Source organism: Pseudomonas sp. (genome assembly GCF_046581935.1).
GTDB lineage: Bacteria > Pseudomonadota > Gammaproteobacteria > Pseudomonadales > Pseudomonadaceae > Aquipseudomonas.
Genome location: NZ_JAYGFK010000020.1, coordinates 1 through 56323 on the forward strand (window position 1 = coordinate 1; position 56323 = coordinate 56323).

Genomic DNA, 56323 nt, shown 5'->3' on the forward strand with positions numbered 1-56323 from the left:
TAGCCGCTGCGAAGCGTTCGCAGCGGCTAAAAACACTGAAATATGCGAGATACTGATCGTTTTTTGGTCAGTTGCCGTTTTAAAAATCAGCAAGGGCTGAAGTCGACCGGAAATACAGGGCTACTTCAGAGCATCCTTAGCGATATGAAATTGTTGTAGAGGTTTTTCGTCTGCGTCCAGTTGACCGTTTTCATTGGTGTCTTCGAAGACAAGCAAGTGTCTGTGCCACTGCTTGCTTGGGGTGCAGGACGTATTACCGGAGCAGATTGTAGTCGTCTTGTTTCTCAAGACTGCTGAGCTGCGAGCATAGTGCAGAGCTCCCAGCATTTGGTTGATGCTCTGGGTTTGTTGGTTGCGCTGTATAGTTGAGCTGAACATGGGGATCGCCATTGTAAATATGATCCCGCTAAAAAATACGCACACTGTCAGTTCAGCCAGTGTTTGACCGATCATCCTATTCATAGTTCTAGCTTCCTTGCTAGGGCAATTATCACACGCTACTTGAGTCAGTGTAGAGCAGGTTTTTTCAATGCCAAGTTGTAATGAAATACGTGTCGTGATCGTTGGTGCTGGGGTTTTGGGGCTTTTGAGTGCCTATGGCTTGGCAGCTAGTGGCGTGCATGTAACTGTTCTGGAGCGCAATCACGCCGGTACCGAGTCATCTTGGGCCGGTGGCGGGATTGTTTCTCCGCTTTATCCCTGGCGTTACAGCCCCGCGGTAACGGCGCTAGCGCATTGGTCGCAGGATTTTTATCCTTGGTTGGGTGGGCAGTTGCTGTCGCAGACGCAGATTGATCCGGAGGTGTATGTCACTGGGTTGTATTGGCTTGATCTTGATGATGAGGCTGATGCGCTTGCCTGGGCGCAGCGTGAGGGGCGTCCGCTGCAGCGTGTGGATGTCGCGGCGGTAGAGCGGGCGGTGCCTGCGCTGGCTGAAGGCTTTGAGCGAGCCGTGCAGATGGCGGATGTGGCGAATGTGCGTAACCCGCGGTTGGTCAAGGCGTTGCGGGCGGCGTTGCAACAGATGCCGAATGTCACCTTGCATGAGCACTGTGCGGTTAGTGGTTTTATTCGTGAGGGCGCGCGCATTACGGGTGTGCGTACGGCACAGGGTGACATGTATGCCGATCAGGTGGTGCTCGCGGCTGGCGCCTGGAGCGGTGAGCTGATGAAGGCCCTCGGCATCGAGTTGCCGGTGGTGCCGGTCAAAGGGCAGATGATCTTGTACAAATGTGCTGAGAACTTTTTGCCGAGCATGGTGCTGGCTAAAGGCCGTTATGCAATTCCGCGACGTGATGGCCACATTCTTATTGGTAGCACGCTTGAATATGTCGGTTTCGACAAGGTGCCAACGGATGAGGCGCTGTGCAGTTTGCAGGCTTCGGCGGTTGATCTGTTACCGGGTTTGGCTGATTCCGAGGTGGTGGGGCATTGGGCGGGAGTGCGGCCTGGCTCGCCAGAGGGTATCCCGTTTATTGGTCCTGTGCCTGGGCATGATGGTTTGTGGCTGAATTGTGGGCATTACCGCAACGGTTTGGTGCTGGCTCCTGCGTCTTGTCAGTTGTTGGTCGACTTAATACTGGGGCGTGAGCCGATTGTCGATCCCGCGCCTTACGCGCCTGCAGGGCGGTTGGGTTTGGCAGGTTGAGTGCTTTGGGGCTTCAGGTGCTCGCGGCTGAAGCCCCTCCTACATAGCGTGGGGCGTCTGCGGTCTGCTGCCTCAGTCGATGCCGAGCTTCTTTAGCCGATAGCGCATTGAGCGGAAGCTAAGTCCCAGGCGCTGGGCGGCGGCGGTGCGGTTCCAGCGGGTTTCTTCGAGTGCTTGCATGATGAGATTTCGTTCGATGGCTTCGAGGTGGTCCTCTAGGTTATCGATCTGTGCAAGGCCGGTTTCGCCGGTTTCGCTCGGGCCGCAACTGTCCGCCAGGCGCAGGTCGCTGGCACTAATGCAGTCGTCTTCGCACAGGGTGTAGGCGCGTTCGAGCATGTTCTCTAGTTCGCGCACGTTGCCAGGGAAGCGATAGCTCTTGAGCTTTTCCAGAGCCTCGTCGTCAAGTTTCGCGGCGCTTATGCCGGTGCCTTCGGCGAGGCGTTTGAGCATGATGCCCGCGAGTAGGGGAATGTCTTCACGGCGTTCGCGTAAGGCAGGCACGCGCAACTCGATTACGTTGAGGCGGTAATAGAGATCTTGGCGGAAGCGTTCGGCGGAGACTTCGGCGGCCAGGTCCTTGTGAGTGGCGCAAAGGATACGCACGTCGACCACCAGTTCCTGCTGTCCGCCTACCGCTCGCACGGCTTTTTCTTGAATCGCGCGCAGCAGTTTGACTTGCATGGGTAGTGGCAGGTCAGCCACCTCGTCGAGGAACAAGGTGCCTCCATTGGCAGCTTGAAATAGGCCCTGCTTGTCTTCTATGGCACCGGTGAAGCTGCCTTTTTTGTGGCCGAAGAACTCGCTTTCCATCAGCTCGGTAGGGATCGCGCCGCAGTTGACCGGTATGAAGGGTTGTTCGCTGCGAGAGCCCTGTTCGTGGATCAGGCGGGCAACCAGTTCCTTGCCACTGCCGGATTCGCCGCTGATGTATACCGGGGCCTGGCTGCGGGCTAGTTTGAGGATTTGTTTGCGCAGGGTTTTCATGGGTGGTGAGTCGCCAAACAAGCGACTGTCCACGGGCAACTCTTGCCCATCAGCGCTGCGCAGGCGCAATGCGGCGGCGACCAGTTCTCGCAGGCGACCTAGATCAACTGGTTTAGTCAGGAAGTCGAATGCGCCAGCCTTCAGGGCGTTGATGGCTGTATCCAGGCTACCGTAGGCGGTGATCATCGCCACCGGAACGTTTGGGTGGCGCTGCTGGATGTGCTGCACCAGATCCAGGCCTGTACCGTCTGGCAGGCGCATGTCAGTCAGGCACAGGTCAAAGGGCTCTTTGGCCAACCAGTCGCGGGCTTCTTTGACATTGCGTGCGCTGCGGGTGTCGAGCTTCATTCGCCCGAGGGTAATCTCTAGGAGTTCGCGAATATCAGGTTCGTCATCGACGATCAGTGCTCTCTGGCGGGTCATGGTCAGCTCAGTTTGCGCGGGTGGGCGAAGGTGATGCGCAGGCAGCTGCCACCAACTTCGCGCAGTTTATAGTCGAGGCGGGCCTGGTTGCTTTCGCACAGCTCGCGGGAAATATACAGGCCCAGGCCGGTGCCTTTGTTTTCCGTAGTGTAGAAGGGCTCGAACAGGTGGTGCAGTTGTTCTTCAGTAACCCCCGGGCCATCGTCCAGTACCTCAAGTACTGGCAGCTCGCTGTCTGGGTCGCGGAACAGTTTCAGCCAAACTTGCCCCTGTTTGTGCTTCTTGGCGCTATAGCGCAGAGCATTTTCCACCAGGTTGCCTAGCACTTGGCTGAGCTGATGTGGGTCCATCCGCGTTTGGATGCTGCCGCTGCAGGTTTCCAGATGCAGAGTCTGGTTCGGGGTTGCGCTGGTGCGAAATTCGCTGGCAAAACGGTGTAGCCAGTATTTCAAGTCAAGCAGTTGCGGTTCTGCTTGCCTTCGACGCGAGAGTTGCAGGACGTTCTCGATCACCAGGTTCATACGCCGCGAGTGATCCTGGATGATTTGGGCGAGACGCAGGTCGGGGCCGTGCAGTTCTTCCGACTCTTGTAGCAGTTGCGCTGCGTGGCTGATTGCGCCCAGAGGGTTACGGATTTCATGGGCAATGCCGGCCGTCAGGCGACCCAGTGAGGCCAGCTTTAGTTGTTGCGCCTGTTGGGCAATCTGCGAGATGTCATCGAGAAAAACCAGTGTGTGCTTTTGCTCGCCGCGTTGCAGGGCGATAAAGCTTGGTTGCAGTATGCGACCGTCTGGCAAGGCTTGCAGGCTGGCGGGGCGTAAGCTGGGGTTGTGCGACCATTGCTGCATACGCTTGATCAGTTTAGGGCAGTGCGGATCTAGGATCTTGCCAGTCAGGTCAGAGTGCCCGAGCAGATGGTTGGCTCCCTGGTTCGCTAGCAACACTCGATGCATTTCATCCAGCACCAGGATGCCGGTGCGCATGCGCTGCAAAATTAGTGCGTTTAACGCTTCCAAGTTGGCCACATCGGTGGCGCGCTTTTCTGCCAGGCTTTCACTGTCTTGCAAGCGACTGGTCAGGCCCTGCACAAACAGTGCAGCGGCAAAACACAGGGCGCCAAATGCGCCGACTTGCACATATTGGCTGGACGCAGCCGGGCGGCTAAGGCTGAGGTAGAAGGTTAGGTAAATCATGCCGATGGCGGCGACGGCAGCAATCAACAGGCCAATACGGCCGCGCAATAGGATGTTGGCGATGGCGACGGCGACAATTAACAGGTTGCCGATGCCGCTGGGCGTACCGCCCGCAGCATAGAACAGGCCGGAGAGCAGGATTACATCAACCAGTGCCAGGCTGAAAACCTGGGCCAAGCGTTTGGGGCGACGTACGGTGGCGATGATCAGGGCGTTTAGGGCTAGATACAGCCAGCTAGCATCGCGGAATAGCGTCGGATAGGCCATTTCCAGCAGTTCGGCGTCTAGCTCGCTGGAGACCAGAAACACTAGGGTGATGCCAATAACCAGCCGGTAAAGGTGGTAGATCCGTAAGATTCGCCAGCTTTGTTCTCCGCTCAGGGCGAAGTCAGTGCTCATCGCGGCGACGGCCTTGCTCAAGGTGGTTTTGACTGCAGAACCACTGTTCGCCATGTGCCAGTGCGTTATTGCGTGGCACATGAACGCCGCAGTGCTGGCAGCGAACCATCGGCGCAGCTTGTGCTGCTGAACTCCGAGCGTTTGCGCGCGTTGTAGTTGCGCGGCTAAAACGTCGCCACAACCAGAAAGCGCCGGCAATGATGGCAATCAAGAACAGCAAGCGGAACAGACCCATGGCGCTCTCTTCTTCTCGGTGAACCGGCAGTTTAGCTAACCCGCCGGTGTGCGCCCAGCGTAGAAACAGTGAGCCAGGCGTTGTTTTGCGCAGGTGTTTCAGCGTCTTGGTGTGTGGGGACAGCCGCAATAAAAAAGGGAGGCGTATGGCCTCCCTGCTTATGCGCTCCCTTACTCAGTCAAACAGGCCGAAGGTCATGTAGCTGAACCACGATCGGCTAGGTTGCTCTTCTGTCTGCCCAGCTTTGAGTTCGTCTGGGATTTGCTCTTCAGCGTCTTCGTATTGGCGAATCACGTCCTGGCTGGCGCGGGTTTCGCCTGGCGGCAGTGGGGTGTCGGTTTCGATCAGACCCAGTGTTGCTTTGGCCAGCCAGGAGCGGCTGTCAGTTTCTTCTTCGAGGGGCACAAATTTGCCATCGACCAGGCTTGGGTGCTCTGGATAGTTGAGTTTGAGGGTTTCCAGGCTAGTGGCTGCCAGCTCGTCCAGAGTCAGGCGCTGGTAGGCCTCTGTCATTACTGCCAGGCCATCGGCGACTGATGGTGTTTCCTGGAAGTTCTCTACTACATAACGGCCACGGTTGGCGGCGGCCACGTAGGCGTTACGCGTCAGGTAGTAATGCGCTACATGAATTTCATAGGCGGCCAATAGGTTGCGCAGGTAAATCATGCGCTGCTTGGCGTCTGGCGCGTAGCGGCTGCTAGGGAAGCGGCTGGTGAGCTGCGCGAACTCGTTGTAGGAGTCACGGGCGGCGCCTGGGTCACGCTTTGTCATGTCCAGTGGAACGAAGCGGGCAATCAGGCCGCGATCTTGGTCAAATGAGGCCAGGCCTTTGAGGTAGTAAGCGTAATCGACGTTGACATGCTGCGGATGCAGGCGAATAAAACGGTCGGCTGCCGACTTAGCTGCTTCCGGTTCTACGTTCTTGTAGTAGGCGTAGATCAGCTCCAGCTGCGCTTGCTCGGCATAGCGGCCGAACGGATAGCGCGACTCCAGTGCCTTGAGCTTGGATACCGCAGCGGTATAGCTATTGTTATCCAGGTCGGCTTGAGCCTGCTGGTAGAGTTCGGCTTCGCTCAGGTTTTCGTCAACCACCTGTTTCGATGAGCAGGCGGCGGTGAGAGCGAGGATTGCGATCAGCAGCAGGTGTTTCACTTGCATGGCGGCTTGCGTCCCTGTGACGGCGGCTGTCTTGAGCAAAGCCGTCCTGTTATGATGAGCGCCCCTGGTACCCCAGGGACAAAGACGCCGTATTTAACCACAAGCGTGTAGCCGAAACCAAAGGCTAGACCCCCTTCTGTTGCCGAGCATGTCCTCTATTAATAAGCAGATTATTCAACTGAACGCCGAGGTGCCCTATGAAATGGGCGGTCAACGCCTCGATCAAGTCGCCGCACTCCTGTTCGCCGAGCACTCGCGTTCGCGTCTGTCTGCCTGGATCAAAGAGGGTTTGCTGACCGTCGATGGTGAGGTGTTGCGCCCACGCGACATCGTCCACGGCGGTGCGCAACTGGCCCTCAAGGCTGAGCAGGAAGCTCAGGGTGAGTGGGTTGCCCAAGACATTGCGTTGGACATCGTCTATGAAGACGAGCAAATCTTGGTCATCAATAAGCCCGCCGGCCTGGTCGTGCATCCAGCCGCCGGCCACGCCGATGGCACCTTGCTCAACGCCTTGCTGCACCATGTGCCGGACATCATCAATGTGCCGCGTGCGGGGATTGTCCACCGTCTGGATAAGGACACCACCGGCCTTATGGTGGTGGCTAAGACCATCGAAGCGCAGACCCAACTGGTCGATCAGTTGCAGAAGCGCTCGGTCAGCCGCATTTACGAATGTATCGTGATTGGTGTGATCACCTCCGGTGGCAAGATCAATGCGCCGATCGGCCGCAGCTCTTCGCAGCGTCAGCGCATGGCGGTGAGTGATGGTGGCAAGCCTGCCGTCAGCCACTATCGCGTGCTGGAGCGGTTCCGTTCGCATACCCATACACGGGTCAAGCTGGAAACGGGCCGTACTCACCAGATTCGTGTGCATATGAGCCACATTGGTTACCCGCTGGTAGGCGACCCTGTTTATGGCGGGCGTTTCCGTATTCCGCCAGCCGCTAATCCGAGCATGGTGCAGACTCTCAAGGAGTTTCCGCGCCAGGCCTTGCATGCGCGTTTTCTTGAGCTGGACCATCCGCTCACTGGTTTGCGGATGAAGTGGCAGTCACCGCTGCCAGATGATTTCGTCTGGTTGCTGACGTTACTGCGACAAGATCGCGAAGCCTTTATTGGGTGACAGGATGCACGACTGGCTAACGCCGCAATGGCCCGCACCGGCCAGAGTGAAAACCTACGTAACCACCCGCAGTGGTGGCGTCAGTGTGGCGCCCTACGACAGCTGTAACTTGGGTGCTCATGTCGGCGACAACCCGCTGGCAGTGCAGAAAAATCGCCAGCGTTTGGTCAGTTTGCTCGGTTGTAAGCCCGCCTGGCTGCAGCAAGTACACGGCATTAAGGTGGTCGAGGCTACGCCAGCGCTGGTGCTGGAGGCCGATGCCAGTTGGACAAGTAAGCCTGCGGTTGCTTGCACCGTGATGACCGCGGACTGTTTGCCAGTGCTGTTTTGTGATCGCGCGGGTAGCCGTGTTGCGGCTGCACATGCCGGTTGGCGTGGCTTGGCGGCCGGCGTGCTGGAGGCAACGCTGGAGCAATTGGCGGTGCCGGGTGATGAGGTGTTGGTCTGGCTAGGCCCGGCGATTGGCCCACAAGCCTTTGAGGTCGGCAGTGAAGTACGCGATATTTTTGTCGCCGAGCATGCTCAGGCCGCAGCGGCGTTTCAACCGGGGGGTAGCGAGGGTAAATTTTTCGCGGATATCTACCAGTTGGCGCGTATTCGACTGGCCGCGCGCGGCGTCGAGGCCGTCTACGGCGGCGATTTTTGCACCGTCAGCGACCCACGTTTTTTTTCCTACCGCCGTTCGGCGCAAACGGGGCGCTTTGCCAGTCTGATCTGGCTCGGCAACTGAGTTATTGAGTCGGGGCACGCCTTCTACGGCGTGCGCTTTGGCTTTACTGATCTCCATCAACGCCGCTCGGCTTGAAACCCGCACAATCGACCTCATCTACTCTTCATCTTGCAGGCTTTCTGTTTGGTGCGATTCAGTGCGCCGGCCTGCTATTACTAAGGGGTTATTTTTATGCGTATTGACCGGTTAACCAGTAAGTTGCAACTCGCGCTCTCTGATGCGCAATCCTTGGCTGTTGGCCTTGATCACTCGGCCATTGAGCCGCTGCACTTGATGCAGGCGTTGCTTGAGCAGCAGGGCGGCTCAATTAAGCCGCTGTTGATGCAGGTCGGTTTTGACATCAATAGCCTGCGTCTCGCGCTGGGCAAAGAGCTTGATCAGCTCGGTAAAATCCAGAATCCGTCTGGCGACGTCAATCTGTCGCAAGATCTAGCCCGTTTGCTCAATCAGGCGGATCGCCTGTCGCAGCAGAAGGGTGATCAGTTCATCTCCAGCGAGTTGGTGCTGCTGGCTGCCATGGATGAGAGCACCAAGCTGGGCAAACTGCTGCTCGGTCAGGGCGTTAGCCGTAAAGCGCTGGAAAATGCCGTGACCAATCTGCGCGGTGGCGATGCGGTGAATGACCCGAACGTCGAGGAAAACCGCCAGGCACTGGACAAATACACCGTCGACCTGACCAAGCGTGCTGAAGAAGGCAAGCTCGATCCGGTTATCGGTCGTGATGATGAAATCCGTCGCACCATTCAGGTCTTGCAGCGGCGCACCAAGAACAATCCGGTGCTGATCGGTGAGCCGGGTGTGGGTAAGACGGCGATTGCCGAAGGTCTTGCTCAGCGCATCGTCAACGGCGAAGTACCGGATGGCCTGAAGGACAAACGCCTGCTGTCGCTGGACATGGGCGCGCTGATTGCTGGGGCCAAATTTCGCGGTGAGTTCGAGGAGCGTCTGAAGTCCGTACTTAATGAGCTATCCAAGCAGGAAGGGCGGATCATCCTGTTTATTGACGAACTTCACACCATGGTTGGTGCCGGTAAGGGCGAAGGCTCGATGGACGCCGGCAATATGCTCAAGCCGTCACTGGCGCGTGGTGAGCTGCATTGCGTTGGTGCGACGACGCTGAATGAGTACCGCCAATACATCGAGAAGGATGCGGCGTTGGAGCGGCGCTTCCAGAAAGTGCTGGTCGATGAGCCCAGTGAAGAGGACACCATCGCCATCCTGCGCGGCCTCAAGGAACGCTACGAGGTCCACCACAAGGTGGCTATCACCGACGGCGCGATTATCGCCGCAGCCAAGCTTTCGCACCGTTACATCACCGATCGCCAGTTGCCGGATAAGGCCATCGACTTGATCGATGAGGCGGCCAGCCGTATTCGCATGGAGATTGACTCCAAGCCAGAGGTGCTCGACCGCCTTGAGCGCCGCTTGATTCAGCTCAAGGTTGAAGCTCAAGCATTGAAGAAAGAGGACGACGAGGCGGCTATCAAGCGCTTGGCCAAGCTCAACGAAGACATTGCCCGACTGGAGCGCGAGTACGCTGACCTCGAGGAAATCTGGAAGTCGGAAAAGGCCGAAGTGCAAGGCTCTGCGCAGATCCAGCAAAAGATCGAACAGTCGCGTCAGGAGCTTGAGGCCGCTCGGCGTAAGGGCGATCTCAATCGCATGGCCGAACTGCAGTACGGCATTATTCCGGACTTGGAGCGCAGCCTGCAGATGGTTGATCAGCACGGCAAGAGCGAGAACCAGCTGTTGCGTAGCAAGGTGACGGAGGAAGAAATCGCCGAAGTGGTGTCGAAGTGGACGGGTATTCCGGTAAGCAAGATGCTCGAAGGCGAGCGCGACAAATTGCTGAAAATGGAAGGCCTGCTGCACCAGCGCGTTATTGGTCAAGATGAGGCTGTGGTGGCCGTAGCCAATGCGGTGCGCCGTTCCCGTGCTGGGCTGTCTGATCCGAATCGGCCGAGTGGTTCGTTCCTCTTTCTCGGCCCAACCGGGGTGGGTAAAACTGAGCTGTGCAAGGCGCTGGCGGAGTTCCTTTTCGACACCGAAGAGGCGCTGGTGCGCATCGATATGTCCGAGTTTATGGAGAAGCATTCCGTAGCGAGGCTGATTGGTGCGCCGCCCGGCTATGTCGGTTACGAGGAGGGCGGCTACCTGACTGAAGCTGTGCGCCGTAAACCGTATTCGGTGATTCTGCTGGACGAGGTGGAGAAGGCGCATCCGGATGTATTCAACGTGCTGCTGCAGGTGTTGGAAGATGGCCGCCTCACGGATAGCCATGGCCGCACCGTGGACTTCAAGAACACCGTGATTGTGATGACCTCCAACCTCGGCTCGGCGCAGATTCAGGAGCTGGTGGGGGATCGCGAGGCGCAGCGCGCCGCCGTGATGGACGCAGTTGGCACGCACTTCCGTCCGGAATTTATCAACCGGATTGATGAGGTGGTGATTTTTGAGCCGCTGGCCCGAGACCAGATTGCCGGTATCGCTCAGATCCAGTTGGGGCGTTTGCGTGAGCGCTTGGCTGAGCGCGAGTTGAGCCTGGAGCTGTCTGCTGAGGCGTTAGACAAGCTGATTGCCGTCGGCTATGACCCCGTCTACGGCGCGCGGCCGCTCAAACGTGCGGTGCAGCGCTGGATCGAGAACCCGCTGGCGCAGTTGATTCTGTCCGGTAAGTTCGCGCCAGGCGATAGCATTGTCGGGCGGGTTGAGGGGGATGAAATCGTCTTCGGCTAGATACTGCTAGCGATGTCTTAGGCTCGAATAAAAATACCCCGGTTCAGCAACGCTGGCTGGGGTTTTTTATGGTGCGGCATCACAAGTGCTTGAGCAGAATATCCAGCGCGGCGGCCTGGTCATCGGCCAGGTCGATGATGTGAAAGCCTGCCCAGCAGTGCTGCTCATTGGCACCGGGACGGCTCCATAGGCAGTCGGCCCCTAGAGTTATTTCACAGATGCCATCAATCATCTGTTCGCTGACCAAGCGGCACTCCACCAACTCGTCTGCGGTCAGCAGAGTATCGCTGAAGAGCATAAAACCATCGGCAGATAGATCCACAACGCGGCCCAGGCGTTGGCCTGAGTGCAGTTCGAAGACCTCGAGCTGTAATCCGGTGTTATACCGGTTGTGTAAGCGGCGTTCGTCATTCATATGAGGTCCTTATGCTTGAGGCTCAGCCGCGCGTCCGGTGAGGCGCTGTAGGGTGCGGTAAATGACGGTAAGTGCACGGTCCACCAGCGGTACGCTTTGTTCAAGAGGAACGATGCGGGCCAGCCCTTGTTCCATTTCAGTCGCGAGTTGGGTGAGCGGTTTGATGGCCACGCGTTGGCCGCTCTGGTCAACAAACATGTAATTGCGGGTTGTTGGGCTGAACCACGACAGCTTGAGCGTGCGCACTTGCTGGTCGTTGACGAACTCAAACCACGTCCCGAACTCGATATGGCCTAGCTCTTTGGCGAGTGCTTGGGCGCGCGGCGAGAGCGTAGCGGTGCGTGGGGCGAGAGTGGCCAGCGCCGCATCCTCGCCGAGCATTGCGCCTAGCGGGCTCTCCGGCAGTGTTGGGTTGAGCTTGGCCGCGACCAGGGGTTGTTTGGCTTGCACAGCATGCTGGCAGGCCACCAAGTCCTGCAGCAAACGGCGGATGCCGTCTTCGTGATAGCCGCCAAGCAACTCCAGGCCTTTGCGCAGGTTTTCCAGTAGCGGTACGCGCAGCTTTTGCAGGCGCTCGCGGTCTGCCTCACTGAGCAGGGTGCCGCTCCAAGCCAGTTGTTCGGCGGCCTCGCAGGCGTGTTGCCATTCGCTGCTGTGTTCGCCATTGCGTAGCAGGACGAATACCAGCACGTCTGCCCAGGTCAGCTCGAGAAAGTTGCGGATGATGGTCGGTGGCTGGCGGTTGTTCAGGCAGTGACGGATAACTTCGATTGCATGTTGGCGAGCGCCGAGCAGCTTGTCGCGGCCCTTGGCGGCTTCCACAGCGCGGCGCTCGCGTAATTCAACCTTGTGCTTGAGCGTGGTGACAAATTCGTTGAACTCTTCCAGCAGCTTTTCAAACAGTTGCAGGTCGCCGAAAAAATCCTGGATGACCCGCTCGACCACCCACTGCATTTTGGCCAGCAAGCCGCGCTCGTCACCTTCGCTGCCATACAGGACGCCAGCCTGGGCCATGGCATTAAGTAGGCGTCTGGCGGGATGGTGATGCTGGGTGAACAGCGCTTTATCCTGCAGAGCCACCTTTAGATAAGGCGTGTGCAGGTGTGATAGCGTGGTTTTGCAGGTGTCGGGAAGGTTGTCGTCATCGAGAATAAAATCGAACAACATACCGACCAAGTCGATTATGTCGGTCTCTTGGTCGGACAGTTTCTGCTGGCCTGGCAGCTCGCTGTGTGCTTCCAGTTGTTGTTGCAGGTCGGCCTTTAGGCCTTCTACCTGTTGCGGATGTTGCAGGCGTTGCGACAGGTCGTTGCTCGACTGCTGCTGCATGCGGTTGAGGGCGTCCAGCAGCGCGGAGGCACTGTAGATGCTGTTAGCCTCGCGCGGAGTGAAGCTGGCAATACTCCGGGAGCCGCCAGCCAGTGGCGCATCAAAGTTGCGCTGGCGATGCTCGCTTAGCAAGTTTGTCAGGCTAGTGAGTAGCTCTTGTGGTGCGTCGGGCGGCGGGCCGCTTAGGTCGCTGTTGCTTCTATTGTGTTGGCGGCCGGCGGGTTTTGCGCCGGCCGTGCTGCTGGCGTTTCTGCCATCGTTGCTGCCTTCACTCGCGGTCGTGGTCTCCGCAGGTGTGGACGAAGTCTTGTGGCGCGCTGGCTGGTTGTTGCGCTGTGCGCTGTATTTCAGATTGGGTAGTACGCCTGCTTCAATCAGGCGCTGGTTGAGTGCGCTATAGATGCTATCCAGACCCTGCATGACATGGGTGTCAAACAGAGTGTAGAGGATGACCTTTATACGCAGCGGAAACGGGCAGGGTGCCAGGGCATCGCGAAAGGCCTGGGCAATCATCTGCGGGCCGAAGGGGTTTAGATCCTCGCCGAGCTTCTGGCCGTTATTCAGGAGTGCCAGGCGCTGCTCCAGTGCAAACAGTGGCTGCGCACAGCGAGCCTTGACTCGGCTGACCATATTGGTGACTTGCAGGCTCTCTTCGTAATCCTCGTTCTGCACCAAGGCCATCTGCTCTGCATTCAGTTCGCTGTCGTTGGCGGGCGGTTTAAGTTTGCCCTCAAGGAAGTCAGAGAAGTTCTGCGCGATTTTTTGGTGGTAGCTGCGTTCTATCAGTGGGCGCTGTCGGCGGATCTCGCGCATGTTGTCGAAGAATAGGGTTTGCACCTGATTGTTCTCGGCTTTTTCGGCGCACTCGAACAGCGTGTCGTCCACTTGGGCAAACACACCTGTCAGGTGTTCGGCCAGACAATTCATTACTAGCTTGCGGCAGCTTTGCACTAGCTCACCGAAGCGTGGCTGAATGCCACGATTGGCGAGGGTCGGTACTGAGGAGGGGGAGAGGGGCGGTGTGCCCTGATTGCTCATGGACTTTCCTGGCTGAGCCTTGCGGCGTGAGCGCCCTATATATGGGGCACGCATAAGGAAGATATAGCAGCCCTTCACGCAGCTGCAAATCATTGTAGTAAAAGCAAATTTAGGGGTTGACAGGTTCGCGCGAAAACGTAAAATGGCGCGCCTCAGACAAGCGAAACGAATTAACAAGCGGTTCGGTTTTCTGAGGAAGGAAGCAAGTAGTTCCGCGATAGCTCAGTCGGTAGAGCAAATGACTGTTAATCATTGGGTCCCAGGTTCGAGTCCTGGTCGCGGAGCCAATCTTTCATCGGGGTATAGCGCAGTCCGGTAGCGCGCCTGCTTTGGGAGCAGGATGTCGGGAGTTCGAATCCCCCTACCCCGACCATTTTTGGGTCGTTAGCTCAGTTGGTAGAGCAGTTGGCTTTTAACCAATTGGTCGTAGGTTCGAATCCCACACGACCCACCATTTCAAGCATGCTTGAATGATAAAAAACCCGCCTAGTGCGGGTTTTTTATTGCCTGCGATTTCTTGTCGCCACTGTTTAATTGGGGCGGGCAAGGCTATGCCTTGCCCGCTGCGTATTTAGTGCAGTTTAAGGCGTGGCTCGGTACTGCGGCCGATGCGGTCGCCGAGCATCATCAGGAGTGTGCGGGTTACGCCGTACAGCGCAATCTGGTGCATGCGGTAAAGCGACACGTAGAACATCCTTGCCAGCCAGCCTTCGAGCATGACGCTGCCGGTCAGGTTGCCCATTAGGTTGCCGACTGCGGAGAAGGTCGACAGAGAAATCAGCGAGCCGTAATCGCGATAGCGATATTCCCCCAGGGCCTTGCCCTCAATGTGCAGCTTCAGCGACTTAGCGAGCAATGATGCTTGCTGGTGCGCTGCCTGTGCGCGTGGCGGAACGTTGCGTCCTTCGCTATCGGGTTGTGGGCAGGCGGCGCAATCGCCGAAGACGAAGATGTTGTCGTCCCGCGTGGTCTGCAGCGTCAGGCGCACTTGCAGTTGGTTGATGCGGTTGCTTTCCAGGCCATCTAGCTCTTTGAGGAAGTCGGGCGCGCGGATGCCTGCAGCCCAGACTTTCAGGGTTGCCGGGATGACCTGGCCTTGCGCAGTATGCAGCGCCTCGCGAGTCACTTGGCTGACCGCTGCGCCAGTGAGTACTGTGACGCCGAGCTTCTCCAGCGTTTGCTGAACTGGCTTACTGATGCGCTCCGGTAAGGCTGGCAGCACGCGCGGGCCGGCCTCGATCAGGGTAATGCGCATGTTCTCCGGGCTGATCCGGTCCAGGCCGTAGGCCGCCAGCTCCTTTGCCGCGTGGTGCAATTCGGCGGCCAGTTCGACGCCCGTGGCACCTGCTCCGACGATGGCGATGTTGATCAGTTCGGTGGCTTCACCTTGGCTGGCGTGCGCGCGCAGGTAATGGCTGAGCAACTGGTGGTGGAAGCGTTCCGCCTGTTCGCGGGTATCGAGAAACAGGCAGTGCTCGGCCGCGCCCGCAGTGCCGAAATCATTGGTGGTGCTGCCCACGGCGATGACCAGGCTGTCATAGCTCAGCTCGCGCGCGGGCATCAGTACCTGGCCCTGGTCGTCCAGGGTGGCCGCCAGGCTGATGTGCTTTTCTGCGCGATTAAGGCCGCACATACGCCCCAGTTGGAACTCGAAGTGATTCCATTTGGCCTGGGCCACGTAGTTCAGCTCGTCGCCGGATGAGTTCAGCGAGCCGGCGGCTACTTCATGTAGTAGTGGCTTCCAGATGTGCGTCAGGTTGGCGTCGACCAGGGTGACCTTGGCTTGGCCGCGTTTACCCAGGGTTTTACCCAGGCGGGTGGCAAGTTCCAGTCCGCCGGCACCGCCGCCGACAATTACAATTTGATGAGTCATTAGGCACGCTCATAAGGCTTTTAAGGAAAGGCGGCGAGTCGCTGTGGGCGAGCGCTAAGCAGCTCATAGCACCAGTCGACTCAGAAGACGGCTCAGTACACCCAGGCCAATCGTGATCATCACGATGATCAGCAGCAGCCGCCAAACCTTGAACGGCTGGCGTTCGACCTGATGCTGTGGCGCGCTGAGGTATTGCTCGACACGTTTTTGATCATCAGGGTTTAGGCGGCTGGACATGAGTGCCTCGCATAAGGGGGGAGTTGGCAATTGATTGAAGCTGATTGCCAGCTGAGGTGCTTGGCATTTTAGCGGCGTGGCTTACAAAGGCTCAACGCGTAGGGCGTCATCTAGGCGAATAATTCCCCCTTGTAACACGCGCGCGGTAATTCCGCCGTGGCCGCGCATGGCCTGGAAGGTGCCGAGCCCCAGGCGTTCTTCCAGGCGTGCGCAGGGTTGGCACCAGCCGGTAGTTTCTAAAATCGCCTGGCCGATACGGAAACGCCGACCTTTAAGGCTGAACAAGTTGATGCCGCTGATGGCGATATTGCGCCGCAGCTCTGCTGCGCTGATCGGGTTCTCGGCAGGGCGACCCATTAGGGCGCTGACCACTGCCAAGTGTTCCCATTGAATCAGGGTTACTTGTCGGGCATTACGTGGGCCTGGACGGCTGTGGTCGCCGGTGAGGCCGGCTTCGCGGCGCGCTTCGACGGCATCCAGCTCAATCATCGTTGCTCGTGAGGCGGGGCGTACGCCAATCCAGCGCACGCAGCCTTGTTGTGGCACCTGGGCGAGCAGCTCATGCAGAGGGCTCACAGACTGATCCCAATATCAAAGAGCACCGAGCGGCCAAGGTTATGGCGCAGGAAGTCTGGTGCATCGGGGTGGGCGAACAGTACGCGAGCAAAGGTCGGGCTCACCAGTGATAGCGAACGCCAGCCTTGGCGAAGAAATTCGGTTGGCGGCGGAAAGTGGCTGTTGAAGTCCGGCACGGCACGCTTCAGGTTGACGTAGGCGAGCAAGTCCAGCTCGCCAAGATCAAGGCCGCGCTCTTTATAGTTGTGGGCTTTTTTACGCAAGGTCGGGCTCAGTCGTTGTTGCAGTTCGGTGGCGGCGATGCGTTTAGGCTTAGCTTCGCGGCGTACCAGTTGGCTGAGAGAGAACGCGCTGCGCCGCCGTTCCAGTTCGGCGCGCCATTCATCATTTAGGCGGCGGCCCTCGTCGAGGACGAAGAACACTTCAAAGCTGGCGTCGCGGAACAGTACGTCGGGCGGCTCATGGTCGGCAGCGCTGAATTCATCGAGGCGATGGCTGACATTTAGCGCTTGCAGCAGGCGTTGGCAAACCCAGCGCTCACGCTCCCACTTGCGTGCGTTGGTGAGGAAGGCGTTGGCCTGTTCGGCCTGGTGCGTCAGCAGACGCAGGTAATCTGAGTCATCCATGGTCGTCAGCTTAGCCTGCATGATTAGCGTATTGGTAGCCTCTACGGCGGATGTTCCAGGCTTTTAATCTGTCGCTTGAGCGTGTCTGGGTGTGCGGTTGTAGACTGCACCGTTCGCATCACAGGTTTGGAGTGATTCCGGATGATTGCCGAGCAACTGTTGTCCTCTACCAGTCTCTTGTTGGGCTGGCTGATTTATCTGCCACTGCTGTGTTGGGCAATCTGGCGGGCACCTTGGGTCGAGCTGTGCAGTGATCTGCGTCGCCAGCATCTGCTTGGCGGCACAGCATTAGCGCTGTTTCTGTTGTGGCTGGTGCGGCGCGATTTCGATTCGGGTCTGTCTTACCATTTTATTGGCATGACGGCGGTGACGCTGCTGCTGGATTGGCCGCTGGCCATGCTGATGGGCTTGATCGCCCAGTTGGGTTTGCTGGCCTTGGGTCGGCAGGACTTTATGGCGCTCGGCGTGAATGGTCTGCTGCTGGTGGTTATTCCTGTTGGGGTGACTGAGGCTTGCGCGCTCTGGGTCGAGAAAAAGCAGCCACGCAATCTATTCGTTTATATCTTTTGCAGTGGCTTTTTTGCTGCGGCGCTAGCGACTTTGCTGTGCATTATTGCTGCCTTTGCGCTGCTCTGGGTGGATGGCTTGTTTCCGATGCCGCCTTGGCTGGAGGATTTTATCGGCTATCTCTGGCTGGTGATTTTCCCTGAGGCCTTTATCAACGGCATGCTGGTTACGGCGTTGGTGGTGTTCTATCCGGATTGGCTGGAAACCTTCAACCGCACGCGCTACTTGGCTGCGCCCTGGAAGGATGATGATCCGGCGCGCTGATGGCGCAGTCTTCAGCGCACTGATCCGCCTAGGTGGCTTGATCCAGATCAAACTGCTCCGGGCCGTCTAGATCATCCTTGGTTCACCAAATTGGAGGGCGTGATATGGGTGTGCATCAGTGGGCAAGGCAAGAGATCGAGCGCAGTTTGCAGGGCGTTGAGGGGCAGGGTTTTGATCAGGCGATGGCGCTACGCGCGCTGCTCAGTGCGGTAGTCGAATGTAGCCGTGCCGGGCGTACTGCGGCGGATCTGGCCGCAGAGCTGCAGTTTCTCGCTGACAATCTGGATGACGAGCGGGACTACAGCTTTATGCGGCCGTGATGGTCAGTGTTGGCGCGGCGGTAGTTCGCCGGAAAATATGTCGTCTTCCATTGGGTCGCCGGCAATCGCGTGTTCTTCCGAGGCCCAGGCGCCGAGGTCAATCAGTTTGCAGCGCTCTGAGCAAAAAGGCCGGCTCGGGCTTTGTGGGCCCCATTCGACGGGTGCGTTGCAGGTGGGGCAGGTGACTAAAGTTGGCGTGCTCATGCTTGGCCTCCGCGTAAGGTTAGGTAAAAGGTATGCAGGCGTTCCACCTCTGCTTGCAGCCAGGGCAAGTCCCGGTCATTGAGCAACACATCATGGGCGTGGCTAAGGCGTTCTTCACGGCTGGCCTGGGCCTTGAGAATCGCTTGCACCTGCTCGCTGGAACTCTGGTCGCGGGCCATAGTGCGCTGCACCTGCAGTTGTTCCGGTGCATCCACCACCAGTATGCGCTGGGTCAGCTTGTGCTGGCCTGACTCAACCAGCAGCGGCGAAACCAGAATGGCGTAGGGCGATGCTGCGCGGGCCAGGTACTGCATGATTTCCTGGCCGATTAGCGGATGCAGCAGGGTTTCCAGCCAGCGGCGTTCGGTGTCATCGGCAAAAATCCGCGCGCGTAGGGCGCTACGGTTTAGTTGGCCGTCGGCTTGTAAAACCTCGTTGCCGAAGTGCTCGACAATTTTGCCCAGCGCGGGCTTGCCCGGCTCAACCACCCAGCGTGCCGCATGATCCGCGTCGACCAGGTGCACGCCAAGATCGATAAAGTGCTGAGCAACCGCGCTCTTGCCGCTGCCGATACCGCCTGTAAGGCCGAGAATCCAAGGGGTTGTCGTCAATGTAGGGCGCTCGCGTCGATCATCCAAGGGCGCGATTGTAGGGGGGATTCAGGAGCGAAGCGAACAATCCGCCACGATCCGAGTACGTCGTAGCTCGGATGCAATCCGGGGTGTACCTGGTTATTCCCCGAATTGCTTGACTATTTCCCGGATTGCATCCGGGCTACGTCGATTGCTAAAAGCCGGCAATCTGCAGGTAGCGGGTGGTGATCTGCTCACCCCAGATCAAGGCAATCCAGCCGGCAATTGCCAGGTAGGGGCCAAATGGGATCGGTGTACTGGTTTCGGCATTGCGCATACGCAGCATGATAGTGCCCAGCACTGCGCCAACCAGTGAGGACAGCAGAATGGTCAGTGGCAATACTTGCCAGCCGCCCCAAGCTCCAAGCATGGCCAGTAGCTTGAAGTCGCCATAGCCCATGCCTTCCTTGCCGGTTACCAACTTGAACAGCCAGTACACCGACCACAGGCTCAGGTAGCCGGCAATCGCCCCCCAAAGCGCATCCTCCAGGTTGGTGAACACGCCAAAGCTATTGGCAATCAAACCGAGCCAGAGTAACGGCAGCACCAGTGAGTCGGGCAGCAGCTGGTGGTCGACGTCAATCAGGCTCATCGCCAGCAAGCCCCATGTCAACACCAGCATCGCGCAGGCTTGCCAGGTAAAGCCGAAATGCCAGGCAATAAATGCTGACAACAAGCCGCAGCTCAACTCAACCAGTGGGTAGCGCAGGCTAATCGGCGCTTTACAGCTTGAGCACTTACCGCGCAGAAATAGGTAGCTGATAACCGGGATATTTTCCCACGGCTTTATTTCATGGGCGCAGTGTGGGCAGCTTGAGTTGGGCAATACCAGGTTGAAGGTTTCTTTCTGAGGCTCCGCAGGCAGTTCCAATATCTCACGTGCCTGCTCACGCCAGTCGCGCTGCATCATTTTTGGCAGGCGATAAATCACCACATTAAGGAAGCTGCCAATCAGCAAGCCCAGCAGTAGGGATACACAAATAAAGGCCGGCAAATTGCCGGCCAGAAAGTCGAGTGCCATAAGTCAGCCAACCACCGAGCCGAGCTGGAAAATTGGCAAGTACATGGCGATGATCAGACCGCCGACCAGCACCCCGAGTACCGACATGATCAGCGGTTCCATCAAAGTCGTGAGGTTATCTACGGCGTTGTCCACTTCGGCCTCGTAATACTCCGCAGTCTTATCCAGCATCTGATCCAGTGAGCCAGATTCTTCACCGATGGCTGCCATCTGTACGGCCATGCTGGGGAATACCCCGGTGGAGCGCATCGCAAAATTCAGCTGGGTACCCGAGGACACGTCATTGCGAACCTTTGCTATCGCTTGGCGAAATACAACGTTACCGGAGGCGCCTTCAACAGAGACTAAAGCTTCAACCAAGGGAACGCCTGCCGCGAATGTGGTGGACAGTGTGCGGGCAAAGCGAGCAACCACGGCCTTGTAGAGAATGTCACCGACGATAGGTGCTTTCAGCAGCGTGCGATCCAAAAAGTTGCGGAACTTTTCAGATCGTTTGTATGCCTCTTTAAACGTAAAGCCGATTGCAAAAAAGGCCAATATAAAGAGGTACCACCACTCTTGTAAGCCTCGTGACATATTCACCACAACTTGAGTGAAGGCTGGCAGTTCAGCACCGAAACCTTGGAAAACGGACTCAAACTGCGGTACTACCTTAATCAGCAAAATAGCGGTCACGATCACCGCTACTACGATCACAGTAATTGGGTAGGTCATGGCTTTTTTTATTTTAGCTTTTAGTGCTTCGGTTTTTTCTTTGTAAGTGGCAACCCTGTCTAGCAGGGTTTCCAGTGCACCAGACTGCTCGCCGGCATCCACCAAGTTGCAATACAGGTCGTCAAAGTATTGCGGCTTGGTGCGTAGCGAGGCTGCGAAACTGTTACCAGCAGCGACTTCCTGTTTGACGTTGTCAATCAGTGTGCGCATGTTGGGGTTTTCAAAGCCCTCGCCAATAATGTCGAAGGATTGCAACAGGGGGACGCCGGCTTTCATCATGGTCGCCATCTGCCGAGTAAACAGGGCGATGTCCTTCGGCTTGATCTTCTTACCGGCGCTGAATAGCGGCTTGGGCTTCTTTTTGACTTTGAGCGGGTTAATTCCTTGCTTGCGCAATTGCGCCTTTACTAAGGCCGGATTCTGGCCGTTAATTTCCCCCTTGATCTTGGCGCCCTTTTTATCGGTGCCTTCCCACGCAAAGGTGCTGATGCTTGGAGCTTTGGCCGCCATGGCTTAATCCTTGGTCACACGGTTGACTTCTTCAAGGCTGGTAATGCCTTGCATTGCCTTCAGTAGAGCGGATGTGCGCAGGTCGTTGAAGCCGTCTTTGCGCATTTGTACGGAAATATCGATGGAGTTACCTTCCTCCATAATAATCCGCTGCAGGGCAGGCGTGTTTTTAACCACTTCATATATTCCGACACGGCCTTTGTAGCCACCGTTACAGTTTTCACAGCCTACCGGGCCGAAAAGTTTCAGCGTATCGACTTTGTCTTCCGGGAAACCTTCCTCCAAGAGCGCTTCTCGCGGAATCTTCACCTCTTTTTTGCAGGTGTTGCAGAGTTTGCGTGCGAGTCGCTGGGCAATGATTAGGTTGACCGAGGTGGCGATGTTGAAGGAGGGCACACCCATATTGCGCAGGCGGGTCAGCGTTTCTGCGGCGCTATTGGTGTGCAGGGTCGACATCACCATATGGCCTGTCTGCGCCGCCTTCACCGCGATGGATGCGGTATCCAGGTCGCGAATCTCACCGACCATTATGATATCTGGGTCTTGGCGCAAAAAGGCTTTTAGAGCGGCAGTAAAGTCCATGCCCTGCTTGGGGTTGACGTTGACCTGGTTGATACCTTCTAGGTTGATCTCTACCGGGTCTTCGGCAGTGGAGATATTTACATCCACGGTATTTAGGATGTTCAAACCGGTGTAGAGCGATACGGTTTTGCCGGAGCCCGTCGGGCCTGTCACCAGAATCATGCCCTGGGGTTGCTTGAGGGCGGCCATATACAGGTCTTTTTGCGCCTCTTCATAGCCCAGCGCATCGATGCCCATCTGCGCGCTAGCGGAGTCGAGAATCCGCATTACGATCTTCTCGCCCCACAGGGTGGGGCAGGTGCTGACGCGGAAGTCGATGGATTTGGTTTTGGATATGCGCATTTTAATGCGCCCATCCTGCGGTTTGCGCCGCTCGGAAATATCCAGACCTGCCATGACCTTCAGGCGTGCGGAGATGCGCGGCGCCAGTTGGATTGGTGGTCTCGCAATTTCCTGCAGAATGCCGTCGGTACGAAAGCGTACTCGGTAGGTTTTTTCGTAAGGCTCGAAATGCAGGTCGGATGAGCCTTTTTTAATCGCGTCGAGCAGCATCTTATGTACGAAGCGTACAACCGGTGCATCGTCTGCCGAGTTGCCGTCGTTACTGTCCTGTTTGTCGTCGTCAACGGCCTCGATATCAACGCCGTCGAGATCGACATCGCCCAGTTCTTCCATGCCGTTATTGGCTGTGTCGAAAAACTTCTCGATGGCATCGGTCAGCTTGTCATCTTCAACCAGAAGTGGCTCGGTGGTTAGGCCGGTGGAAAACTGTACGTCGGTCACTGCCTGGTGATTGGTAGGGTCTGACACTCCAACAAATAGTTTATTGCCGCGGCGAAATAGCGGAAGCACTCTGTGCTGGCGAACCAGCTTTTCGCTGATCAAATCGCGTGGCTGGCTTTCTTTCTCAATGGCGCTGAGGTCGCAGAAGGGAACCCCAAACTGCTCGGCAGCCACTTCGGCAATGGCTTTGCTGGTGGTGAGCTTGTTTTGCACAAGGTAGGAGACCAGTGGGATTTTATTGCGCAATGCTTGGGCTTGCGCCTGAGAAGCAGCGCTTTCGCTTAGCAGCTTGGCATTGACCAGTTGCCGGGCCAGGCCAGTTAGATTGGGGGCTTCGCTCATGATTTATAGAGTGCTTCTTGCCGGATTGTGTAGTTGTCTTATAGCTCAAATTAGGCAATGGCCCAAGCTGCGCAGTGTCAGGTGACAAAAAACGGCAGATGTTGCCCTGGGGGAGTTGTTGTTGTCTGTGGTGCTGGCTGCCGTGCTACCCGAATACGGCTTGTCAGTGGTTGGCACGTCCTGTGCTAGGTATCTGTCAGGTCGTTGACCTTAACCATAATAGGAGCTTGTCCATGAAGTCTCTCAAGAAGCAAAAAGGTTTTACTCTGATTGAGCTGATGATCGTTATTGCAATCATTGGTATTTTGGCCGCTATCGCTATTCCGCAGTTCAATGATTATCGCGCCAAGGCAAACGATACTTCAGCGGTCGCTGATACCAAAAATGGTATTACCGCAATTATTTCTTCGCTGCGCTGATTCGGACCTAGGAGACATAAAATGAAAAAGATTACTCTGTTACTCGCAGGTCTGATGGCTTCCAGTATGGTCTCTGCTGTACCTCTTGCAGGTAGTGGTCCGGTAAGGATGACTGATTGCGCCCTGTTGAATGAGGATGTCAATATAACGTTGACTACAGGTGTTGAAGCTGGTGTTGGTTGCGACGCTGACTCTATTGTTATCTCTGCGTGTCACACCGCGGGCCGTACTACAAGTCGTTCTGCGCAGGTTACTACCTGCGTAAATACCGATAATGACCCGGCTACAGGTGTTGGTGGTAACGAAGACTGTACTACTGCCCCGCAAGCTGTAGAAGGTCCCGCCATGCCGACAGCGTCCACTTTGGCTGGCACTGTTGTATCTCAGTTCCCTGCCGGTGCCTGCACTGCGGCGGATGCTGAGACATTTGCAGAGACCCAGCTTTAATACCTTAAAGTTTAAATAAAGGAGGGCTTGCCCTCCTTTATTAGTTTAAAGGTATTGCGGGATTTAGGTGTTGTAACTCATAGAGTAGACCGTTCGTGATGTAGTAATTTTTCGTTATAGATTAGTATTTTATATAGGGTCTTTAATTGATTGCTATATTCTGTGATGCGTAGGTTGCGCTAGCAAAATATTTTTCCACCGCTTGCTACGTTAAGGGGTTTGCTAAATGTTATCAACTTGAATAGATTGGGCTGCTATTTTTATTTGTAATTTATTCGGCGAGCAACGCTTTTGCGTGCGTCGATTTTTATTTTATAAAGATACCTATCTGCAAAAAATGCCTATTTATCACGATTTTATAACTGCATTGCGCTTGGTCTTTAAGGCGAAATTTATCTGGATGGCTGCTGGCGTTCTGCTGGTGTTGGTGCTGGTCACGTTGTTGTCCGCCTATTTCGGCGGTCGTCAACCAGCGGCCGTAGCGCTTGATGTGGGGTTTTCGACCATCCGCTTGTTGCTGCCACTGCTGATTGTTCTGCTGGTTCAGGAGTTGCTTTCACGCGAGTTCGACAAGCGTTATTATCTCAACTCCCTGACTTACCCCAACGCGCGCAGTACCTTGCTGCTTGGTCGTTTTGCGGCAGTCTTTGCGCTAGTACTCTGTGCATTGTTTGCACTTGGCGTGCTGCAGGTTGGTTTGGTGCGCTTTATCGGCGACATCTACCCGCAGGCCACGCCTGTGGCGCTGGGGCAACCTTATCTTATTGTTATCGTCTTTTTGCTACTTGACCTGTTGGTGCTGGCCGCGCTGGCTACGTTGCTGGCGGTAGTCGCCTCGACCCCAAGCTTCGTCCTGATCGGCACCTTCGGCTTTATGCTGGTGGCGCGCTCTTATGGCACTATCGTCGAGCTGCTCAGTAATAATGCCGGGGTGGTGGTCAATGCCGAGGGTTATCGAGCCAGCCTCGGCGTGCTCGGTTACCTGCTGCCGGATCTCGGTGCGCTGGATCTGCGCATGCTCGCGCTCTACGGCAAGTCGGAGTTTCTCCCCGCCGACTGGCCCTGGTTGTTGCTAAGTAACCTAGCCTACGCATGCGCCCTGCTGGCGCTGGCAGTCTGGGCGCTGCAGCGTAAGCGTTTCGCCTGATTATGCGCAGTCAACCTTCCTTGCTCTTGCTGCTGGCGCTGATCTGTTTCGCTCTGTTCGCCGCCGCCTCGCAGTGGCGCGCCAATACGCCTGCGCCTGTGACACCTGTCGTTGAAGGCCGGGTGGTGATCGCCGCGCCGGTGTTGCTGGTGCTGTTCGGCGGTGATCGTTTTCTCGCGGCCAACCTTGAAACCATGCGCTTGGCCGCTACTGGCGTCGATTGGGGGCAGGCGGATACTGGTTATCTGATTCGTGCCCAGCAGGTGGTCGCCGAACTCAACCCCTGCCATGAGGACAATTACTACTTAGCCAATGGTTTACTTACCTGGGGGGGGGCGGATCGTGAGGGTAGTGAGGTGTTGCGCCGTGCCAGCTCTTGTCGCTTTTGGGATGAGTTACCGCCTTTCTTTTACGGCTTTAACAGGTTCTTCTTTGATCATGATGTAGATACCGCGGCGACTTACCTTGAAGAGGCCGCTTCGCGCTCAACGGCTAACGCGGCTGGCTTTCGCAAATTCGCCATTATGCTTAAGGCTGAGCAAATTCAGGATGAGCAGCTCGCCCTTGAGTTTTTGCAAGGTGAACAGGATCAAGCGTCTGACCCTAAATTGAAAGCAATGCTTGCCAAACGCGTTCAGCGTCTGCAGGGGCTGGTGACGCTACGTGAAGCTCAGCGCCGTTTTGAAGTGCAAAGTAGTAGTCCGCTCATCGCCCCCGATCAGTTACTTGAGAGTGGTTTGCTGGCCGCGTTTCCCGAGGATCCACTGAAGCTTGGTTATGAATTTGTCGATGGGCGCTTTGTGCTGAAAAAGCTAAAGGTCGCCGGTATGGAGGATCGGTAGTGCCAGCAGTTTTAGAATTTAAAGTCGTCAGCCATGTCTTCCGCAGCAAAGGCAAAGAAGTTCAGGCGTTGTGCGATGTCAGCTTTAGCCTGGCAGAAGGCGAAGTCTTTGGTTTTGTCGGCCCCAACGGAGCCGGCAAATCCACCACCATCAAGGTGATGCTGGATATCATCAATGACTATCAGGGTGATGTGCGTATCTATGGTGTGGATGCGCGGCGTGCTGAGGCGCGGCAGCCTCTGGCTTTTGTGCCGGAAGCCCCTGCGCTATATGAGCAGTTCACCCCGCTAGAAATTTTGCGCATGGGCTTGTCCATGTATGGCATCAAGCGCAAGGATGCCGATGCCTGGTGCATGCAGTGGCTTGAGCGCTTTTCTGTCGCGCAAAACGCTAAGCGGCGTATTCGTGAATTGTCCAAGGGTAATGTGCAGCGGGTGGCGTTGGCGCATGCCATGGTGGTGCAGCCTAAATTGCTGGTGTTGGATGAGCCGTTGTCCGGTCTCGATCCGGTGGGTCGCAAGGATGTGGTGGAAATCCTGACCGAGTACAAGCAGCAGGGAGGGGCGATCTTCTTTACTTCCCATGTGTTGCATGACGTTGAGCGTATTGCTGACCGTTTTGGTTTTATCAATAAAGGTGAGTTGCTGACCGTTCGCTCGCCGCGTGAGTTGGCGGCGGAGCGAGTTGATCAGATGCTGGTGCGTTTCAATGCTGAAAAACCGCTGCTGGAGGGCTGTAAGCAGTTGCGTGAGGCGGAGTTTGAGTGTGAGTTGGCGCAGGCCGATCTGCCGGCGTTTATTGCCCAGCTCAACAGTGTGGGCGGGCATCTGTTGACCATCAAGCCTGCTGTATCGCTGGAGACTGTGTTCTTCAAAATTCTTGAGCAGGCAGCGCATTAATCATTTGTAGGATGGGTCGGGCCGCGTTGGTTGAGCGCAGCGATATCCATCATTGAGGCCCGCATGGGTATCGCTTTGCTCAACCCATCCTACAGAGCCGTTGGGTGGCTATAGGCTCAACCGCATCGACAAATCCACCGCCTTCACATCCTTGGTCAGAGCACCAATCGACACATAGTCCACCCCTGTCTCGGCAATCGCCCTCAAGGTGCTTTCATTCACGCCGCCGGATGCCTCCAGCTTGGCGCGGCCTTGGGTGAGGGTTACGGCCTCGCGCATTTCATCCAGGTTCAGCTCATCAAGCATGATGATGTCGGCTCCAGCCTCCAGTGCCTGGCGCAGCTCCTGCAAACTTTCCACCTCAACTTCCACCGGCTTGCCGGGGGCGATTTTGTGCGCGGCGGATATAGCTTGGGCGATGCCGCCGCAGGCGGCGATATGGTTTTCTTTAATAAGGAAGGCGTCATACAGACCAATGCGGTGGTTGTGACAGCCGCCTTGGGTTACGGCGTACTTTTGCGCCAGGCGCAGGCCGGGTAGGGTTTTGCGGGTGTCGAGCAGTTTTACTGCGGTGCCTTGTACCAGGTCGGCGTAGTGCTGGCAGCGGGTGGCCACGGCCGAGAGGGTCTGCAGGAAGTTCAGGGCGCTGCGCTCGCCGCTGAGCAGTGCACGGGCTGGGCCTTCCAGTTCAAACAGCACTTGATTGGCCTCGGCGCGTTGGCCGTCTTGGATGTGCCAGTGCACAGCGACCCGTGGATCAAGTTGGCGGAATACCGCCTCGACCCAGGCGGTACCGCAGATTACCGCAGGCTCACGGGTGATGACCTTGGCGTGTGCCAGACGTTCTGCTGGGATCAGTTGCGCTGTGATATCACCGCTGCCGATATCCTCTGCCAGGGCGCGGCGCACGTTGGCCTCGATTTCAGTGGCGAGGTCGGCGAGGGTCAGGTTAGGCATGGTGAGCTCCAGTCAGCAGAATGCGCCGATTATAGGGATTGCTGGCTGTTTGCGCAGTGTTTGCCGCTGTGCTCTGGTTGTTGTGTGGCTATGCTGCTGGGGTGCTCCGTTAAATGTGTACGACCGCTGTTTGCTGTTGTGGGTATTGGTCGTACGCAAGCAACCGCTGGGAAGCTGCAGTGCTACATCTGTGACCTGGGTCATGTCTGGAGGAAAAGTCAGCTTGGTATGTGCTTGCGCATCCCTATAATGATTTTTAATTGGTTTGACGCCAGGCCTTTGACGTTACGGATGACGCTCAGTTGATCGCTGTGCAGATCGGTTCGCCCAAGAGGGGCTGTCTGCAGGAGACTCGCAATGAAAACTGATGCGAATGTGGTTCACCTGAATAAGGTGATCCCTGAGCAATCGCCCACTTCGCCGGTAGGAAGACTGCCTGTGGCGCTGACCAATGTGCGTGATAAAGCGGCGCAACAGCTGAAAAAAGCGTTGCAGGCGCTGTTCGACAATGCCGACGATACGCTGTTCGAGATGGCCGATCGTGCCAGCAGTAATGCTGAACAAAATGCCTTTTTCGAGGCGATGCGCGATTTGCGTTTGAAGCGTAAAAGTATCGAGCGTGGCTTCTTACAGAAGGTCTTTGAGGCCTTCGCGACCCTCAACCAATATGAAATTGGCAAGCCTGTGGCATTGGATGCGGTGTCGTTCGAGACGCTGTCGTTGGTGCAGAACGACGCTTTGGAAGAGTCGGTGGCGCTGGATTCGATGGTGGCCAAGGTGATGAGCCGCGATGCCTCTGCTCTCGGGCACTTGACCACACGCTTCAATGCCATGGTCAGCAAGAAGCTGGACGATAAGAGCAACCCCATCGGTCCGACCTGCCTCTGCGAGTTCTTCCTTGATGCCTGCGGCGGCTTGGGTGTTGAGATCAGGGTCAAGCTGATCATCCTCAAGCTATTCGAGAAGTACGTCCTCAGCGACCTCGATCAGCTATATGGCGAAGCCAACCAGGCTTTGATCGCGGCTGGCGTTCTACCTGAGCTGAAATCTGCGCCGGCGCGGCGTAATCCATCGCGCAACACGGCCCCTGCTGGCGGTTCACGCCAGGACGATTCGCCAGCGTTGTTGGGCGAGTTTGCTGATGAGGGCGTGCAGGAAGTCTTTGGCGCGCTGCAGGAGTTGTTATCGCAGGCTCGTGGCACGCAGGCACCACGGCGCAGCCGCCCAGCAGATGCCATGCCGATTTCCAGTAATGACCTGATGCGTTTGCTCTCGCATATGCAGCAGCGTGCTCCGGCGCAGGTTAGCGATGATTTTGATTTGCGTGAGCAGCTGGAGAATCTGCTGACCCGTGCCAGCGCCAAGGCGGGCAAGGCCCGCGTGGTGGGTGAGGTTGATGAGGACGTCATCAACCTGGTGTCGATGCTGTTTGAGTTCATCCTTGATGACCGCACTTTGCCGGATTCGCTCAAGGCGCTAATTGGACGCTTGCAGATCCCGATGCTGAAAGTTGCGGTGATCGATAAGACATTCTTTAGCCGTGGCAGCCATCCGGCCCGCCGCCTGCTCAATGAAATTGCCTCTGCTGCTCTCGGCTGGGGTGAGCAGGACGATACGCAACGCGACAGCCTGTATCAGAAGATCGAGCAGGTGGTGCAAAGCTTGCTCAATGACTTTGTTGATGACCCGCTGATTTTTTCCGAGTTGCTGGCGGATTTTCTGGCCTTTACCGGCGATGAACGTCGCCGCAGTGAATTGCTTGAGCAGCGCACCCGCGATGCTGAAGAGGGCAGCGCCAAGGCAGCAATGGCCAGGCGTGAAGTTGAGCAGGCGCTGAACCAGCGGATGCTCGGCAAAACCCTGCCGGAAGTCGTCGTACGCTTGCTGCAGGAGGCCTGGAGCAAGGTATTGATGTTGACCTGTTTGAAGCACGGTGTTGAGTCGGCTGAATGGCAAGCCGCGTTGGCAACCATGGATGACCTGGTTTGGAGTGTTGAGCCGCACGAAGACCCAGAAGCCCGCATGAGGTTGTTGGAAATGGTGCCGGGTTTGCTCAAGGCGCTGCGTGAAGGGATGGCCAGTGCGGCGTTTGATCCATTCTCCACGAGTGAGTTCTTCGGCCAGTTGGAAGTGCTGCACGTACAGGCCTTCCAGCGTTTCAAACGCAACCTGGAGGAAGAGAGCCAGCCAGCGGTTGTCGAACAGGCTTCTGCTGATGGTGATGAGCAGCAGTTCGACGTGCTGGGGGAGGCGGGCACTGATCTGCCATTACTCGGCTTGTCGGCAGTGGAGGTGGCTGAAGAACCGAGCATGGTCGAGGTGGTTGAGGAAATCATCTTGCTGGCTCCCGGCGAACTGCGCAGCGCCGAGCCGGAGGCTAGTCTGCCTGACGACGACGAGGGCTTGCTGCAAGTGGACAATCTGCGCGTCGGCAGCTGGGTTGAGTTTCAGGAAGATGAAGAGCACAAGTTGCGTTGCAAGCTGGCTGCGGTGATCAAACCGACCGGCAAGTACATCTTTGTCAACCGTACCGGCATGAAGGTGCTGGAAAAAACCCGTATGGGCCTGGCGGTGGAGTTTCGCCGCAGTGCCATTCGTTTGCTGGATGACGCGCTGCTGTTTGACCGCGCGCTGGAGTCGGTAATCGGCAACTTACGCAAACTCAAAGGCGCATAAGCCTTAGTTGTTTGGCCGCAACGACGCCGTCGTGGGATGCATACTCGGCGGCGTTTGCGTATCTGCGGTTTGCAACCCGTGAAGGGGTGCCCTTGGCCTTGGCGCGGCGCTGCTCTAGAGTGGCCGCTTGATCAAGGAGCCTTGTATGCAGGTGGACCCTTCCAGTGGCTGGTGCGCTAGCGTCCGCCATTGCCCATCGCCTAACTTCAATCAGCGACCGCTGGGTGAAGTGTCTTTGTTGGTGATTCATAACATCAGCCTGCCGCCGGGGCAGTTCGGCACCGGTAAGGTCCAGGCGTTCTTTCAGAATCAGCTGGACGCCAGCGAGCATCCCTATTTTCTGGCCATTGCCAGCATGCAGGTGTCGGCACATTTTCTGATTGAGCGTGATGGTGCCGTCACTCAGTTCGTGTCCTGTAACGAGCGTGCCTGGCATGCTGGACAGTCACGCTTTGCCGAACGGGAAAACTGTAATGATTTTTCCCTAGGAATTGAGCTTGAAGGAACTGACGATCTGCCGTTCACTGCCGAGCAGTATGCGGCGCTGATTACGTTGATTCGACAACTGCAGGTGGCGTATCCGGCGATTACCCTGGAGCGAATCTGCGGTCATAGCGATATCGCGCCGGGCCGCAAGACTGACCCAGGGCCTGCATTCGACTGGCAGCGCGTGCGTATGGCGTTGCAGCAAAACGAGGAATTGAAATGAATTTTCTGGTGCTACTGCTGGTGTTGTGGGTCGAGAAATTTTCGGCCTGGCGCGCCAGTATCCAACAGGATGGCCCATGGTTGCGCTTATTGGCTGGGGCTGAAAGTAAGCCGCTGACCACTGCCCAGCCCTGGCTCGCATTGGCCTGTGTGGTGGTGTTGCCGGTGCTGGTGTTGGGCGTGTTGTTGCTGGTGCTGAAACCCGTGGCTTATGGCTGGCTGGCCTTGCCTGTGCATCTGCTGGTGGTTATCTACAGTCTTGGACGTGGTGACGTGCTGGCGGCTCTTGGGCCGTTTCGTGACAGCTGGCGGCGTGAAGATGTTGAGGCTGCGTATTTGGTGGCGCGGCGGGACCTGGCGCTGGAGGCCGAGGACGAAGGCGAGCTGCTGCAGCGCGTGCAGGGCCATCTGGTGTGGCAGGCCTACCAGAGTTTCTTTGCCGTGATTTTTTGGTACGTGCTGCTGGGGCCGTTGGCCGCACTGGCCTATCGCTTGCTCGCTTTGACCAGTGAGCATGCTACGCAGCCTGTTCTGCGTGACGCTGCTGTGCAGGTGCGGCATGGTTTCGACTGGCTGCCGGTGCGAGTGTTGGCCGCTAGCTTTGCTTTAGTGGGCAATTTCGCGGGCGTCAGCCGGGCTTTGCTGCATGAGCTGCTTAGCTGGGATATCAGCGCCGCGCAGTTGGCCATCATCACTGCGCGAGCGGCTGGCGAGACGCCTGAGCCGGTGATTGGCGAGGCCGGCGTCAGCAGCCTGGACGGGCTCTGGCAATTGTTGGTGCGGGCAGCGATATTTTGGTACGCCGCGTTTGCCGTGTGGACGCTGCTTATTTAGCGTCGTCGTTCCAGAGCCAGGCGGCGCCGCGTACACCGCTGGAGTCGCCGTGGCGTGCTTGTAGCAGGCGTGTGTTGACTTGATCGGAGAACACGTAGCGCGGCAGCAGGGGCAGTACCTGGCTGTACAGCTCGGCCGTGTTGGACATACCGCCGCCCAAGACAATCACGTGCGGATCAATCAGGTTGATCACCGACGCCAGACCGCGCGCCAGCTGGTCGCAATAGTTGGCAAGCGCCTGCTGTGCGGTTGGATTGCCGGTATGGGCTGCGCTGACCATGGCGCTTGCGTCCAGGCCTAGATTGCTGCGTGCGGCCCAGCCCGGGCCACTGAGAAAGGTCTCGATACAGTCCTCCTGGCCGCAGTAGCAGCGCCGGCTTGGGCCGTCTTCAGTGCGCCGCCAAGGCAGCGGGTTGTGGCCCCATTCGCCGGTAATCGCATTTGGCCCGCCGAGCAGTTGTTGGCGCACCACCAGGCCTCCTCCAACGCCCGTGCCCAGAATTACTCCGAACACACTCAAGGCCCCTTCACCCGCACCATCGCAGGCTTCGGAGAGGGCAAAGCAGTCGGCGTCATTGGCTAGGCGTACCGGGCGCTGCAGGCGTTGTTCGAGGTCTGCCTGCAGGTCCTGATCGATCAGGCACAGAGAATTGGCATTCTTGATCCGGCCATGGTCAGGTGAGCGAGTGCCGGGGATGCCGACGCCTAGGCTGCCCTGTTGGCCCAGATCGCGCTCACAGTCTTCGACTAGACTGGCAATCAGCTCTACGGTTTTGCGGTAGTCACCCTGGGGGGTTGGCGCGCGGCGGCGTAAGCGCTGGATGCTGTTCTCCAGCGCGATGATTTCTATTTTGCTGCCACCCAGATCAATACCCATCTTTAGTGGTGTACGCATAATTAACCTTAAATTACATAGGTTGAGGCCGATAAGAGGTATACATGACGCCATGCACGACCAGTACGTTGCGGCATTGATTCTCGTGATCTGAGTGTATTTAGCGCGCTGATCCATGTATCGCAGGTTGAGCGCAAGGGACAAACAGGCCATAACTTGCCATTCAGTGTGGTCAGTTTTTAGCCTGACACGATAATAATTAGAACTGGAGACGTCTTGTGAAGACCGTGTTGTATCCAGCCATCGCGCTAATGAATCGCCTCAGCTTCGGCATGAAATTCAGTTTGATCAGTGTTCTGTTCTTTCTGCCCATGCTGGTCACCAACTTCTATCTGGTGCGTGACTCCTACCGGCAGTTCATCAGTACCCAGGCGGCTCTTGAGAGCATTGATCTGCTCGGCGAAAGCCTGACGCTGCGGCGCAATCTTGAAAGCTTCGCCGACCTCACCGAGATCAACGCGATGATCGGTCAGTCCGGTCAGGCGGGGGATCTTGAAGCGCGTCTGCTCAAACTGCAAAGCACTACTGCTGAGGTCTTGCAAACCATGGTGGCTGTCGTGCGCGAACCTGAGCAGATTGATGAATTCAACAATAAACGCGACCAGCTCATTGCCGAGCTGGCTGCTGTGCAGGCCGAAACTTCACTGCAAGGCAAGGTTGCTTTGGCCGAGAAGCTGTTGGGCAGCTCTCAGGTGTTTATCAAGCTGGTTGCCGCCCAGGCTGGCCTAAGCCAGGACCGTCAAGGCGCTGTGCGGCAGATGATTGAGCTGGTTACGGTGGATACACCCAAGGTCACCGCGGCGCTGAGCAAAGGCCGTGCTATAGGTGCTTACTCGTTGGCTCAGGGCTTTCTCAACTCATCGGCCAGTACCAGCTTCGATGAGTTGTTGCTGGATCTGGAAAAACTGCATGCCGAGTACGGCTTGAACCTGCAAGCGTCCCTCAACAGCAGTGCGCAGGCTCGTGCGGCGTTTGCCAGCCAGGCTGAAAGCAGCTTGGCAACCCTGAAAACCAGCGCAGCGCTGTTTGAAGACAAAGTAGTGATTGCCGACTCGCTGGATACGCCCTGGGCGCAGTTCTACGCGGATGTCAGCAGCGCCATGGAGCAGACCTACCAGCTTAACGATGTGGTGCTGAAGTTCCTTGATCAGCAACTGCAAGCGCGTTTGCAGGAGAACCGCACGCAGATGATGCTGCTGGTGTTCGCTCTGGTAGTGGTGTTCCTGTTGATTGTCTATCTGTATGGCGGTTTCTATGCGTCGATTCGCGCCACGCTGAAGAACCTTGGTCAGGTGATGAATCAGGTAGCAGCCGGCGATATGACCGTTAGCTTCAAGGCGCAAAGCCAGGATGAACTGGGCGAACTGGGCCAGGTGTTCAATGAAACCGTGAGCAAGATTCACCAGTTAATCGAACGTGTTGGGCAGACGGTGGTTGAGGTCGAGCGCCAGGCCGACCGGGTGCAGCAGGTCTCCGGGGAAAGCAACCATGCGGTGGCCGGGCAGCGTGGGCAGATTGATCAAGTGGCGACAGCCATGAATCAGATGTCGGCAACGGCCCAGGAAGTGGCAAGCAGTGCGGTGGCGGCGGTGGGCAGTGCGCAGAGCGTAAATGCGGAGACAGTTAGTGGTCGCAGTCTGGTTGAGACGCAAGTCGCTAGCATGCAGCGTCTGGCTGGGGAAATCGATTTATCTGTTTCGGTGATCAATCAGCTGGCCAGCGACAGTGCATCGATCAGCCAGGTGCTGGATGTGATCAAGGGAATTGCTGAGCAGACCAACCTGCTGGCGCTCAATGCCGCCATTGAAGCCGCCCGTGCCGGTGAGCAGGGGCGCGGCTTTGCCGTGGTGGCTGACGAGGTACGCAATCTGGCCAAGCGTACCCAGCAGTCCACGGAGGAAATCGAGGCGATGATCGCCAAGCTGCAAGGTGGTGTTGGCGCGGCAGTGAAAGCTATGAACAACAGCCATCAGATGGCCGACAACACGGTCAGTCAGTCGGTCAACGTGCAGCAGGCGTTGGAAAATATCCTCGGTGCGGTGGGCATGATCGTCGATCAGAACCAGCAGATTGCGACTGCCGCCGAAGAGCAAACGGCCGTGGCGCATGATATTGATCAGAACATTGTTGAGATCAGCCACGCCGGTGAACGCACCGCCGAAGGTGCCAGCCAGACCGAGCAGGCCAGTCGTGAGCTGTCGGGTTTGGTGGCGCGCTTGAAGCATTTGATCGGTGCGTTCCGCGTTTGATCCGTTTGCTTGTAATGAGGCCCACCACTCGGTGGGCTTTTTTATTTGCGCCTGTTGCGCTCGCTCAGGCGCGCTCGGCCATTGCTGAGAGCGCTACAGAGGTCGCTGCTGTGCGGGTTTCCACGCCGAGTTTGACGTAGACGTGCTCCAGGTGTTTGTTCACTGTGCGCGGGCTGAGGCCAAGAATGTCGCCGATGTCGCGGTTGGTCTTGCCGCAGGCCACCCAGCGCAGTACTTCCACTTCACGCTCGGTCAGTTGGAAGCGGGCGGAGAGCGTGGCGTAGGCTGGCTCGTCGTTAAGCGTTAGTGGCTGTGTTTGGCTGGCAGCGCGCGCGGTTTGCAGGATGCGTGCGGTACGTAGGTGTGAGGCGACGCGGGCGAGCACTTCTTCGGTGTTGATGGGTTTGGTCACATAGTCGATGCCGCCCGCAGCGAAGCCCTTGACCACGTGCTCGCTGTCGGTCAGTGCGGTCATAAACAGCACCGGAATATCGGCGGTGCTGGCGTCGGCCTTGATCCGCTGGCAGGTCTCGAAGCCGTCCAGCCCGGGCATCATCGCGTCGAGCAAGATTAGATCCGGGCGACGCCGCTGGATGCGGCTCAACGCGCTCAGGCCATCCAGGGCGACCAGCACCATATAACCCACTTCATCGAGGGCGTCGGAGAGCAGCGCCAGGTTGTCCGGCGTGTCGTCGACGATCAGGATGACCCCGCGCTCGGCTGGGATGTGGTCAGGTGGGTAGGTCTGCGCGGTCATGCTCGGCCTCCTTGAGTTGGCGGTTGAATTCGTCCAGGCGGTAGCTTTTCACCAAGGCGCGCAGGGGCGCGGTAAAGCTAGCGCTGGAGGGTGTCAGCCGATCAATGGCGTCGAGTTTCTCCTGGATGCCGCGGATATAACCCATGGCGCCGAGTTCACGCAGTGCTTCGAGGTCTTCGGCGCTGGGGCGTACGTTATTTTCTAGCGCTGGTATTTGCAGTGGCGCGGTGCGGCGCAACCACTGCAGGTTGAGTTGCTTCTGGATACGGTCGAGCAGTTCCGGGGTATGCACTGGCTTGGCCAGGTAATCGTTGCAGGCGGCGGCGACGCTACGCTCGCGGTCATCGGCAAAGGCGTTGGCGGAAATCACGATGATCGGTGCCTGGCTCTGGGCATTGCGGCGGATCAGTCGGCTGGTTTCCCAGCCGTCCATTTGCGGCATCGACAGGTCCATCAGTATCAGGTCGGGGAATAGCAGGGCTGCCTGGCGAATCGCCTCCTGGCCGCTGGCGGCCTGGGCAATGCTGAAACCCAGTGGTTCGAGCATGCCGGCCAGCACGCGGCGGTGTTCGATATGGTCGTCTACCACCAGGATCAGCCGGCGCGGGCCTTGGTAGCCGATTATGTCGTGCTCCACATGCACCACCGCCTGCGGCACGCGCACCTCGGAGAGGAACAGGCGCACTTGGAAGCTGGTGCCCTGGCCCAATTCACTTTTCACCGACAGCTCGCCGCCCATCAGCGCGGTGAGCATGCGGGTGATGGTCAGGCCTAAGCCAACGCCGTTGTCCTGGCGCATCAGGTCGCCCCGCTCGAACGGTTGAAAGACCCGCTCGATCTGCTCCGGGGCGATGCCAATACCGCTGTCGATAATTTCGAAGTTGGCGGTTTCACGCCGGTAGCTGACGCGCAGGCACACCTGGCCGTGGTCGGTGAAGCGCACGGCATTACCCAGCAGGTTGATCAGAATCTGCCGTACGCGTTTCTCATCACCGCGTACCACCGCCGGCATGCGCCCGCTGGTTTCCAAGCGAAAGGCCAGGCCTTTTTCTTCCGCTTGCGGGGCGAACATGCGCTCGATCTGGTGAATAAATTCCGGGAAAGGGATTTCCGTCAGTTCCAGGTTGAGCTTGCCGGCCTCGATCTTGGCCACGTCGAGCAGGCCATCGATCAGCGACAACAGGTGCGAGCCGCTGCGGAAAATGGTCGCCAGGGCGTCCTTGTGTTGGCTCGGCATGCCGGCGTCGCGCTGCAGAATCTGCGTATAACCGAGGATGCTGTTGAGCGGCGTGCGCAGCTCATGGGACAGACCGGTGACGTAGCGGCTCTTCGCCGCGTTGGCCGCTTCGCTGGCTTCCTTGGCTTTCTGCAGGGCCTCATCGGTTTTGCGGTGGGCTTCGATCTCCTGCATCAGCAGCTGGGTCTGGCGGTCAGATTCCTCCTGGGCCACGCGCCGACTCTCGCGGGTCAGTACCACCCACCAGGCGAGAATCGCAGCGAATAGCGAGAGGGTCAGAAAGGCCTTAAGAAAGGCCAGGTAAAGGGTTTCCTGCGCCTCCGGCGATTGTTCTAACAGACCGTGGGAAACCTGGCTGTAGATCAACGCCAGCGCGCTGAATAGCAGCGCCACCAGTACCGTCAGTAATCCCAGGTACTGCGCCAGGCGGCTGTGCAAACGAGGAATCGACGACTGCGGGAACAGCCAGCGGATAAACTCATCGAGCTGCTCGGACAAGCGCGCCCGTGGTTTGCAGGCGTCGCCGCAGCGCGCGTCGAGCGAGCAGCACAGCGAGCAGATTGGTGTGCTGTAGGCCGGGCAAAAAGCCATGTCTTCGCTCTCGAAGGCATTGCTGCACAGGCCACATTGCACGGTGGTGGTGACGCCGAGTGGGTAGAGCAATAGCGGGTCGCTGCTGCGTGCGATGTAGTAGCGGCCGTCGGTCAACCAGGCAATCAGTGGGGCGCACAGCAGCGCCGAGCCCAGCGCCACAACCGGCGAGGCCGCCTGCGCCAGTTGGCCGAACAAACCGCCGTGGGCGAGGATCGACAATAGGGAGGCGATCAGCATGGCGCCGACGCCGACCGGGTTAATGTCGTATAGGTGCGCGCGCTTGAACTCAATGTGTTTGGGCGACAGGCCCAGCGGCTTGTTGATCACCAGGTCGGCGACCACTGCGCCGATCCAGGCGATGGCGATATTGGCGTACAGGCCGAGCACTTCTTCGATGGCCTGAAACACCCCAAGCTCCATCAGCATCAGCGCGATGGCCACGTTGAACACCAACCAGACCACGCGGCCTGGGTGGCTGTGGGTGACGCGGGCAAAAAAATTCGACCACGCCAGGGAGCCTGCGTAGGCGTTGGTCAGGTTGATCTTCATCTGGCTGACAATCACCAGCAGCACCATGGCTGCCAGCGCCCACTCGGGTGAGCTGAACACGTAGTTGAACGCCACCAGGTACATCTGCGTTGGCTCGGCGGCGCGGTCCATGGGGATTTCGTGTTGCAGGGCGAGGAAGGCGAGAAAGGCCCCGGCGAGCATCTTCAGCGCGCCGGGGATAATCCAGCCCGGCCCGGCCAGCAGCAGCGCCGCCCACCAGCGCTTGCGGTTGTGGCGGGTTTTTTCTGGGAGGAAGCGCAGGTAGTCGACCTGCTCGCCAATCTGCGTGACCAGGGCCAAACCCACGGTGCAGGCCGCACCGAAATACAGCAGGTTGAACGCGCCACCTTCACCCTCGCGACCAGCAAAGCTGGTCCAGTCGCTGAGTGCTTCGGGGTTTTTGCTGATGACGAACACATACGGCAGAAACAGTAGAAACAGCCACACTGGCTGGCTCCACATCTGCAAACGATTGATCAGGGTGATGCCGTAGGCGACCAGCGGGATGACGATCACCGAACAGATCACATAGGCCAACGCCAGCGGGATGTTGAAGTACAACTCCAGGGCTAGGGCCATGATCGCTGCTTCGAGGGCGAAGAACAGGAAGGTGAAGCTGGCGTAGATCAGCGAGGTGATGGTCGAGCCGATATAGCCGAAGCCCGCACCACGGGTCAGCAGGTCCATGTCCACGCCATAGCGCGCCGCGTAATAGCTGATTGGCAGGCCGGTGAGGAAGATCACCAGGGCCACGGCCAGCACAGCCCACAACGTATTGGTGAAGCCATAACTGAGCGCCAGTGCACCGCCGATGGCCTCCAGAGCCAGGAACGACACGGCGCTCAGGGCGGTGTTGGCAATGCGTGCTTCCGACCACTTGCGAAACGACTTGGGGGTAAACCGCAGCGCGTAGTCTTCCATGGTTTCGTCGGCGACCCAGCTGTTGTAGTCGCGGCGGATCTTGACGATGCGCTGGGTACCGATGGGTTGCACGGAGGCTGCTCCTGGGCGTGGTTAATACAGACGTTGGAAACTGCAACATCCATGCCCTGCGGCCGCAGTACGCCTTCCTTGCGCGCGCGAGCTTTTATCTGCCTGCAGGTTGGGCGTGAGCTTGCACCAGCCTGGGGCGGGCGGCTGTACGTCAGATGACGTATGCCGTTACGTCAACCTGCGTATACCGCGCAGGCCGGTGGCAAACGCATGCTGGTGGCGAACCGAACTGGTACCCGCAAGGCGAGCCAGGGAGGAAAACCACCCAGAGGAGCATGACCATGGATTCACCGACTCGCTTTCTCCCTCGTCGGCTAGCGTTGGGTGCTGCGGCACTCTCGCTGCTGGCGGCCAGTGTGTTCAGCCAGATGGCCCTGGCTGATGACGCCAACACCACCGGCCTGGCCATTACCGATACGGAAGTAACGGTCGGCCAACTGCACTCGGCCACCGGCACCATGGCTATTTCTGAAACTGGTTCGATTCAGGCCGAGCGCCTGGCCATTGAGCAGATCAACGCCAGTGGCGGCATCCTCGGTCGGCAGATCAAGGTGATTCAGGAAGACGGCGCGTCTGACTGGCCAACCTTCGCCGAAAAAGCCAAGAAGCTGCTGGTCGGTGACAAGGTCGCGGCGGTATTTGGTTGCTGGACATCGGCCTCGCGCAAAGCCGTGCTGCCGGTGTTCGAGAAGGAAAATGGTCTGCTCTACTACCCGACCTTCTATGAAGGGTTGGAGCAGTCGAAGAACGTGATCTACACCGGCCAGGAGGCCACCCAGCAGATTCTTGCCGGCCTCGACTGGATCGCCAAAGAGAAGGGCGCCAAGACCTTCTACCTGATCGGCTCGGACTACATCTGGCCGCGCACCTCGATGAAGATCGCCCGTAAGCACATCGAAAACGTACTCGGCGGCAAAGTGGTTGGCGAGGAGTACTACCCGCTGGGCAACACCCAGTTCGGCTCCTTGATCAACAAGGTCAAACTGAAAAAGCCTGATGTGGTCTTCGCGGCCGTGGTTGGCGGTTCCAACGTGGCCTTCTACAAGCAGATGAAAGCAGCCGGTGTGAACAGCGCCAAGCAAACCCTGCTGACCTTGTCGGTCACCGAGGATGAATTGCTCGGCATTGGCGGCGAGAACATGGAAGGTTTCTACGCCTCCATGAAGTACTTCCAGAGCCTCGACAACCCGAACAACAAAGCCTTTGTTGAAGCCTTCAAGGCCAAGTACGGCAAAGACTCGGTTATCGGTGACGTGACTCAAGCCGCTTACCTCGGCCCATGGCTGTGGAAAGCCGCAGTTGAGAAAGCCGGCAGCTTCGACGTCGACAAAGTAGCCGCTGCCTCGCCAGGCATTGAGCTGACCACCGCGCCAGAAGGCTACGTCAAGGTCCACGAGAACCATCACCTGTGGAGCAAAACCCGCATTGGCCAAGTGCAGAAAGATGGCCAGTTCAAGGTGGTCTACGAGTCCGACCTGATCGAGCCAAACCCATTCCCGAAAGGCTACCAGTAACAGCGGTTCAGGCCGGAGCCAGCCGCAGGCGTACCCACCAAGGCACGTCTGCGGCCAGCCCGGCCTGACCTTTATTCTTTCTTCCAGCAGGAGACCATCATCATGGAATGGCTATCGGAATTTGGTGCCATCGCGGCCATGCAGGGCTTCAACGGCTTGTCCGTTTTCTGCGTACTGCTGCTGATGGCCCTGGGGCTGGCGATCATTTTCGGCCAGATGGGCGTGATCAACATGGCCCACGGTGAGTTCCTCACCATCGGTGCTTACACCACCTATGTGGTGTCGCTTCTGACCGAGCAATACGCGCCGTTTTTCGGCCCGTACTATTTTTTTCTCGCTATTGTGCTGTCGTTTTTTATCGCCGGCGCGATTGGCTGGCTGGTCGAGTGGGCGCTGATCAGCAAGCTCTATCAGCGCCCGCTGGATACCTTGCTGGCCACCTGGGGACTGTCGCTGGTGATGCAGCAGGCCTTCCGTTCGATCTTCGGCGCGCGGGAAGTCAGCGCTACCTTGCCGGAGTGGTTGATGGGTTCGTGGAACCCGACTGAGGCCATTGATATCCCGCGTAACGGCCTGTTCGTGATGGGCCTGACCGTGCTGATGACCGCCATGATCTTCCTCATGCTCTACCGCTCGCGTTGGGGCTTGCAGGTGCGTGCCACTGTGCAAAACCGGGTGATGAGCCGCGCTGTAGGGATCAATACCAAGAAGGTCGACCGCATGACCTTCGCCCTTGGTTGTGGCGTTGCCGGTGTTGCTGGCGCGGCCTTCACCACCATCGGTTCAACCGGGCCAACTGCCGGTTCGCTGTACATCGTCGACACCTTTCTGGTGGTGGTGTTCGGCGGCGCATCGAGCCTGCTCGGCACCATTGCCTCGGCCTTCAGCATTGCCCAGGCGCAGTCGCTGATGGAGTTCTTTATGAGCGGCTCGATGGCCAAGGTGTTCACCCTGTCTGCGGTGATCCTGATTCTGATGTTGCGTCCGCAAGGGCTGTTTTCGATCAAGGTGCGCAAATGATCGGCCGGGCAATCAGCCATCCCGGAGTTGTGGGGATGACAGAGAGCAGCTCGCGGCTGAAGCCCCTCCTACGAGGCCTATGCCGATCCTCCGTAGCCGCGACAGCCGCGATCCATCGACACGAATTCATCGCACACCAACCCGCCATCGAGGGCAATAACCCATGAACCCGACACTCGATAAATTCCTTGGCGGCAAGCAGGGCGCGATTGGCCTTGCGGTGCTGGCCACCTTGATCCTGGTGGTGTTCCCGCTGGCGCTGGATGCCTTCCGTCTGAACATGGTCGGCAAATACCTGACCTACGCCTTCGTCGCCGTTGGCCTGGTGCTCTGTTGGGGCTACGGCGGCATTCTCAGTCTCGGTCAGGGCATGTTCTTCGGCCTTGGCGGTTACTGCATGGCGATGTTTCTCAAGCTTGAAGCCAGCGACCCGGAAAGCACCAAAATCCAGTCCACCCCCGGTATTCCGGACTTTATGGACTGGAACCAGATCACCGAACTGCCGCTGCTCTGGCAGCCGTTCCACAGCTTCGGCTTCACCTTGCTGGCGGTGATTGGCGTGCCGGTGATTCTCGCGCTGGTGATCGGCATGGCGATGTTCAAGCGCCGCGTCGGTGACGTGTACTTCTCCATCGTTACTCAGGCGATTGCGCTGATTCTCACCGTGCTGATCATCGGCCAGCAGGGCCTGACTGGCGGGGTTAACGGCATCACTGACCTGAAAACCTTGCTGGGTTGGGATATCCGCGACGACAGCTCGAAGCTGATCCTCTACTTCATCAATGCCTTCCTGTTGTTCGGCTGCATCCTGCTGGGGCGCTTTATTCTCGCGTCCAAGTTGGGCCGGCTGCTGATGGCCATGCGCGACAAGGAAGAGCGCGTGCGTTTCTCCGGTTACGACGTGGCCAGTTTCAAGATCTTCGTGTTCTGCGTGGCAGCGGCGTTTTCGGCGATTGGCGGGGCGATGTTCGCCTTGCAGGTGGGCTTTATGTCACCGAGCTTCGTCGGCATCGTGCCGTCGATTGAGATGGTGATTTTCGCCGCCGTCGGTGGGCGCATGTCGCTGCTCGGCGCGGTGTATGGCGCGCTGCTGGTCAACTTCGGCAAAACCTACTTTTCCGAAACCTTCCCCGAGCTGTGGCTGTACCTGATGGGCGGGCTGTTTATCGCCGTGGTCATGTACTTCCCCAATGGCATCGCCGGCCTGTGGGAAAGCCACGGGCGTAAGTGGCTGGGCAAGCTCAGCCGCAAACCTGCGCCACTTGCCGCCCCCGCGTCGCTGCCTGAAGCGCCTGCTACCAGCAGCCAACCCCGTGAACTGGAGAGCACACCATGAGTCAGCCAAGTGGATTTCAGATGCCCAAGCCGGTGCTGGCCATCGAGGGCCTGACGGTGTCGTTCGATGGTTTCAAGGCAGTGGATGACCTCAACCTGTATATCGATCGCAATGAAGTGCGCGTGGTGATCGGCCCTAATGGTGCCGGCAAGACTACGGTGCTAGATCTGATCTGCGGTAAGACCAAGGCTACCGCCGGCAGCATCCAGTTCGAGAACCGCGAGCTGACCAAGATGCGTGAGTTCGACATCGTCCGTGCCGGGGTTGGGCGCAAGTTTCAGAACCCCTCGATCTACGAAAACCTCACGGTGTTCGAGAACCTGGAAATGTCCTACCCCAAGGGCCGCAAGGTATGGGGTGCACTGTTCTTTAAACGCACAGCGGAGGTGATCGAGCGGGTTGAGCAGATCGCCGCCGAGATCATGCTCACCGACAACCTCTATCTGCAGGCCGACCTGCTGTCCCACGGCCAGAAGCAATGGCTGGAGATCGGCATGTTGCTGATGCAGGACCCGGCGCTGCTGATGCTCGACGAGCCCGTGGCCGGCATGAGCGTCAACGAGCGCGCGCAGACCGCCGAGCTGCTCAATCGCATCAGCAAGGGCCGCTCGGTGCTGGTTATCGAGCACGACATGGAGTTCGTAAAAAGCATTGCGCACAAGGTCACCGTGTTGCATCAGGGCAAGGTCTTGGCCGAGGGCAGCATGGAAGCAGTGCAAAGCAACCCGAAAGTCATTGAGGTGTATCTGGGGCATTGAGCCCAGGGTCACGGCGTTCAGCCCCGTAGCCCGGATGCAATCCGGGAGTGGCTCCGGCGTCGAGTCCGATTCCCGGATTGCATCCGGGCTACCTTCAGCAAGGAGTCTCTATGTTTCAGATCAGTAACCTAGCTTCCGGCTACGGCCAGAGCCAGATCCTCCATGACCTCAACCTGAATGTGGCCAAGCGCGAGATCGTCGCGGTGATGGGCCGCAACGGCATGGGCAAGACCACCCTGTTCAAGAGCCTGATGGGCGTATTGCCGCAGTGGGGTGGGCAGATCAGCGTAGATGGTCGTGATATCTCCAAACTGGAAACCCACGAACGGGTGGAAAGCGGCATCGCCTATGTGCCACAGGGGCGGATGATCTTCCCCAGCATGACCGTGCTGGAAAATATCCAGACTGGCTTGCCGGCATCGGCCAAGGGCAAAGTGCCGGATGACCTTTATGCGCTGTTTCCGGTGCTGCACGAGATGCGCTCGCGCAAGGGCGGCAACCTGTCTGGCGGCCAGCAACAACAGTTGGCCATCGCCCGTGCGCTGGCGACCAACCCCAAGGTATTGCTGCTCGATGAACCGACCGAGGGCATTCAGCCGTCGATCATCAAGGACATCGCCCGCACCCTGAAGGAGATCCGCAATCTACGTGATCTGACCATCGTGGTCTCCGAGCAGGTGTTGTCCTTCACCATGGAAATCGCCGACCGCTTTTTGGTGATCGAGAAGGGCAAGTTCGTGGTTGAGGAGAGCCGCGACAAGGTCGACGAGGCAACCATCAGCCGCTATCTGTCGGTGTAACGACGTGCCCCTGTAGCCCGGATGTAATCCGGGGGTGGATGTTGAATCTGCCCCGGATTACCTCCGCGCTACGGATTGGATTTACCGTTTTACGGTCGGCGTGTTCTCCATGCGTCGGCCGCTTTTTTGTGCCTGGCGAAAATGCTCAGAAGCCCCGTGGTTACTGCGTTTTGGCATACGTCATCCGACGTATTTGCGGTTTTTCCTGGCCGTTGAAAACTAGCAACGTACCCCGGCGCGACAGCGCCATGCCTCCCTCAATGGCCCAGGAGCTTTGTCATGACCGAAACGCTGATCAAGGTCGACCTTAATCAACCTGCCACCGCAAACGAGCAGATCCACAACCGCTGGCACCCGGACATTCCGATGGCCTGTTGGGTCAAGCCAGGTGACGACTTCATCCTCGAAACCTACGACTGGACCGCCGGTGCGATCAAGAACAACGACGACGCCAGCGACGTGCGCGATGTGGACCTGTCCACCGTGCACTACCTGTCCGGGCCAGTTGGTGTACATGGCGCTCAGCCCGGTGACCTGCTGGTGGTCGACCTGCTAGACATCGGCGCGATGCCAGACTCGCAGTGGGGCTTTAACGGCTTTTTCTCGCGGCAGAACGGCGGCGGGTTTCTCACCGATTACTTCCCAATGGCGCAGAAGGCCATCTGGGATTTCAAGGGTATGTTCACCAGCAGCCGGCACATTCCGGGGGTGAACTTCGCCGGTTTGATCCACCCCGGCCTGATCGGCTGCCTGCCGGATCACAAGATGCTGGCCGAGTGGAACAAGCGCGAGCAGGAGCTGATCGACACCGACCCGCACCGCGTCCCGGCCTTGGCCAACCCGCCGATGGCACCGACCGCGCACATGGGCAAGATGAAGGGCGAAGCCCGCGACCTGGCTGCGCTGACCGGCGCACGCACCGTGCCGCCGCGTGAGCATGGTGGTAACTGCGACATCAAGGATTTGTCGCGCGGCTCGAAGATCTTCTTCCCGGTCTACGTTGACGGCGCTGGCCTCTCGGTAGGCGACCTGCACTTCAGCCAGGGCGATGGCGAAATCACCTTCTGCGGTGCCATCGAAATGGCCGGCTGGGTGCACATGAAGGTCGAGCTGATCAAAGGTGGCATGGCCAAGTACGGCATCAAGAATCCGGTGTTTAAGCCAAGCCCGATCACTCCGAACTACAAGAACTACCTGATTTTCGAAGGTATCTCGGTGGACGAGGCCGGCAAGCAGCATTACCTCGACGTCAACATTGCTTACAAGCAGGCCTGCCTGAATGCCATCAACTACCTGACCAAATTCGGCTACTCGCCGGCCCAGGGCTATGCGTTGCTCGGCTCGGCACCCGTACAGGGGCATATCAGCGGTATTGTCGACGTGCCCAACGCCTGCGCCACCCTGTGGCTGCCGACGGAAATCTTCGACTTCGATATCAACCCCAACGCCAACGGGCCGACCAAGTTCCTCGACGGCAGTATCGACTTGCCTATCGCCCCGGATAAGTAAGCCGACTTACCCCTCTCTCCTCTGCGGGAGAGGGGTTGCTGTGCCTTGAATGATAAGGAGCCTGCCATGCCGATTTACGAATACGACTGCGCCACCTGTGGCGACTTTACCCAGCTGCGGCCCATGGCCGAGCGTGACCAACCCTGCGGCTGCCCTTGGTGTGGCGGCGACAGCGTACGGGTGATTCTCAGTGCGCCGAGCCTGTCGATCATCTCCGGCAGCCAGCGCACGGCCATTGCGACTAACGAGCGCAGCGCCAACGCGCCGCAAACGGTCGAGGAATACGCACAAAGCCGCAAGCACCCGAAAGGTTGTGGTTGCTGCACACCCAACAAACCGTTAGCCCCGACCAAGGCCAACCCGCATGCGCTGAAAACCAAGCCCAGTGCGCGGCCGTGGATGATCAGCCACTAACGTCCTTCGGTGACCGGATAAATTGCATTTCAATTCAATTAGTTAGCCCACAATAACGGTGCAGAAAACTGTGGATAAGTTGTGCGGCCCTGGCGTTTGGCCAGGTACGCCGTGGCTTTCATGGGGCTGGTTGTTTATTGATCAAGCACGGCGCGCATTCAGGCCGCTTTCCCGCCAGCCACGCACACAGGGCTACCGGCGCGCCTTGAAGCAGCGGCTGATGGCCTCGATGCCTGGCTGATAGTCGGCCTGCTCGACTACTTGCAGTGCCCAAGTCATCACCCGTTCGGCGATCCGCTCGTGTTGCTGGCTGGTGGTGTTAACCCGCATCGGCAGAAAGTCGAGCAACTGGGTGTCGCCGAAGGTGGCCAGGCGCAGCGCCGACCAGGCGGCATCGGGTTGCTCGCGGATTACGTCCAATACACCTTCCAGCAAGACATAAGCGGTGGTGATCAGCGCGTCGGGCGGGCCGTCTGCGGCCAGCAGATTGTGCATCTGCTGATAGCCGCTGGCGCGGCTGAATTGCTCGCCGTGATAGACGCTGACACGCCCGTCGAAATCCGCCAGGGCCTGGTGGAAGCCGCGCTCACGTGCCTGGCTGATCACCAGTTCCGGGCGCGCGCCGAGCAGGGCGATATGCCGGGGTTTGCCCGTGAGCAGGCTGTGGGTCAGCTGCTGGCCCGCCTGTTGGTCATCACTGACCACCGAGCGAATGTGCCGCGCGCTAAGGGCGCGGTCCACGGCAATGACCGGCAAGCCGTCGCTGACCAGCTTGGGGTAGAGCGGGTCGTCCTGTGGCAGGCAACTGGCAACGATCAGCGCGGCGCAGCGGCGTGAGCGAAACAGGCTGATCAACTGCCGTTCGCTGTCCGGGTTGTCGTCGGAGCTGGCAATCAGCAACTGATAGCCGGCGGCGCGGGCCTTTTGCTCTAGCAGCTTGGCCAGACGCGCGTAGCTGGGGTTTTCCAGATCCGGCAGGATAAAGCCCAAGCAGCGGCTATGCCCACGGCGCAACCCGGCAGCCTGTTGGTCGGGGCGATAGCCATATTGCTCGACCACCGCCTGCACACGTTCTACGGTTGCGGAACTGATCCGTCGCTGCGCGGCCTGACCATTGATCACGTAGCTAGCGGTAGTCACTGAGACCTGCGCCAGCCTGGCTATGTCACTGAGTTTCACGGGCGTAGCACTCTTTCACAAAGGGGTCTCCGGGCTGGCAAGCGTGGCAGCGCTGGGTGCCGATTACGTGCGGCGGCCACTGTGCTGTTATCAGTGTCGGGCTTCAAGGATTACCCATTATCAGCTAAGGTGCCACTGCTTGATGAATCGTTTCAGCAGGTTTGATCATCAAGCAGGTTTCAAGCCAGTCATGGCGCCTTGCCAAACCGGATAGCCAGAGGAATACCCCATGCTCGAACTCGATGCCAGCCAGATCCAGATGGGCCGCCACGCGGCGGATAAGGCGCAGGCACTGGCCATACTGAGCGAGGCGTTGGTCGAGGGTGGGCTGGCCAGCGCAGATTATTTGCAAGGCTTGCAGGCGCGCGAAGCGCAGGGTTCGACCTTTCTCGGACAGGGCGTGGCGATTCCCCATGGCACCCCGCAAACCCGTGATCAGGTGCTGCGCACCGGGGTGCGCTTGATTCAGTTTCCCGAGGGGGTGGATTGGGGCGATGGTCAGCAGGTTTACCTGGCTATCGCCATCGCTGCGCAGTCCGATGAGCACCTCTATCTGCTGCAATTGCTCACCCGCGCTCTGGGTGAGGGCGACCTGAGCCAGGCGCTGCGTCAGGCGCGCGAGCCAGAGCACATCGTCGAGCTGTTGCAAGGTGCGCCACAGGCGCTGGCGCTGGACGGCCAACTGGTCGGGTTGGGTCTGCAGGTTGAAGATTTCGACGAACTGCTGTGGCAGGGCGCTCGGCTGCTGCGCCAAGCCGGTTGCGCCAGCAGCGGTTTTGCCCTTGGTTTAGCCCGCAGCGAGCCGCTGCCCTTGGGCGATGGCTTGTGGTGGTTGCATAGCGAACAGAGTGTGCAGCGCCCCGGCTTGGCGTTCGTTACCCCGGCGCAGCCTCTGCATTTTCGCGGCGAAGCGCTGAAAGGGCTGTTTTGCCTGGCCAGCCAGGGCGAGGCGCATCGTCAGGCGTTGGAACGTTTATGTGACGTGTTGATTGGCGGCCGTGCTGCCGAGTTTAGCGAGGCCAATGACAGCCGCCGGGTAATCGAGGCGTTGGGGGGCGAGGTGGCACCGGATTGGCCGAGCCTGAGCCTGCCGCTGCTCAACGCCCATGGTTTGCATGCACGCCCGGCCAAGGTGCTCAGCGAGCTGGCGCAGCGCTTTAACGGTGAATTGCGTGTACGGCTGATCGGCGATGAAGGCGCTGGGGTGTCGGTAAAAAGCCTCAGCCGTCTACTGTCGCTGGGTGCGCGGCGCGGGCAGATGCTGCACTTCAGCGCCGAGCCGAGTATCGCCGCCGATGCCTTGCCCGCCTTGCAGGCAGCGCTGGAAAGCGGTTTGGGCGAGGCTGTTGAGCCGCTGTTGGCCGACCAGGCCGATGACTTACTGCCTGCGGCAACGCGTGTGCAACAGGCCCCGCCCGCCGGTAGTCAGCTGATGGCCGTGGCGGCTTCGCCTGGCATCGCTATTGGGCCAGCACTGGTGCGGGTGTTTCCGCGTTTTGCATATGCCGAGCAAGGCCAGGGTGTTGACGCCGAGCTCCAGCGTTTGGAGGCGGCGCGTGCGCTGGTTTCCGCGCAGATTCAGCGCCTAGTCGACGGGGCTGGCGTGGCCAGTATTCGGGAGATTTTCAGCGCTCACTTGGCGATGCTCGATGACCCCGCGCTGGTCGAGGATATAGAGGCTCGACTACTCGCTGGAGCCAGCGCCGAGGCGGCCTGGCATGGCGAAATCGAAGCAGCGGCGCAGCGTCAGGAGGCCTTGCACGACGCACTGCTGGCCGAGCGCGCAGCGGATCTACGCGACATCGGCCGGCGCGTGCTGGCGCAGTTGTGCGGCATTAGCCTGCCCGAAGAGCCGCGTGAACCTTACATCTTGGTGATGGATGAAGTCGCGCCGTCAGATGTTGCCGGTCTGGATCGTCAGCGCGTGGCCGGCATCCTCACCGCACGCGGCGGGGCCACTGCGCACAGCGCCATCATTGCCCGCGCCTTGGGCATTCCCGCCGTAGTCGGTGCTGGCGAGGCGGTGCTGGCGCTGGCGCAGAACACCGTGCTGCTGCTCGATGGCGACAGCGGGCTACTGCGCATAGCACCGGATCAGGCCACCCAGCAGCAGGCCCTGCGTGAGCGCGAATCCGCGCAACTGCGCCAGCAGCAAGCGCATGCCGAACGTCTGCAGCCGGCCATCACCCGTGATGGCGTGCAGATTGAGGTGGCGGCGAATATCGGTGCCAGTGGTGAAACCGCCGAGGCCGTAGAACTGGGGGCCGAGGCAGTTGGCCTGCTGCGCACTGAACTGGTGTTTATGGAGCACGCCCAAGCACCGAGTCAGGCTGCGCAGGAGCGTGAGTACCGGCGTGTGCTGGATGCCCTCGACGGGCGGCCGCTGGTGGTGCGTACCCTCGACGTCGGCGGCGACAAACCTTTGCCTTACTGGCCGATGCCGAGCGAGGAAAACCCCTTCCTTGGGGTGCGCGGCATTCGCCTCAGCTTGCAGCGCCCGGAAATCCTGGAAACCCAGTTGCGCGCCTTGCTGGCCTCTGCCGACGGCCGGGCGCTGCGGATCATGTTCCCCATGGTCAGCACCGTTGAAGAGTGGCGTGTGGCGCGCGATATAGCGCAGCGCCTGCGTGAGGAGATTCCAGTGGCAGACCTGCAACTGGGGATCATGATCGAGGTGCCCTCGGCCGCGCTGATGGCACCGTTGCTGGCGCGTGAAGTGGACTTCTTCAGCGTCGGCACCAACGACCTTACCCAGTATTGCCTGGCCATCGACCGTGGCCATCCGACCCTCTCGGCTCAGGCCGACGGCTTGCACCCGGCGGTGCTGCGGCTGATCGGCATGACGGTCGAGGCCGCGCATGCCTATGGCAAATGGGTGGGCGTGTGTGGCGAGCTGGCCAGTGATCGTTTGGCCGTGCCGCTGTTGGTTGGCCTGGGGGTGGATGAACTGAGCGTGTCACCGCGCTCGATTGCCCTGGTCAAGGCGCGCGTGCGTGAACTGATGATGAGCGACGTACGCACGCTGGCTGAGCAGGCGCTGACGCTCGATAGCGCCGCCGCCGTGCGCGCGCTGATCGCGGGGATGCACTAATGGCCCGTATCCTGACCCTGACCCTGAACCCGGCGCTGGACCTCACGGTTAGCCTCGATAGCTTGATCCCCGGTGCAGTCAATCGCAGCCTGGGCCTGACGCGTCATGCTGCCGGCAAGGGCCTGAATGTTGCCCAGGTGCTGGCTGACCTTGGCCATAGCCTGACGGTCAGCGGTTTTCTCGGCAGCGACAATGCGCAGCCGTTTGACAGCCTGATGCAGGCCCGGGGTTTTGCCGATGCCTTCGTCCGGGTGCCGGGCGAGACCCGCAGCAATATCAAACTGGCCGAGGCCGATGGGCGGATTACCGACCTCAACGGCCCTGGCTTGCAGGTCGAGGCCGAGCATCTGCAGCGCTTGCTCGACACCCTGACGCCGTTGCTGGCTGGGCACGACGCGATTGTGGTGGCCGGTAGCCTGCCGCGCGGGGTCAGCCCCGAGTGGTTTGCCGAGTTACTGCGTCGGCTCAAGGCCAGTGGCGTGCCGTTGGCACTCGACAGCAGTGGCGCGGCGTTGCAGGCCGCGTTGCCCGTCGCTCCCTGGTTGATCAAACCCAATGAAGAAGAACTCAGTGAGGTCTGCGGCAGCGATCTGAAGGCGGCCGTGCGTACGTTGCGCGGGCAAGGCATTGAGCATGTCTTGCTGTCGCGCGGTAGCGCCGGGGTCGACTGGCATGGCCCGGGTATTGCCTTGCGCGCCATACCGCCCAGCGTCGAGGTCGCCAGCACGGTAGGCGCTGGCGATTCGCTACTGGCCGCCAGCTTGCACGGCCTGCTGCAAGGCTGGCCGGCTGAGCGCACCTTGCGCTTGGCGACAGCGGTGGCCGCACAAGCGGTTACCCAGATCGGCTTTGGCATCCACGACCGCGAACAATTAGCCCGCTTAGAAGCAGCCGTGCTGCTACAGCCCTTGCAAGAATAAGAGGCATTGACCATGAATCTGCTGATCGTTACCGCCTGCCCCAATGGCCAGGTCACCAGCGTGTTGTGCTCGCGGCTGCTGCAGGCCGCCGCTGAGCGTTTGGGCTGGAAGGCCAAGGTTGAAGTGCAGGACGCGCAGGCTATCGGTTCACCCTTGAGCGCGGCGGACATCGCCGCCGCCGACCTGGTACTGGTGGTGAAAACCGGCGAGCTGTCGCTGAGCCGTTTTGTCGGCAAGCGTTTGCTGCAGTCCACGCCGTCTGAAGCCTTGGCTGATCCACAGCGCTTTTTGCGCGAGGCGGCTGAGCGCGCTGCGCCCTATGTTGAAGAGGCAACTGTTGCCAGCAGCGTGCGGCACTTGGTTGCCGTTACCGCCTGCCCAACCGGCGTGGCACACACCTTTATGGCGGCTGAAGCTTTGCAGCAGGCCGCCGCGCGCATGGGCATTGTGCTGCAGGTGGAAACCCGTGGTTCGGTCGGTGCGCGCAACCTGCTGGACGACGCCACCATCGCCGCCGCCGATGCGGTATTGCTGGCTACCGATATCGAGGTGGACACCGCCCGTTTCGCCGGCAAGAAGGTCTATCGCTGCAGCACCGGCGTGGCCCTGAAACAGCCGCAACAGACGCTGGAACGGGCCTTTAGTGAGGCTCGCCCGCTTAGCGGCGAGGCGACACAAACTAGCGCGAGCGCAAGCTCAAGCGAGAAAGCCGGCCCCTACAAGCACCTGCTTACGGGCGTGTCTTACATGCTGCCGATGGTGGTGGCCGGTGGTTTGCTGATCGCCCTGTCGTTTGTCTTTGGCATCGAGGCGTTCAAGCAGGAAGGCTCGCTGGCGGCGGCGCTGATGCAGATTGGCGGTGACGCGGCATTCAAACTGATGGTGCCGTTGTTGGCCGGTTACATCGCCTATTCGATTGCCGACCGTCCTGGTTTGGCTCCGGGGATGATTGGCGGGCTGCTGGCCAGCACCTTGGGCGCGGGTTTTCTGGGTGGCATCGTTGCGGGCTTTCTCGCCGGTTATTCGGCCAAGGCGCTTGCTCGTTGGGTCAAGCTACCGGTCAGTATCGAGGCGCTCAAACCGATTCTGATTATCCCGCTGCTGGCCAGCCTGTTTACCGGTCTGGTGATGATCTTTGTGGTCGGCAAGCCGGTGGCCGGGATGCTCGCCGGGCTAACCGTGTTTCTCGACACCATGGGCACCTCTAATGCGGTGCTACTCGGCCTGTTGCTCGGCGGCATGATGTGCGTGGACCTCGGTGGGCCGGTCAATAAGGCCGCCTATGCCTTCTCGGTGGGTTTGCTGGCGTCCCAGAGTTACGCACCCATGGCGGCGACCATGGCTGGCGGCATGGTGCCGCCTATCGGTATGGCGATTGCCACCTTGCTGGCGCGGCATAAATTCGCGCAAAGCGAGCGCGAGGCGGGCAAGGCCGCCGGTGTGCTGGGGCTGTGTTTTATCTCCGAAGGGGCGATTCCCTTTGCCGCCAAGGACCCGCTGCGGGTCATCCCGGCGAGCATTGCCGGCGGCGCGCTGACCGGTGCGCTGTCGATGTACTTCGGCTGCAAGCTGATGGCCCCGCATGGCGGTCTGTTTGTGCTGCTGATCCCCAATGCAATCAACCATGCGCTGTTGTACCTGCTGGCCATTGTCGCCGGCAGCCTGCTGACCGGGGTGAGCTATGCGCTGCTGAAACGTGCGGACACCCAGCCGCTGGTGGTTGAGGCGGCTGCATAAGCCAACGCCAGATTAGGTGTCGCTAGGGTCTGTTCCCGTTTCATCGCGACCGCGAACGAAACGGGAACAGACCCTAGGTCAGCCCCAGGCAAACAGCTCGGCGGCATTGCGGCTGCTGGCGTTGGCCAGTTGCTCGGGGCTGATGCCACGCAGCTCGGCCAGCGCTGCGCAGATAGCCGGTAGATGCTCCGGGCTGTTGCGCTGGTTGGGGTACATCGCCGGTGCCATGTCTGGCGAGTCGGTTTCTAGGACGATGGCCTCCAAGGGCAATTGCGCAACGACTTGGCGCAGGCGCAGCGCTTGCGGCCAGGTCGGTGCGCCGCCAAGGCCGAGCTTGAAGCCCAGTTTGAGGTATTCGCGGGCTTCTTCGGCGCTGCCGGCAAAGGCGTGGATGATGCCGCCACGGGCTGGTTTGAAGCGCTTGAGGGTGGCAATGGTGGCGGCATGGGCGCGGCGCACGTGGAGCAGGGCAGGTAGCTCGAACTCGATGGCCAGTTGCAGTTGCGCTTCGAACAGCTGTTGCTGGCGCTCGCGATCTAATTCCTGCAGAAAATAGTCCAGGCCAAACTCACCCACAGCGCAGAGTTTGCTGTGGCCTGCCAGGCGCTGCAGCCATTGGCGTAATTCGCTGAGGTGCTCGGGGCGGTGCTGCTCGAGAAACACCGGGTGCAGGCCAAAGGCGGCATACAGCCCCTCGTTTGCCTGCACCAAGTCCCACAGGCGTTGCCAGTTGCCGTGCTCCACGCCGAGTAGCACCAAGCGTTGCACACCCAACTGGCGGCAGCGCTGGAGAACCGCCGTGCGGTCGGCATCGAACTCGGGGAAATCCAGGTGGGTGTGGGTGTCGATCAATGTCATGGAGTCGTTACGTCGCAGGTTCATTTCGCAGGGTCACGGCGCGGCGCAATACTGTCCATAAGCTGCTCGGCAAACGCCCGGTACAAGGCGACTGGCGAGATGCGCGCTGAGATGCTGCTGGCCAGCAGGCTGGCCGCGAGGATCGGCAGGGCCATGTCCTGGCTATGCGACAGCTCGATGGTGATGACCGTGGCGGTCAGTGGTGTGCGGGTCACTCCGGCCAGGTAGGCGGCCATGCCCAGCAGACCGGCGGTCGGCAGATCAATCCCGGGGATCCAGCCGACCAGCCAGGGCGCGATACCGGCCCCCACTGCCAGTGACGGCGAGAACAGGCCGCCGGGGATGCCGGCCAGATAAGAGACTACGTTGGCGAGAAACTTCCACACGACAAACAGCGCGTCAGTTTGCGGGTGGCCTTCGAGCAGGGCGCGGGTTTCCGCGTAGCCAGTGCCGAACACATGCTGGCCGGAGAGCAACCCGAGCAGCGCCAGGACTAAACCACAGACGCCGGCAAACAGCACCGGGCGGCGGGCCCGCCAGGCACCAAGCACGGCCAGCGGGCCGCGTTTGGCCGGTAAAACCAGGCGGCAGTAGAGACCGCCGAGCACGCCGCCGAGCACTCCGCAGGCGAGCACCGCCAGCCAGGCACTGTCCAGCGGTAGCGCGGCACTGAGGTCACCGAAGTAGCTATAACGACCGACTAGACCAAGGGTGACCATGCCGCCGATCAGCACCGCCGTCAGGATCAGGCCATTGAAGCTTTGCTCCATGCGCTGGCTCAGCTCCTCGATGGCAAACACCACGCCAGCCAGTGGCGTATTAAACGCCGCCGCGATGCCGGCGGCACCGCCGGCGAGAATCAGCCCGGAGAGAGCATGGCGACCTTGCAGGCCAAGCCGCCGGCCGAAGTTGTACATCAGCGCCGCCCCCACGTGCACGGTGGGGCCTTCGCGGCCGACGGAGGCGCCGCAGAGCAGGGCGACGACGGTTAGCAACATCTTGGCGATGGCCACGGGAACTGCCAGTAAGCGGCTGCGCAAGCGCCGCGAGGGTTGTTCCAGGCAGGCGATAACCTGCGGAATGCCACTGCCTTTGGCCTCTTTCAGCCAGCCTTGGGTCAGCCAGGCGAGCAGGGCGAAGCCTAGCGGAGTGATCAGCCAAGGCCACAAGGCGCTCTGTGCCAGCAGCCACTCGAACTGTTCGAAGGCGCGGTCTGCTAGCCAGGCGAAAGCCAGGGCGATAAGCCCAACCAGCAAAGCACCGAGCCAGAAGGCCGTGCGCTGACGAAAGCTACGCAAGCGCCGCAGGCGCTGACGCAGGCGTTGGGTTGGGGTGAGCGCGGCTGGTGGGGTTTCCATAGGTTCCTGTGGCGCAGGGCGATGGGGTGCTCAGTGTAACGCGCTGCGCGTCGGCAGCGGCGGCTGAGTGTTGCGCGTACAAACAGCGCTTGCCTGGCTTGGCCTTGGGCAGTCAGCATGCGCCCTCGGTAATTGAGAAGGCTGCTGTAGATAATGTTTAGCCTCAATAACATGGTGCTGCTGGGCGCGGCGTTGCTGCTGGCCTGTGTGTTCTTTCAACCACGGCTGATGGCCGCGCCGGGATGGCGGGCAACCGTAACGCCGCTGGCGTCGATTATCGGCTCCGGCTTTCTGGTGGCGGGGCCGATCCTCGCCCATGCCGTTGGCCCTTTGGCCTGGCTGGCGATGTTGGCCTTGTGTGGTTTGAGCTACTGGTTTGGCGCGGCCATCCGCTACAACATCCGCTACGTTGAGCCGAGCTTGCTGGCCGAGCCGCCGCGCTACCAGGTCGGCCTGGAGCGCTTGTCCGAGCTGGCGTTGGCGCTGGCCTACTTTGTGTCGGTGGCCTACTACCTCAATCTCTTCGCTGCGTTTGGCATGCGCCTGGGTGATGTGGTTGATCCCTTATGGACGCGGGTGCTGGCGACTATTGTGATTGCCAGCATCGGGCTGCTCGGTGCATTGCGCGGCTTGGCCGGGTTGGAGCGGCTAGAGGTGATGGTGGTGGCCTTGAAGCTGGCGCTGATTGGTGGACTGGTGGTGATGCTGGCGCAGGTCAATCTGTCGGCGCTGCTGGACGGCTCGCTCAACTGGGCGGGGCAAGCGCATCTGCAAGGCATGCAGCAGCTTGAAGTGCTACTGGGGCTGGTGATTCTGGTGCAGGGCTTTGAAACCTCGCGCTATCTCGGCAGCCAATACGACGCCACCACCCGTATTCGCAGCATGCGTTGGGCGCAGTGGATCGCCTGCGCCATCTATCTGGCGTTCTTGTTGTTGATTACCAGCTTGTTCAACGGGCAGT

The 56323-nt window shown here is 59.0% G+C and carries 49 protein-coding genes, 3 tRNA genes and 1 pseudogene (1 of these 53 cut by a window edge); 30 read left to right on the plus strand and 23 right to left on the minus strand.

Going from position 1 to position 56323, the window contains the following annotated elements:
- Nucleotides 1-120 precede the first annotated feature (120 nt).
- Complete coding sequence (locus VCA57_RS18215) at nt 121-462, minus strand: GspH/FimT family pseudopilin (RefSeq protein WP_411186487.1); 342 nt, start codon at nt 460-462, stop codon at nt 121-123.
- Between the two features lie 67 nt (nt 463-529).
- Between VCA57_RS18215 and thiO the strand changes: the two genes are divergently transcribed.
- Nucleotides 530-1648, plus strand: a complete 1119-nt coding sequence (thiO, locus tag VCA57_RS18220) for a glycine oxidase ThiO (protein WP_411186488.1) — start codon at nt 530-532, stop codon at nt 1646-1648.
- Nucleotides 1649-1720: 72 nt separating this feature from the next.
- Here thiO and VCA57_RS18225 read toward each other — a convergent pair whose 3' ends face one another.
- The 4 genes from VCA57_RS18225 to VCA57_RS18240 all read right to left on the minus strand — a co-directional run bounded on the left by VCA57_RS18225 (nt 1721) and on the right by VCA57_RS18240 (nt 6043).
- A complete protein-coding gene (locus tag VCA57_RS18225; RefSeq protein WP_411186489.1) occupies nt 1721-3058 on the minus strand; it encodes a sigma-54-dependent transcriptional regulator in 1338 nt (445 codons plus the stop codon).
- Between the two features lie 2 nt (nt 3059-3060).
- A complete protein-coding gene (locus VCA57_RS18230) occupies nt 3061-4650 on the minus strand; it encodes a sensor histidine kinase (RefSeq protein ID WP_411186560.1) in 1590 nt (529 codons plus the stop codon).
- A complete protein-coding gene (locus VCA57_RS18235) occupies nt 4640-4885 on the minus strand; it encodes a PP0621 family protein (protein ID WP_411186490.1) in 246 nt (81 codons plus the stop codon). The genes VCA57_RS18230 and VCA57_RS18235 overlap by 11 nt, the downstream gene beginning before the upstream one ends.
- A gap of 174 nt (nt 4886-5059) precedes the next feature.
- A complete protein-coding gene (locus tag VCA57_RS18240) occupies nt 5060-6043 on the minus strand; it encodes an outer membrane protein assembly factor BamD (protein WP_411186491.1) in 984 nt (327 codons plus the stop codon).
- A 148-nt stretch (nt 6044-6191) separates the two neighbouring features.
- Here VCA57_RS18240 and rluD point away from each other — a divergent pair, with 148 nt between their 5' ends.
- The 3 genes from rluD (at nt 6192) to clpB (ending at nt 10632) form a co-directional block, all read left to right on the plus strand.
- Nucleotides 6192-7166: a 23S rRNA pseudouridine(1911/1915/1917) synthase RluD gene (rluD, locus tag VCA57_RS18245; RefSeq protein WP_411186492.1), complete on the plus strand. Its 975-nt coding sequence runs from the start codon at nt 6192-6194 to the stop codon at nt 7164-7166.
- 4 nt (nt 7167-7170) lie between these two features.
- The gene (pgeF, locus tag VCA57_RS18250) at nt 7171-7896 is read left to right on the plus strand and encodes a peptidoglycan editing factor PgeF (protein WP_411186493.1); all 726 of its coding nucleotides are present in this window, start codon (nt 7171-7173) and stop codon (nt 7894-7896) included.
- Nucleotides 7897-8067: 171 nt separating this feature from the next.
- Complete coding sequence (clpB, locus tag VCA57_RS18255; protein WP_411186494.1) at nt 8068-10632, plus strand: ATP-dependent chaperone ClpB; 2565 nt, start codon at nt 8068-8070, stop codon at nt 10630-10632.
- A 79-nt stretch (nt 10633-10711) separates the two neighbouring features.
- Here the strand turns inward: clpB and VCA57_RS18260 are convergent, their stop codons facing one another.
- Nucleotides 10712-11047, minus strand: coding sequence for a PilZ domain-containing protein (locus tag VCA57_RS18260; RefSeq protein WP_411186495.1), 336 nt, complete (start codon nt 11045-11047; stop codon nt 10712-10714).
- A 9-nt stretch (nt 11048-11056) separates the two neighbouring features.
- The gene (locus tag VCA57_RS18265) at nt 11057-13414 is read right to left on the minus strand and encodes a DUF1631 domain-containing protein (protein WP_411186496.1); all 2358 of its coding nucleotides are present in this window, start codon (nt 13412-13414) and stop codon (nt 11057-11059) included.
- A gap of 211 nt (nt 13415-13625) precedes the next feature.
- Between VCA57_RS18265 and VCA57_RS18270 the strand changes: the two genes are divergently transcribed.
- The 3 genes from VCA57_RS18270 (at nt 13626) to VCA57_RS18280 (ending at nt 13868) form a co-directional block, all read left to right on the plus strand.
- Nucleotides 13626-13701 (plus strand) — tRNA-Asn (locus VCA57_RS18270).
- Between the two features lie 9 nt (nt 13702-13710).
- A tRNA-Pro gene (locus VCA57_RS18275) sits at nt 13711-13787 on the plus strand.
- A gap of 5 nt (nt 13788-13792) precedes the next feature.
- A tRNA-Lys gene (locus tag VCA57_RS18280) sits at nt 13793-13868 on the plus strand.
- Between the two features lie 117 nt (nt 13869-13985).
- On the opposite strand, the gene VCA57_RS18285 is transcribed toward VCA57_RS18280, so the two are convergent.
- The 4 genes from VCA57_RS18285 to VCA57_RS18300 form a co-directional block, all read right to left on the minus strand.
- Complete coding sequence (locus tag VCA57_RS18285; protein WP_411186497.1) at nt 13986-15287, minus strand: NAD(P)/FAD-dependent oxidoreductase; 1302 nt, start codon at nt 15285-15287, stop codon at nt 13986-13988.
- A gap of 63 nt (nt 15288-15350) precedes the next feature.
- Complete coding sequence (locus VCA57_RS18290) at nt 15351-15524, minus strand: DUF3094 family protein (protein ID WP_397492611.1); 174 nt, start codon at nt 15522-15524, stop codon at nt 15351-15353.
- An 81-nt stretch (nt 15525-15605) separates the two neighbouring features.
- Nucleotides 15606-16100 (minus strand): MOSC domain-containing protein, encoded by a 495-nt coding sequence (locus VCA57_RS18295; RefSeq protein ID WP_411186498.1) that lies wholly within the window; start codon nt 16098-16100, stop codon nt 15606-15608.
- Nucleotides 16097-16726: a DUF1780 domain-containing protein gene (locus tag VCA57_RS18300; protein ID WP_411186499.1), complete on the minus strand. Its 630-nt coding sequence runs from the start codon at nt 16724-16726 to the stop codon at nt 16097-16099. The genes VCA57_RS18295 and VCA57_RS18300 overlap by 4 nt, the downstream gene beginning before the upstream one ends.
- Nucleotides 16727-16867: 141 nt before the next feature.
- Between VCA57_RS18300 and VCA57_RS18305 the strand changes: the two genes are divergently transcribed.
- Entirely contained in the window at nt 16868-17557 is a 690-nt protein-coding gene (locus tag VCA57_RS18305) for an energy-coupling factor ABC transporter permease (RefSeq protein ID WP_411186500.1), read from the plus strand.
- 104 nt (nt 17558-17661) lie between these two features.
- Complete coding sequence (locus VCA57_RS18310; RefSeq protein WP_411186501.1) at nt 17662-17877, plus strand: hypothetical protein; 216 nt, start codon at nt 17662-17664, stop codon at nt 17875-17877.
- 3 nt (nt 17878-17880) lie between these two features.
- Here the strand turns inward: VCA57_RS18310 and yacG are convergent, their stop codons facing one another.
- The 5 genes from yacG to pilB form a co-directional block, all read right to left on the minus strand.
- Nucleotides 17881-18081, minus strand: coding sequence for a DNA gyrase inhibitor YacG (gene yacG / locus VCA57_RS18315; protein WP_411186502.1), 201 nt, complete (start codon nt 18079-18081; stop codon nt 17881-17883).
- Nucleotides 18078-18692, minus strand: coding sequence for a dephospho-CoA kinase (gene coaE / locus VCA57_RS18320; protein WP_411186503.1), 615 nt, complete (start codon nt 18690-18692; stop codon nt 18078-18080). The genes yacG and coaE overlap by 4 nt, the downstream gene beginning before the upstream one ends.
- Before the next feature lie 175 nt (nt 18693-18867).
- Nucleotides 18868-19734 (minus strand): prepilin peptidase, encoded by an 867-nt coding sequence (locus VCA57_RS18325; RefSeq protein ID WP_411186504.1) that lies wholly within the window; start codon nt 19732-19734, stop codon nt 18868-18870.
- A 3-nt stretch (nt 19735-19737) separates the two neighbouring features.
- A complete protein-coding gene (locus tag VCA57_RS18330) occupies nt 19738-20958 on the minus strand; it encodes a type II secretion system F family protein (RefSeq protein ID WP_411186505.1) in 1221 nt (406 codons plus the stop codon).
- 3 nt (nt 20959-20961) lie between these two features.
- A complete protein-coding gene (gene pilB, locus VCA57_RS18335) occupies nt 20962-22665 on the minus strand; it encodes a type IV-A pilus assembly ATPase PilB (protein ID WP_411186506.1) in 1704 nt (567 codons plus the stop codon).
- Nucleotides 22666-22898: 233 nt separating this feature from the next.
- Between pilB and VCA57_RS18340 the strand changes: the two genes are divergently transcribed.
- The 5 genes from VCA57_RS18340 (at nt 22899) to VCA57_RS18360 (ending at nt 26419) form a co-directional block, all read left to right on the plus strand.
- Nucleotides 22899-23084 (plus strand): prepilin-type N-terminal cleavage/methylation domain-containing protein, encoded by a 186-nt coding sequence (locus VCA57_RS18340; RefSeq protein WP_411186507.1) that lies wholly within the window; start codon nt 22899-22901, stop codon nt 23082-23084.
- Between the two features lie 21 nt (nt 23085-23105).
- The gene (locus VCA57_RS18345; protein ID WP_411186508.1) at nt 23106-23531 is read left to right on the plus strand and encodes a hypothetical protein; all 426 of its coding nucleotides are present in this window, start codon (nt 23106-23108) and stop codon (nt 23529-23531) included.
- Between the two features lie 337 nt (nt 23532-23868).
- A complete protein-coding gene (locus VCA57_RS18350; RefSeq protein WP_411186509.1) occupies nt 23869-24678 on the plus strand; it encodes an ABC transporter permease in 810 nt (269 codons plus the stop codon).
- A 2-nt stretch (nt 24679-24680) separates the two neighbouring features.
- Entirely contained in the window at nt 24681-25520 is an 840-nt protein-coding gene (locus VCA57_RS18355) for a hypothetical protein (RefSeq protein ID WP_411186510.1), read from the plus strand.
- Nucleotides 25520-26419 carry an ABC transporter ATP-binding protein gene (locus tag VCA57_RS18360; RefSeq protein ID WP_411186511.1) on the plus strand — a complete coding sequence of 300 codons (900 nt, stop codon included), beginning with the start codon at nt 25520-25522 and terminating at the stop codon, nt 26417-26419. The genes VCA57_RS18355 and VCA57_RS18360 overlap by 1 nt, the downstream gene beginning before the upstream one ends.
- Before the next feature lie 108 nt (nt 26420-26527).
- Here VCA57_RS18360 and nadC read toward each other — a convergent pair whose 3' ends face one another.
- Nucleotides 26528-27376 carry a carboxylating nicotinate-nucleotide diphosphorylase gene (gene nadC, locus VCA57_RS18365; RefSeq protein ID WP_411186512.1) on the minus strand — a complete coding sequence of 283 codons (849 nt, stop codon included), beginning with the start codon at nt 27374-27376 and terminating at the stop codon, nt 26528-26530.
- Nucleotides 27377-27733: 357 nt separating this feature from the next.
- On the opposite strand from nadC, the gene VCA57_RS18370 reads away from it, so the two are divergent.
- The 3 genes from VCA57_RS18370 (at nt 27734) to ampE (ending at nt 31594) form a co-directional block, all read left to right on the plus strand.
- A complete protein-coding gene (locus VCA57_RS18370; protein WP_411186513.1) occupies nt 27734-30052 on the plus strand; it encodes a DUF1631 domain-containing protein in 2319 nt (772 codons plus the stop codon).
- 145 nt (nt 30053-30197) lie between these two features.
- Nucleotides 30198-30761, plus strand: a complete 564-nt coding sequence (gene ampD, locus VCA57_RS18375; RefSeq protein WP_411186514.1) for a 1,6-anhydro-N-acetylmuramyl-L-alanine amidase AmpD — start codon at nt 30198-30200, stop codon at nt 30759-30761.
- Nucleotides 30758-31594 carry a regulatory signaling modulator protein AmpE gene (gene ampE, locus VCA57_RS18380; protein ID WP_411186515.1) on the plus strand — a complete coding sequence of 279 codons (837 nt, stop codon included), beginning with the start codon at nt 30758-30760 and terminating at the stop codon, nt 31592-31594. The genes ampD and ampE overlap by 4 nt, the downstream gene beginning before the upstream one ends.
- On the opposite strand, the gene VCA57_RS18385 is transcribed toward ampE, so the two are convergent.
- A complete protein-coding gene (locus VCA57_RS18385; protein ID WP_411186516.1) occupies nt 31587-32489 on the minus strand; it encodes an ROK family protein in 903 nt (300 codons plus the stop codon). The genes ampE and VCA57_RS18385 overlap by 8 nt on opposite strands.
- A gap of 1190 nt (nt 32490-33679) precedes the next feature.
- Here VCA57_RS18385 and VCA57_RS18390 point away from each other — a divergent pair.
- Nucleotides 33680-33880 (plus strand): annotated as a pseudogene (locus VCA57_RS18390) (HAMP domain-containing protein); the annotation flags it as partial.
- Between the two features lie 144 nt (nt 33881-34024).
- Complete coding sequence (locus tag VCA57_RS18395) at nt 34025-34738, plus strand: methyl-accepting chemotaxis protein (protein WP_411186561.1); 714 nt, start codon at nt 34025-34027, stop codon at nt 34736-34738.
- A gap of 64 nt (nt 34739-34802) precedes the next feature.
- Here VCA57_RS18395 and VCA57_RS18400 read toward each other — a convergent pair whose 3' ends face one another.
- Together VCA57_RS18400 and VCA57_RS18405 are read right to left on the minus strand one after the other, a co-directional pair.
- On the minus strand, nt 34803-35495 hold the full coding sequence (locus VCA57_RS18400; protein ID WP_411186517.1) for a response regulator: 693 nt from the start codon (nt 35493-35495) through the stop codon (nt 34803-34805).
- The gene (locus tag VCA57_RS18405) at nt 35470-38868 is read right to left on the minus strand and encodes an ATP-binding protein (protein WP_411186518.1); all 3399 of its coding nucleotides are present in this window, start codon (nt 38866-38868) and stop codon (nt 35470-35472) included. The genes VCA57_RS18400 and VCA57_RS18405 overlap by 26 nt, the downstream gene beginning before the upstream one ends.
- 281 nt (nt 38869-39149) lie before the next feature.
- Here VCA57_RS18405 and urtA point away from each other — a divergent pair, with 281 nt between their 5' ends.
- The 7 genes from urtA to VCA57_RS18440 all read left to right on the plus strand — a co-directional run bounded on the left by urtA (nt 39150) and on the right by VCA57_RS18440 (nt 46219).
- Nucleotides 39150-40382 (plus strand): urea ABC transporter substrate-binding protein, encoded by a 1233-nt coding sequence (gene urtA / locus VCA57_RS18410; protein WP_411186519.1) that lies wholly within the window; start codon nt 39150-39152, stop codon nt 40380-40382.
- Between the two features lie 102 nt (nt 40383-40484).
- The gene (gene urtB, locus VCA57_RS18415; protein ID WP_411186520.1) at nt 40485-41402 is read left to right on the plus strand and encodes an urea ABC transporter permease subunit UrtB; all 918 of its coding nucleotides are present in this window, start codon (nt 40485-40487) and stop codon (nt 41400-41402) included.
- 163 nt (nt 41403-41565) lie between these two features.
- Nucleotides 41566-42738: an urea ABC transporter permease subunit UrtC gene (gene urtC, locus VCA57_RS18420; protein WP_411186521.1), complete on the plus strand. Its 1173-nt coding sequence runs from the start codon at nt 41566-41568 to the stop codon at nt 42736-42738.
- Nucleotides 42735-43496: an urea ABC transporter ATP-binding protein UrtD gene (gene urtD, locus VCA57_RS18425; RefSeq protein WP_411186522.1), complete on the plus strand. Its 762-nt coding sequence runs from the start codon at nt 42735-42737 to the stop codon at nt 43494-43496. The genes urtC and urtD overlap by 4 nt, the downstream gene beginning before the upstream one ends.
- Before the next feature lie 110 nt (nt 43497-43606).
- Nucleotides 43607-44296: an urea ABC transporter ATP-binding subunit UrtE gene (gene urtE, locus VCA57_RS18430; RefSeq protein WP_411186523.1), complete on the plus strand. Its 690-nt coding sequence runs from the start codon at nt 43607-43609 to the stop codon at nt 44294-44296.
- Nucleotides 44297-44575: 279 nt separating this feature from the next.
- The gene (gene fmdA, locus VCA57_RS18435) at nt 44576-45805 is read left to right on the plus strand and encodes a formamidase (protein WP_411186524.1); all 1230 of its coding nucleotides are present in this window, start codon (nt 44576-44578) and stop codon (nt 45803-45805) included.
- A gap of 66 nt (nt 45806-45871) precedes the next feature.
- Nucleotides 45872-46219, plus strand: coding sequence for an FmdB family zinc ribbon protein (locus VCA57_RS18440; protein WP_411186525.1), 348 nt, complete (start codon nt 45872-45874; stop codon nt 46217-46219).
- Nucleotides 46220-46411: 192 nt separating this feature from the next.
- On the opposite strand, the gene cra is transcribed toward VCA57_RS18440, so the two are convergent.
- Nucleotides 46412-47398, minus strand: a complete 987-nt coding sequence (gene cra / locus VCA57_RS18445) for a catabolite repressor/activator (RefSeq protein ID WP_411186526.1) — start codon at nt 47396-47398, stop codon at nt 46412-46414.
- 229 nt (nt 47399-47627) lie between these two features.
- Between cra and ptsP the strand changes: the two genes are divergently transcribed.
- Genes ptsP through VCA57_RS18460 form a run of 3 tightly spaced genes read left to right on the plus strand, consistent with a single transcriptional unit; the run spans nt 47628 to nt 53146 of the window.
- On the plus strand, nt 47628-50489 hold the full coding sequence (gene ptsP / locus VCA57_RS18450; protein ID WP_411186527.1) for a phosphoenolpyruvate--protein phosphotransferase: 2862 nt from the start codon (nt 47628-47630) through the stop codon (nt 50487-50489).
- Nucleotides 50489-51409, plus strand: a complete 921-nt coding sequence (gene pfkB / locus VCA57_RS18455) for a 1-phosphofructokinase (RefSeq protein ID WP_411186528.1) — start codon at nt 50489-50491, stop codon at nt 51407-51409. The genes ptsP and pfkB overlap by 1 nt, the downstream gene beginning before the upstream one ends.
- A 12-nt stretch (nt 51410-51421) precedes the next feature.
- Entirely contained in the window at nt 51422-53146 is a 1725-nt protein-coding gene (locus tag VCA57_RS18460) for a PTS fructose-like transporter subunit IIB (RefSeq protein ID WP_411186529.1), read from the plus strand.
- A gap of 78 nt (nt 53147-53224) precedes the next feature.
- Here VCA57_RS18460 and VCA57_RS18465 read toward each other — a convergent pair whose 3' ends face one another.
- Entirely contained in the window at nt 53225-54004 is a 780-nt protein-coding gene (locus VCA57_RS18465) for a TatD family hydrolase (RefSeq protein WP_411186562.1), read from the minus strand.
- Between the two features lie 20 nt (nt 54005-54024).
- The gene (locus VCA57_RS18470; RefSeq protein WP_411186530.1) at nt 54025-55362 is read right to left on the minus strand and encodes a chloride channel protein; all 1338 of its coding nucleotides are present in this window, start codon (nt 55360-55362) and stop codon (nt 54025-54027) included.
- A gap of 153 nt (nt 55363-55515) precedes the next feature.
- Here VCA57_RS18470 and VCA57_RS18475 point away from each other — a divergent pair, with 153 nt between their 5' ends.
- Nucleotides 55516-56323, plus strand: the 5' portion of a protein-coding gene (locus VCA57_RS18475; RefSeq protein ID WP_411186531.1) for a hypothetical protein. Its footprint extends 407 nt past the window's final position; the window shows 808 of its 1215 coding nt (coding positions 1-808); its start codon is at nt 55516-55518; its stop codon lies beyond the right edge, outside the window.

What these genes read in the sequence shown, in the direction of transcription:
- VCA57_RS18215 (WP_411186487.1), bottom strand. Translation starts at nt 462, where the DNA reads ATGAATAGGATGATCGGTCAAACACTGGCTGAACTGACAGTGTGCGTA.
- thiO (WP_411186488.1), top strand. Translation starts at nt 530, where the DNA reads ATGCCAAGTTGTAATGAAATACGTGTCGTGATCGTTGGTGCTGGGGTT.
- VCA57_RS18225 (WP_411186489.1), bottom strand. Translation starts at nt 3,058, where the DNA reads ATGACCCGCCAGAGAGCACTGATCGTCGATGACGAACCTGATATTCGC.
- VCA57_RS18230 (WP_411186560.1), bottom strand. Translation starts at nt 4,650, where the DNA reads ATGAGCACTGACTTCGCCCTGAGCGGAGAACAAAGCTGGCGAATCTTA.
- VCA57_RS18235 (WP_411186490.1), bottom strand. Translation starts at nt 4,885, where the DNA reads ATGGGTCTGTTCCGCTTGCTGTTCTTGATTGCCATCATTGCCGGCGCT.
- VCA57_RS18240 (WP_411186491.1), bottom strand. Translation starts at nt 6,043, where the DNA reads ATGCAAGTGAAACACCTGCTGCTGATCGCAATCCTCGCTCTCACCGCC.
- rluD (WP_411186492.1), top strand. Translation starts at nt 6,192, where the DNA reads ATGTCCTCTATTAATAAGCAGATTATTCAACTGAACGCCGAGGTGCCC.
- pgeF (WP_411186493.1), top strand. Translation starts at nt 7,171, where the DNA reads ATGCACGACTGGCTAACGCCGCAATGGCCCGCACCGGCCAGAGTGAAA.
- clpB (WP_411186494.1), top strand. Translation starts at nt 8,068, where the DNA reads ATGCGTATTGACCGGTTAACCAGTAAGTTGCAACTCGCGCTCTCTGAT.
- VCA57_RS18260 (WP_411186495.1), bottom strand. Translation starts at nt 11,047, where the DNA reads ATGAATGACGAACGCCGCTTACACAACCGGTATAACACCGGATTACAG.
- VCA57_RS18265 (WP_411186496.1), bottom strand. Translation starts at nt 13,414, where the DNA reads ATGAGCAATCAGGGCACACCGCCCCTCTCCCCCTCCTCAGTACCGACC.
- VCA57_RS18285 (WP_411186497.1), bottom strand. Translation starts at nt 15,287, where the DNA reads ATGACTCATCAAATTGTAATTGTCGGCGGCGGTGCCGGCGGACTGGAA.
- VCA57_RS18290 (WP_397492611.1), bottom strand. Translation starts at nt 15,524, where the DNA reads ATGTCCAGCCGCCTAAACCCTGATGATCAAAAACGTGTCGAGCAATAC.
- VCA57_RS18300 (WP_411186499.1), bottom strand. Translation starts at nt 16,726, where the DNA reads ATGGATGACTCAGATTACCTGCGTCTGCTGACGCACCAGGCCGAACAG.
- VCA57_RS18305 (WP_411186500.1), top strand. Translation starts at nt 16,868, where the DNA reads ATGATTGCCGAGCAACTGTTGTCCTCTACCAGTCTCTTGTTGGGCTGG.
- VCA57_RS18310 (WP_411186501.1), top strand. Translation starts at nt 17,662, where the DNA reads ATGGGTGTGCATCAGTGGGCAAGGCAAGAGATCGAGCGCAGTTTGCAG.
- yacG (WP_411186502.1), bottom strand. Translation starts at nt 18,081, where the DNA reads ATGAGCACGCCAACTTTAGTCACCTGCCCCACCTGCAACGCACCCGTC.
- VCA57_RS18325 (WP_411186504.1), bottom strand. Translation starts at nt 19,734, where the DNA reads ATGGCACTCGACTTTCTGGCCGGCAATTTGCCGGCCTTTATTTGTGTA.
- VCA57_RS18330 (WP_411186505.1), bottom strand. Translation starts at nt 20,958, where the DNA reads ATGGCGGCCAAAGCTCCAAGCATCAGCACCTTTGCGTGGGAAGGCACC.
- pilB (WP_411186506.1), bottom strand. Translation starts at nt 22,665, where the DNA reads ATGAGCGAAGCCCCCAATCTAACTGGCCTGGCCCGGCAACTGGTCAAT.
- VCA57_RS18340 (WP_411186507.1), top strand. Translation starts at nt 22,899, where the DNA reads ATGAAGTCTCTCAAGAAGCAAAAAGGTTTTACTCTGATTGAGCTGATG.
- VCA57_RS18345 (WP_411186508.1), top strand. Translation starts at nt 23,106, where the DNA reads ATGAAAAAGATTACTCTGTTACTCGCAGGTCTGATGGCTTCCAGTATG.
- VCA57_RS18350 (WP_411186509.1), top strand. Translation starts at nt 23,869, where the DNA reads ATGCCTATTTATCACGATTTTATAACTGCATTGCGCTTGGTCTTTAAG.
- VCA57_RS18355 (WP_411186510.1), top strand. Translation starts at nt 24,681, where the DNA reads ATGCGCAGTCAACCTTCCTTGCTCTTGCTGCTGGCGCTGATCTGTTTC.
- nadC (WP_411186512.1), bottom strand. Translation starts at nt 27,376, where the DNA reads ATGCCTAACCTGACCCTCGCCGACCTCGCCACTGAAATCGAGGCCAAC.
- VCA57_RS18370 (WP_411186513.1), top strand. Translation starts at nt 27,734, where the DNA reads ATGAAAACTGATGCGAATGTGGTTCACCTGAATAAGGTGATCCCTGAG.
- ampD (WP_411186514.1), top strand. Translation starts at nt 30,198, where the DNA reads ATGCAGGTGGACCCTTCCAGTGGCTGGTGCGCTAGCGTCCGCCATTGC.
- ampE (WP_411186515.1), top strand. Translation starts at nt 30,758, where the DNA reads ATGAATTTTCTGGTGCTACTGCTGGTGTTGTGGGTCGAGAAATTTTCG.
- VCA57_RS18385 (WP_411186516.1), bottom strand. Translation starts at nt 32,489, where the DNA reads ATGCGTACACCACTAAAGATGGGTATTGATCTGGGTGGCAGCAAAATA.
- VCA57_RS18395 (WP_411186561.1), top strand. Translation starts at nt 34,025, where the DNA reads ATGAATCAGATGTCGGCAACGGCCCAGGAAGTGGCAAGCAGTGCGGTG.
- VCA57_RS18400 (WP_411186517.1), bottom strand. Translation starts at nt 35,495, where the DNA reads ATGACCGCGCAGACCTACCCACCTGACCACATCCCAGCCGAGCGCGGG.
- urtA (WP_411186519.1), top strand. Translation starts at nt 39,150, where the DNA reads ATGGATTCACCGACTCGCTTTCTCCCTCGTCGGCTAGCGTTGGGTGCT.
- urtB (WP_411186520.1), top strand. Translation starts at nt 40,485, where the DNA reads ATGGAATGGCTATCGGAATTTGGTGCCATCGCGGCCATGCAGGGCTTC.
- urtC (WP_411186521.1), top strand. Translation starts at nt 41,566, where the DNA reads ATGAACCCGACACTCGATAAATTCCTTGGCGGCAAGCAGGGCGCGATT.
- urtD (WP_411186522.1), top strand. Translation starts at nt 42,735, where the DNA reads ATGAGTCAGCCAAGTGGATTTCAGATGCCCAAGCCGGTGCTGGCCATC.
- urtE (WP_411186523.1), top strand. Translation starts at nt 43,607, where the DNA reads ATGTTTCAGATCAGTAACCTAGCTTCCGGCTACGGCCAGAGCCAGATC.
- fmdA (WP_411186524.1), top strand. Translation starts at nt 44,576, where the DNA reads ATGACCGAAACGCTGATCAAGGTCGACCTTAATCAACCTGCCACCGCA.
- VCA57_RS18440 (WP_411186525.1), top strand. Translation starts at nt 45,872, where the DNA reads ATGCCGATTTACGAATACGACTGCGCCACCTGTGGCGACTTTACCCAG.
- ptsP (WP_411186527.1), top strand. Translation starts at nt 47,628, where the DNA reads ATGCTCGAACTCGATGCCAGCCAGATCCAGATGGGCCGCCACGCGGCG.
- pfkB (WP_411186528.1), top strand. Translation starts at nt 50,489, where the DNA reads ATGGCCCGTATCCTGACCCTGACCCTGAACCCGGCGCTGGACCTCACG.
- VCA57_RS18460 (WP_411186529.1), top strand. Translation starts at nt 51,422, where the DNA reads ATGAATCTGCTGATCGTTACCGCCTGCCCCAATGGCCAGGTCACCAGC.
- VCA57_RS18465 (WP_411186562.1), bottom strand. Translation starts at nt 54,004, where the DNA reads ATGACATTGATCGACACCCACACCCACCTGGATTTCCCCGAGTTCGAT.
- VCA57_RS18470 (WP_411186530.1), bottom strand. Translation starts at nt 55,362, where the DNA reads ATGGAAACCCCACCAGCCGCGCTCACCCCAACCCAACGCCTGCGTCAG.